The organism is Hydrogenophaga sp. L76, from assembly GCF_057654755.1.
Genome location: NZ_CM172807.1, coordinates 281,309 through 338,699, shown reverse-complemented (window position 1 = coordinate 338,699; position 57,391 = coordinate 281,309). Strand labels below are relative to the sequence as shown.

Genomic DNA, 57,391 nt, shown 5'->3' with positions numbered 1-57,391 from the left:
CGCCAGAACGACCTGATCGAATCCGTCGCCGCCGCCCTGCAGTACATCAGCTACTACCACCCGGCCGACTACATCGCCCACCTGGCCCGCGCCTACGAACGCGAGCAGAGCGCCGCCGCCAAGGACGCCATCGCGCAGATCCTGACCAACAGCAAGATGAGCGCCACCGGCCACCGCCCGATCTGTCAGGACACCGGCATCGTCAACGTGTTCCTCAAGGTGGGCATGGACGTGCGCTGGGACGGTTTCAGCGGCAGCCTGGACGATGCCATCAACGAGGGCGTGCGGCGCGGCTACAACCACCCCGACAACACGCTGCGCGCCAGCGTGGTGGCCGATCCGCAGTTCGACCGCAAGAACACCAAGGACAACACCCCGGCCGTGATCTTCACCGAGATCGTGCCGGGCAATACGGTGGAAGTGACCGTGGCCGCCAAGGGCGGTGGCTCGGAGAACAAATCCAAGATGGTCATGCTCAACCCGGGCGACAACGTGGTCGAATGGGTGCTCAAGACCGTGCCGACCATGGGCGCCGGCTGGTGCCCGCCGGGCATGCTGGGCATCGGCATCGGCGGCACTGCTGAAAAAGCCGTTCTGATGGCCAAGGAAAGCCTGATGGACGACCTGGACATGTACGAGCTGCAGGCCAAGGCGTCCAATGGCGAAAAGCTCAGCAAGGTCGAAGAAATGCGCCTGGAGCTGTTTGACAAGGTCAATGCCCTGGGCATCGGCGCGCAGGGCCTCGGTGGCCTCACCACCGTGCTCGACGTCAAGATCAAGATGTACCCCACGCACGCGGCCAGCAAGCCCGTGGCCATGATCCCCAACTGCGCCGCCACGCGCCACGCGCACTTCGTGCTCGATGGCAGTGGCCCGGTCTACATCGACCCGCCGAGCCTGGACCTCTGGCCCGACGTGGCCTGGACGCCCGACTACGTGAAGAGCAAAAAGGTGGACCTCAACGCCCTCACCGCCGCCGAAGTGGCGAGCTGGAAGCCCGGCGACACCCTGCTGCTCAACGGCAAGATGCTGACCGGCCGCGACGCCGCGCACAAGCGCATCCAGGACATGCTGGCCAAGGGCGAGCAGCTGCCGGTGGACTTCACCAACCGCGTCATCTACTACGTCGGCCCGGTCGATCCGGTCAAGGGCGAGGCCGTCGGCCCCGCCGGTCCGACAACCGCCACCCGCATGGACGGCTTCACCGAGATGATGCTCGCGCAAACCGGCCTGATCGCCATGGTCGGCAAGGCCGAACGTGGCCCGGTCGCCATCGAAGCCATCAAGAAGCACAAATCGGCCTACCTCATGGCCGTGGGCGGTGCCGCCTACCTCGTCTCCAAAGCCATCAAGACCGCCAAGGTCGTGGGCTTTGCCGACCTCGGCATGGAAGCCATCTACGAGTTCGACGTGGTCGACATGCCCGTGACCGTGGCGGTGGATGCGGGCGGCACCAGCGCCCACATCACCGGCCCGGCAGAGTGGAGCAAGCGCATCGCCTCGGGCGAGTTCAAAGGCATCGCGGTGGCCGCCGCTTGAAAACCATCGGGGTTTTTGACAGTGGTCTGGGCGGCCTGAGCGTGCTGCGCGCCCTGCTGCTCGAAATGCCGGAAGCCCGCTACGTGTACCTGGCCGACGGGGCCTACACCCCCTACGGCGGGCGCAGCGCAGCGCAGGTGACCGAGCGCGCGCATCGCATCACACAATGCCTGCGCCAGGACTCAGCGGTCGACGCGCTGGTGGTGGCCTGCAACACCGCCACCGCCATGGCCATTGAATCCCTGCGCCAGGAGCACCCGGACTGGCCCATCGTGGGCGTGGAACCGGCACTCAAGCCCGCGGCCGCACTCAGCCGGAGCGGACACATCGGCGTGCTCGCCACGCGCGGTACGGTCGAGAGTGAGCGCTTCGCCCGCCTGCGCACCCGTGTCGAGTCCGAATCCAGCCGCCCGCTGCATTTCACAACCCAAGCCTGCGAAGGCCTGGTCGACGCCATCGAGCACGGCGACGAAGCCAGGACACGCGCCCTGTGTGCACGCTATCTGGACGCCTTGCGCGCCAGCGCCAAAACCTCGGCACCCATGGACACCCTGGTGCTGGGCTGCACGCACTACCCGTTCGCAGCCGACATCCTGCAGACGCTGTCTGGGCCTGCCGTGCGCCTGGTTGAAACCGGCGCTCCGGTGGCACGCCGCACGCGGGCGGTGCTGGGGCTTCCCGAGGCCAACGCAGTGGTGTGCGGCACGCCGCACATCACGCTGTTGTCCACAGGTGACCCGACACCGCTGGCGCAAGCGTCGGCCCGCTGGCTCGGCACAACCGTTGGCGCCATACATGTGGACTTTTGATCAGGAGCACAAACCGCTCCGCGACGCAGGCTTCAGCCGCTCGCCACGCCAGGACCCGACAAGGCGGCCCGACGCCCCCGCTCCATGTTCACCGGCAACAGCAAGACGAGCCCGAGCAAAAACAGCAGCGCCGTGAACCCAATGGCCAGCCGCTGGTTGCCCCCGGTGGCCCAGGTGATGGCCCCATAGCTCAACGGCCCGATGATGCTCGCCAGCCGAGTTGCAAAGGTCCAGAGGCCGTAGAACTCAGCCAACTGCTTCGGGGGCGCCAGCATGCCCGCCATGGCGCGACCGGACGACTGGCTGGAACCCATGCATAAACCCGCGATCGCCGCGGCGTACCAGAAGCCCCCTTTGGTGGTGGTGAGTGCGGCGATGATGCAAGTTGCGATCCAGCCGACCAGGGTGATGCCCAGCGCGAGCTTGTGACCCAGCCGGTCCTGCCAGTAGCCAAAGGCAAACGCGCCCAATGCCGCAGCAATGTTGAGCACAAAAATCAGCACCATGGTTTCCTGCTGAACAAACCCGATCACCTGTTCGGCGTAGATGGCCGCCAGCGTGATGGTCACGGTCACGCCGCCCTGGTACGCCGCCGCGCAGGCCAGCAGCCACATGAAATCGCGGTAGCGCCGGGCGTCGCGGTAGGTCGCATGCAGGCGGCTCAATGAAGCCTTCAGTCCGCCTTCAGCCGACCGAGCCTGAGGTTTGGCCCGTTCCTTCAGCAGCTTGAAAGTGACCAGCGCCGCGAGCGCAAAGATCCCGGCGGTGATCCACATGGTCACGGGCACGAACTGGGCAGCCGTCTGCCCCTGCCCTTGAGCCCGGATCACGTACACCAGACTCAGGCCGAGCGCCAGCATGCCGCCGAAGTAACCAAAGCTCCAGCCCCAGCCGCTGACCCGGCCCATGGCTGCCGGACGTGCGAGTTCGGGCAGGAACGCGGCAATCAGGGACTCACCCCAGGCGAAGCAGACATTGGAAACAATGATCAACAGCACCGCCAGTGCCACCATCCCGGGTCCGACAAAAGCCAGTGCGGCCGTCGCCAGCACGCAGCCCAAGGTGGTGAACAGCAGCAGCCGCTTCTTGGCACCAAAGCGGTCAGCCCAGGCCCCCATGGCGGGCATGGTCACCATCACGATGGCATGCGACACGCTGAGTGCGAGCGTCCAGGCGAACGTGGCCCAGACAGCGCCCCCGGCCACGGCGCCGACAAAATAGGCCGCAAACACCGCCGTCAGCACCACGGTGGTGTAGCCCGAGTTGGCGAAGTCGTACATGGCCCAGCCGAACACTTCGCGCCTGCGCACGCCGGGGTTCAGGGCTTCGGTGGAAAACAGCGCCATCAGGGTCTCACGGATTCACGCCGCGCCGATGACTCAAGGCCGGTGCCTGCGCTCAGCGCAGACCGCCGTTCCATCAGGCATGTGTCAGTGCAAATGGCGTGGCTTGCGCCCACCGCCGTGACCCGAGGATCCACCACCATGCCCTCGGGGCGGGCGGCCCAGCTGCATGGAGTTGACGAGGGCGTCAAAGCGCTGCGAGAACAGCTTGTCGATCGAGCCAACCACATCACCCAGCTCGGCCGCGTCAAAGTGCCGCTCCATGATGTGCACCACATCCTGCACCAGCAGGTCGCGCTGCACCTGCATGATGGCCGCGGGCGTGGGGCCAACAAAACACATCATGAAGTCGTCGCGCGCCTCCTCTTCGGAGGTCTCGTCTTCTTCATCGAACTCGGTGTCGTAGAAAGACACTTCGAGCGGCGCACCGGCCGATGCGATGTCGTTCAGGCCCATGCAGGCTTCTTCGATCACCTGACGAAAATCCTCATCGCCCGGCACCGTCCAGCACATCTGCAAGACGTGAGCTTCGGCGTCAAAGCGGATGCCCGGCTCGTCCTCGTAGCTGCTCTCGGCCGCTGCCGCCAGTGAGCGGGCACCGGCATACTGCCAGAGTGGCTTGAGCGCATCCTGAATCTGGCCATAAGCCACATCCTCGCGCAACGGCACATCGCCATGCACGTGGATTTCAAAGGGTGCGTTGTATCGGGTCATGAAAACTCACTGTACCGGTGAAACCGGAAAAAGCCTAGGGGATGTGGTGCCTCGAACCGGGGTCGAACCGGTACGCCCCCTCTCGGGAAAGCGGCGGATTTTAAGTCCGCTGTGTCTACCAATTTCACCATCGAGGCCAGCCTGTCATTGTCGCAGGTTCGCCAACAGCGCCGCCTCATGGACAGACGCCTGACGAACACTGCGGGCAACGGCCCCGCGATCGCCCAGAGCGGAAACGAAAAAAGGGGAAGCACAGCTTCCCCTTTTTTGATGTTGGAGCGGGAAACGAGACTCGAACTCGCGACCTCAACCTTGGCAAGGTTGCGCTCTACCAACTGAGCTATTCCCGCAATGCCTGATACCGACCAGTGACTGGAGGCGCGACCCGGAGTCGAACCGGGCTAGACGGATTTGCAATCCGTTGCATAACCGATTTGCTATCGCGCCCTATGCGATGAATCGGAAAACCCATTCATCCCAATCGACAAAAAAGGGAAGCTCGGCTTCCCTTTTTCAAAACTGGAGCGGGAAACGAGACTCGAACTCGCGACCTCAACCTTGGCAAGGTTGCGCTCTACCAACTGAGCTATTCCCGCATGTTTCTGATGTTTGTCAGAAGCTGGAATTCTAGCGCAGAAAAACGCCTCTTTTCAAGCCCCCGCAAATTTTTTGACTCAATGTTTCACAGCATCGGGTGCGGGTGCCGCCGGGCGCACGGAAGCTGCGGCCACCTGTGCAGCGACCTCTTCGTCGGTCAGCGGAACCGGCTGGCGCTCCAGCGCAATGGCCAGCACCTTGTCGATCCATTTGACCGGTACGATCTCCAGACCCTGCTTCACATTGTCGGGAATCTCGGCCAGATCCTTCACGTTTTCTTCGGGAATGATCACGGTCTTGATGCCGCCACGCAAAGCCGCCAGGAGCTTTTCCTTCAAGCCACCAATCGCGGTGACTTCACCACGCAAGGTGATCTCTCCGGTCATGGCCACGTCGGCCCGCACCGGGATGCCCGTGAGCGAGGACACCAGCGCCGTGGTCATAGCCGCACCGGCGCTCGGTCCATCCTTGGGCGTGGCGCCATCGGGCACGTGGATGTGGATGTCGCGCTTGTCGAACTGTTCGTCCTTGATGCCGAGTGACCGGGCACGGCTGCGCACCACCGTGCGAGCCGCTTCCACCGACTCCTTCATCACGTCACCCAGAGACCCGGTCCGCGTGATCACGCCCTTGCCGGGCATGATCGCCACTTCGATGGTCAGCAGATCGCCACCCACCTCGGTCCAGGCCAGACCCACCACCTGGCCAACCTGGTTCTGCGCTTCGGCGCGGCCGTAGCTGTACTTGCGCACACCCAGGAATTCGCTGAGGTTTTCAGCATCGACCACCACGGTCGGCGTGTACTTCTTGAGCAGCAGGCCCTTGACCACCTTGCGGCAGATCTTGGAGAGTTCACGCTCCAGCGAACGCACACCGGCTTCGCGGGTGTAGTAGCGCACGATGTCGCGCACCGCGTCGTCCTTCACCTCCATCTCGCCTTCGCGGATGCCGTTGTTCTTCAGCTGTTTCGGCAACAGGTAGCGGATCGCGATATTGGTCTTCTCCTCTTCGGTGTAACCCGAGAGGCGGATCACTTCCATCCGGTCCAGCAGGGCTGGCGGGATGTTCATCGAGTTCGAGGTGGCGACGAACATCACGTCGGACAGGTCGAAATCGACCTCGACGTAGTGGTCACCAAAGGTGTGGTTCTGCTCCGGATCCAGCACCTCCAGCAAGGCGCTCGACGGATCCCCGCGGAAATCGGTGCCCAGCTTGTCGATCTCATCGAGCAGGAACAACGGGTTGCGCGTGCCGATCTTCGAGAGGCTTTGCAGCACCTTGCCCGGCATGGCGCCGATGTAGGTGCGGCGGTGACCGCGGATTTCGGCCTCGTCGCGCATGCCTCCCAAGGCCATGCGAACATACTTGCGGCCCGTGGCCTCGGCCACCGACTGGCCGAGCGAGGTCTTGCCCACACCGGGTGGGCCGACCAGGCACAGGATCGGCGCCTTGACCTTGTCCACGCGCTGCTGGACCGCGAGGTATTCGAGGATGCGGTCCTTGACCTTGTCGAGACCGTAATGGTCTTCGTTGAGTACGGCTTCGGCGTGTGCCAGATCGTGCTTGATCTTGGTCTTCTTGCTCCAGGGCAGGGCCACCAGGGCATCGATATAGTTGCGTACCACGGTGGCCTCGGCAGACATGGGCGACATCAGCTTGAGCTTCTTGAACTCGGCGTCGGCCTTCTTGCGCGCCTCGGCGGGCATCTTGGCGGCCTTGATCTTCTTCTCAATCTCTTCGATGTCGGCGCCCTCTTCGCCTTCGCCCAGCTCCTTCTGGATCGCCTTGACCTGCTCGTTCAGGTAGAAGTCACGCTGGTTCTTCTCCATCTGGCGCTTCACCCGGCCACGGATCTTCTTGTCGACATTGAGGATGTCGACCTCGCGTTCGAGCTGCTCAAACAGGTTTTCCAGGCGCTTGTTGACCGGGTCCAGATCGAGCACGACCTGCTTGGACTCCAGCTTCAGCGGCAAGTGGGCTGCAATGGTGTCGGCCAGGCGACCGGGGTCGTCAATGCTGGAGATCGAGGTCAGGATTTCCGACGGGATCTTCTTGTTCAGTTTGACGTACTGGTCAAACTGCTGCATCACGGCACGGCGCAGCGCCTCGAGTTCGGTCGACAGGATGTCGGCACGCTCAACCGCCGGGTCCACCGGGTGGACGCTGGCGACAAAGTGGGTCTCACCGTCGGTGATCGACAAAACTTTTGCACGCTGAACCCCCTCCACCAACACCTTCACGGTGCCGTCGGGCAGTTTCAGCATCTGCAGGATGGTGGCGATGCAACCCATTTCGAACATGTCCTCCGTGGAGGGCTCGTCCTTGGCGGCGGCTTTCTGGGCCACCAGCATGATGCGCCGCTCCGCTTCCATGGCGGACTCCAGCGCCTTGATGCTTTTCGGGCGCCCCACAAACAGCGGGATCACCATGTGCGGGAAGACCACCACGTCGCGCAAGGGCAGCAGTGGCAGGTCAACCGGCGTGCTGGGCAAAGGGGTTTGTCCGGACATTTCTCAACCTCAACAAAAGGGTCATGGGCAGATGCGGGCGGTCGACACCGGGCGCATCATCAACTTGGCATGCACTCACTCACGCATGCCCGCTACCGTTCAGGCCTGTTTGGCCGCTTCGCGGTAGACCAGCAGGGGAGGCTTGTTCTCTTCAATGGTGGACTCGTCCACCACGACTTTCTCCACGTTGCTCATGCCTGGCAGATCGAACATGGTGTCGATCAGCGCGTTTTCCAGTATCGAGCGCAGGCCGCGCGCGCCGGTCTTGCGCGCCAGTGCCTTGCGCGCGATGGCTTTGAGGGCGGCGGGGCGGACTTCCAGCTCCGCGCCTTCCATGGACAGCAGCCGCGAAAACTGCTTGACCACGGCGTTCTTGGGTTCGGTCAGGATTTCGACCAGCGCATCCTCGCTGAGCTCCGACAGCGCGGCAATCACCGGCACGCGGCCCACCAGTTCTGGAATCAGGCCGAACTTGATCAGGTCTTCGGGTTCGATTTCCTTGAAGGCGTCGGTCAGGCTGCGCTGCTTCTTGCTCTTGACCACCGCGCTGAACCCCATGCCCGAGGCTTCGGTGCGGTTTTCGATGATTTTTTCCAGCCCGGCGAAGGCGCCACCGCAGATGAACAGGATGTTGGTCGTGTCGACCTGCAGGAAATCCTGGTTCGGATGCTTGCGGCCACCCTGGGGCGGCACCGAGGCCATGGTGCCTTCGATCAACTTGAGCAGGGCCTGCTGCACACCCTCGCCCGACACGTCACGCGTGATGGACGGGTTGTCCGACTTGCGGGTGATCTTGTCAATCTCGTCGATGTAGACGATGCCCTGCTGGGCACGTTCGACGTCGTAGTTGCAACTTTGCAGCAGCTTGGCGACGATGTTCTCCACGTCTTCGCCCACATAGCCGGCTTCGGTCAGCGTGGTGGCGTCCGCCATGACAAACGGCACGTTGAGCATGCGCGCCATGGTCTGGGCCAGCAAGGTCTTTCCCGAACCCGTGGGACCGATCAGCAGGATGTTGCTTTTGGCCAGTTCCACCTCGTCCTTGCGTGCTGTCTGTTTGTGGCGCAGGCGTTTGTAGTGGTTGTAGACCGCCACCGCCAAAGCCCGCTTGGCCCCTTCCTGACCGATCACGTAGCTGTCGAGATTGCCCTTCAGGTCGGCAGGCGTAGGCACGTCATCGCCCGACGCCTTGACCGATTCCAGTCCCGGCAGTTCGTCGCGGATGATGTCGTTGCACAGCTCGATGCACTCGTCGCAGATGAACACCGAGGGCCCCGCGATCAGCTTCTTGACCTCGTGCTGGCTCTTGCCACAAAACGAGCAGTAGAGCGCTTTTTCACCGGAGGCGGCTTTTTTGTCGGCCATGAGATTTGGGGTTCAGAAAGACAGAGAGATGCAACGGGAACAATGATAGTTCAAGGCTGCAATGTGACAAATGCCGGAAAAGCGCCTCTTTGGGCACGGATCAGGCGGTTTGGAGGAGACACTGGACCGATGGGAACCTCGACGGCACCATCCAGTCCATCGGCATCAGGCTGCGATAGCCCCACGCTTTTCGATCACCTTGTCGATCAGGCCGTATTCGGCCGATTCGGCGGCCGACATGTAGTAGTCGCGTTCCGTGTCGCGTGCAATGCGCTCCAGCGGCTGGCCGGTGCGTTCGGCCAGGATCTTGTTCAGCTGCTCGCGGGTCTTGAGGATTTCTCGGGCCTGGATCTCGATCTCGGTCGCCTGACCGCGGCTTCCACCAGACGGCTGGTGAATCATGATCTTGGAGTTGGGTAGCGAGAACCGCTTGCCCTTGGTTCCTGCGGCCAACAGGAAAGCACCCATACTGGCAGCGAAGCCACAGCACAGTGTGGACACGTCGGGCTTGATGAAGTTCATCGTGTCGAAGATCGCCATGCCGGCGCTCACCGAACCGCCGGGCGAGTTGATGTAGAACGAAATGTCCTTGTCAGGGTTTTCACTTTCCAGGAACAGCAGCTGCGCGACAACCAGATTGGCCGAATGGTCATTGACCTCACCCACCAGGAAGATCACGCGCTCCTTGAGCAGGCGCGAATAGATGTCGTAGGCGCGCTCGCCGCGGCCCGAGGTCTCGATCACCATGGGCACCATGCCCAAGCCCTGAATGTCCATTGCGCTCATGCGTTTCTCCATGTGTTGATGCATAACATGCCACTACTGTAACCAACCTGCCAAAGCCGCCACACGGTCGCGGCTTTGGCCGAGGTAGGCATATGGCGTGCCTGTTGAAAAAGGCAAGCGTCGGGGAACAAAAAAAGGGCGGATTGCTCCGCCCTTTCCAGTCCTGACGTGACCGCGGATCCCGACCGGTGCCGCAAGCGACCCGACCGCTGACCCGCTGTGGGCCAATCAGGCCTGACCCATCAGCTCATCGAAGCTGATCGACTTTTGATTGATTTTGGCCTTGGACAGCACGAATTCGGTCACGTTGTTCTCGATCACGATGGCTTCCACTTCGGCCATGCGGCGGTTGTCGCCGGTGTACCAGCGCACCACTTCAGCCGGCTTTTCGTAAGAAGCAGCGAGCTCGTCGATGTGTGCCTTGATCTGCTCGGACGTGGCGTGCAACTCGTTGGCACGCACCAGCTCCGCCACCACCAGACCCAGGCGCACACGGCGCTCGGCCTGGGGACGGAACAGGTCGTCGGGGATCGGCGCCTTGTCGGCGTCTTTCACTCCGCGCTGCTTCAGGTCGGCGCGGGCGCCTTCGACCAGGCGGTCCAGTTCGGCCTGCACCACCGACTTCGGCAGGTCCAGTTCGGCTTTGGCGGCCAGGGCATCCATGGCAGCCTGCTTGTTGCGGGCCTGCAGGCGGTGTTTGACTTCGCGCTCCAGGTTTTTCTTGATGTCGGCGCGCAGGCCTTCGACCGTGCCTTCGGCGATGCCGAGCGACTTGGCCAGGGCCTCGTCCACATCGGGCAGGTGAGCGGCTTCAATCTTGTTCACGGTGACCAGGAAGTCGGCGGTCTTGCCGGCCACGTCCTTGCCGTGGTAGTCCTCGGGGAAGGCCAGGGGGAACGTCTTGGACTCGCCCGACTTCATGCCGCGCACGGCGTCTTCAAATTCCTTGAGCATCTGGCCATCGCCGACGATGAACTGGAAGCCTTCGGCCTTGCCACCTTCAAAAGCCTCGCCGTCGATCTTGCCGGCGAAGTCGATGGTGACGCGGTCGCCGTCGGCGGCGGCCTGGTCCTGCGCGCGTTGCGCAAAGGTGCGGCGCTGCTTGCGCAGGATGTCCAGCGTGCGGTCGATGGCAGCATCGTCCACTTCGGCCGAAATCTTCTCCACTTCAGCGGTGGACAGGTCTTCGATCTTCACTTCGGGGTACACCTCGAAGACGGCGTCAAAAGCCAGTTGGCCTTCGGGCGATTCTTCCTTTTCGGTGATCTTGGGCTGACCGGCGACGCGCAGCTTGGCTTCGTTGGCGGCGGTGGCAAAGGCCTCGCCCACCTTGTCGTTCATGACCTCGTAGTGCACCGAATAACCATAGCGCTGGGCCACCACGTTCATGGGGACCTTGCCAGGACGGAAGCCGTCCATCTTGACATCGCGGGCCAGGCGCTTGAGGCGCTTGGACACTTCGCTCTGGATCACTTCGGCCGGCAGTGTCAGCGTGATCTTGCGCTCGAGCTTTTCCAGGGTTTCAACGGTCACGGTCATGGCATTCTCCAAAAGGATGTCGGTCAACCAGCCACTCTGGCCAACCGGTAAGAATCTGTTCGTCTGTGAGGTGGTGCGCGGGGGGGGACTCGAACCCCCACACCATTGCTGGCGTCAGGACCTAAACCTGGTGCGTCTACCAATTTCGCCACCCGCGCGCCTGACACTCGGGCAAGTCGCAGCAGCGGATGAAGGCTGTGCAACTTGGAACCCTGCTTTTCGGCAACCTTCTATTGTAGCGGTTGCCCGCCCTCGCCTTTCACCGGTTGCCCATTGATGCCCAGTCGTTGCCGCAGCGCGCGCACCGCGCTGCCGGGCGTGGTCAGCACCGGCAGACCCAGCGCCTGTTGCACCGCAGCCTGCGCACGCGCCATGCTGAACTGCGCCAGGGCAATCACGGTGCAGCCTTGTCGGGCCAGCGCCTCGGCCGCCTGCACCACACCGGCGTCGTGGGCAGCCGTGTCGCCCCGGTCCAAAGACTCCATCGCACCTGCAGCGAGCTCGGCGCGCAGGTCAGTGCCGGGCGGGAACTCGGGAGGCATGGACGCCAGCGTCGGCGCAAACGAAGCGATCAGCCCGACCCGACCGCCCAGCGCCACCGCTTCGGCCACCATGGCCTCGTTGGGCTTGAGCACCGGCATGTGCGGCCGGCGCAGCGCCACCGCTTCGATGCAGGGCCCGAATGCCGAGCAGGTGAACAGGATGGCCTGCGCGCCCGTGCCTTCGGCGTAGGCGGCGAGCGACTCGAAACGCTGGTGCATCGCTGCGTCCAGTCCTTGCCCGCTGTGGGCCAGGTCGGCCGACAGGCTGTCGTCCAGCAAGTTCATGCGCACCGCCTCAGGCCAGACGTTCTGCAGCTCGCCGTTGATCGGCGCTACCGAATGCGCCAGCGCGTGGATGAGCGCGATGCGCGTCACGCCGGCAGGCCCTCGCGAGGCCGGCGGGCACGTTGCAGCCCCATCACCAGCAGCAACAAGGCCAGTGCGGGCAGGTACAGCCACTCTTTGGCCGGACGTTCGGCCGGCACTTCGGCCGACACGATGCGGAAACCCTGCTCCATGCCCAGCTTTTCAGCCGGGCTGCCAAACTTCACGGCTGCAATCAGCAGTTCGTCGCCCTGCGCCATCACGGTCAATCCCGCGCTGGCCATGCGTTCGCGGGCGGTGCCGGGTTCGCCCAGGGGCAGCAGCACGCCTTTGCGGATGTCATCGCCGTTCATGTTCATGCCTTCGATCCAGATCCGCTTGCCCGAGCCGGCAGGGGCTTGTTCGATGAGCGATGTCATCTGGGCCGCGGGCACCTCGTCAAACGGCGGGTACAGCATGTCCCACCAGAACCCGGGCCGGAACAAGGTGAAGGTGATCAGCAACAAGGCCAGGGTTTCGTACCAGCGCGACTTCACCAGAAAAAAACCTTGCGTGGCTGCTGCAAACACCAGCATGGCCACCGTGGCGCTGACCACGGTGAGGATCAGGTGCAGGGGGCCGGACAGCCCGATCAGCAGCAACTGGGTGTTGAAGATGAACAGGAACGGCAGGATGGCCGTGCGCATGCTGTAGTAGAAGGCGGTGATGCCGGTCTTGATGGGGTCGGCGCGCGCAATCGCCGCCGCCGCAAACGACGCCAGACCCACCGGCGGCGTCACGTCGGCCATGAGGCCGAAATAGAAAACGAACATGTGCACTGCGATCAGGGGCACGATCAGGCCACTCTGCGCGCCCAGCTCCACCACCACCGGCGCCATCAGCGTGGACACCACGATGTAGTTGGCCGTGGTCGGCAGCCCCATGCCCAGGATCAGGCTGATGAGCGCCACCAGCACCAGCATGAGCATGAGGTTGCCGCCCGAGAGCAGCTCCACCAGTTCGGTCATGACCAGACCGACACCGGTGAGCGACACCGTGCCCACGATGATGCCGGCCGCCGCGGTGGCCACGCCGATGCCGATCATGTTGCGCGCACCCGTGGCCAGACCATCCACCAGGTCGGCAAAACCCTGCCGGGTGGCAGCGCCCAGGCCACCGTGCCCGCGAAACGCCGCGATGATCGGCTTCTGCGTGACCATGACGAAGATCATGAAGAGCGTGGCCCAGAAGGCGGACAGGCCTGGCGACATCTGCTCGACCATCAGGCACCAGATCAGCACCACCACCGCCAGCAGGTAGTGCAGGCCGGACTTCACGGTGGGCCCGGTTTCGGGCAGTTCAAACACGGGCGCGTTCGGATCGTCCAGCTCCAGGGCGGGCTGTCTGGCGCCAAACCACAGCAGGCCGACATAGCTGGCCAGCAGACCGGTGCCGACCACCCAGATGGCGGCGTCACCCATGGCGGTCTTGATCCAGCCAATGCCCCAGTACACCGCGCCGGAGAGCACGATGAAACCGGCCACGGTCATGGCAAACGACATCAGCCGCTGGCCGGCCGTGGCCGTGCCGCGGCGCGGCAGGCCGACCATGTTGGCCTTGAGGGCCTCCAGGTGCACGATGTAGAGCAGTGCGATGTAGGAGATGATGGCCGGCAGGAAGGCGTGCTTCATCACCTCGATGTAGGGAATGCCGACGTACTCCACCATCAGGAAGGCGGCCGCGCCCATCACCGGCGGCATGATCTGGCCGTTCACCGAGCTCGACACCTCGACTGCGCCTGCCTGGTCGGGTCGGTAGCCGACCCGCTTCATGAGCGGGATGGTGAAGGTGCCGGTGGTCACCACGTTGGCGATCGACGAGCCGGAAATGATGCCGGTGGCCGCCGAAGACAGCACCGCCGCCTTGGCCGGACCACCGCGCATGTGGCCCAGCAGCGCAAAGGCTGATTTGATGAAGTAGTTGCCGGCACCCGCCTTGTCGAGCAGCGAGCCAAACAGCACGAACAGGAAAATGAAACCGCTGGACACACCGAGCGCAACACCGAACACGCCTTCGGTGGTCAGCCACTGGTGGCTCATGGCACGGTTGAGCGAGAAGCCGCGGTGGGCAATCATGTCGGGCATGTACGGGCCGCCAAAGGTGTAGCCCAGGAAAACCAGCGCCACGATCACCATGGGCAGGCCCAGCACGCGCCGGGTCGCTTCAAGCAGCAACACGATACCGACCGCGCCGGTGTAGACGTCCATCGGTGTCGGCTGGCCGGGCCGGGTGGCCAGTTCCTTGTAGAACAGGAACAGGTAGGCAGCACAGAAGGTGCCGACCAGGGCGAAAACCCAGTCCGTGACCGGCACATAGGCGCGCGGCGAGCGCCTGAACGCGGGGTACGCCATGTACGACAGGAACACCGCAAAGGCGAGGTGGATGGCGCGGGTTTCGGTGTCGTTGAACACCAGAATGCCCAGACTGAACGGCAGCGGCGAGGCGATCCAGAGCTGGAACAACGACCAGGCCAGCGCGACGGCCAGCAGCATGCGGCGCATCCAGGGACCGGGTTCGCGACCGCCGGTGTCGTTGTCGGCAACCAGCTGGTTGACGTCGACTTCGGGTGCGGTGTGGGTTTTCATGCAGATCGGTGTGTTGTGGTTTTGAAGAGAGACCAACAAAAAAGCCCTGACGAGTCAGAGCTTTTTTGCGGCGTCAGTCCGGCAGGACCTCGGCAGTCAGCCGGACCTTACATCCAGCCTTTTTCTTTGTAGTACTTCACGGCACCGGGGTGCAGCGGGGCCGACAGGCCATCCTTGATCATGTTTTTGGGATCGAGACCCACGAAAGCCGGGTGCAGTTTCTTGAATTCGTCGAAGTTCTCGAACACGGCCTTGACCAGTTCGTACACCGCCACGTCAGGCACTTTGGCCGAGGTCACGAACGAAGCCAGCACGCCGTAGGTGGGCGTGGGGTTCGGGTGACCGGCGTACAGGCCGCCGGGGATGTTGACCTTGGCGTAGTAGCTGTTGGCCGCCACCAGCTTGTCCACGGCCGGGCCGGTCATGGGCACCAGCCTGGCGCCGCAGGTGGTGATCGGGTCCTGGATGTTGGCGCTGGGGTGCCCCACGCCGTAGAAGAAGCCATCGATCTTGTTGTCGCACAGGGCCGCTCCGTGTTCGTCGGCCTTGAGCTCGGCGGCCAGACCGAAGTCGCTGATCTTGCCGCCGCTGCTGGCCAGGTATTCGTCCATGGCGGCGCGCGTGCCCGAGCCCGGGTTGCCGACGTTGAAACGTTTGCCCTTCAGATCGTCAAACTTGGTGATGTTGGCTTCCTTGCGGGACAACACGGTGAAGGGTTCGGGGTGGATGGAAAACACCGCGCGCAGGTCGGTGTGCTTGCCGTCCTTCTCGAACTGTTTGGCGCCATTGAAGGCGTTGTACTGCACGTCCGACTGGGAGACGCCGAAATCCAACTCGCCGGCCTTGATGGTGTTGATGTTCACCACCGAACCGCCGGTGGATTCCACCGAGCAGCGGAAGCCGTGCTTGGCGCGGTCCTTGTTGACCAGGCGGCAGATGGCACCACCCGCGGCGTAGTACACGCCGGTCACGCCACCGGTGCCGATGGTCATGAATTTCTGCTGCGCCTGAACGGGGGCCAGAGGGGCCGACAGCGCCAGCACGGCGGCAGCAAGCGAGAGGCGGGAAGCAGTGGTTTTCAGGGAAATGGTCATGCGGACTCCTTGTGATGGAACGTGATGGTCATGGAACCCTTGTGAGGTCAGGCCAGTGAGGGGACAACGGCAACGCCAGCGGGTGACCCGCTCAGCGCGCAACAGGGGCATGCAGGCGGGTCTGCTGCAAAACGCCATGCTAACCCGCAACAACAAAGGGTCAGACCGGGTTTCACCTTGGTTTTCATATCTGTAATGATTCAGCAAGAAAACTTATACATCAAGCCAGCTCTGCAGGAAAGACCCCTCAGGCTGTCGCGGCAATGGCCCGGTCCACGCTGACCCGCAGACGCTTCACGATCTGGGACAGTTCGGCCTCACTGGCGATGAAGGGTGGGGCCAGCAGCACGTGGTCACCGCAACGCCCGTCCACCGTGCCGCCCATGGGGTAGACCATCAGACCCTCGGCCATGGCTTCGCTTTTGATGCGCGCGTGCAGGCGCCGCGCCGGGTGAAACCACTGTTTCGTGCCGCGATCGAGCACCAGCTCGATGCCCCAGAAGAGGCCGCGCCCGCGGATGTCGCCCACGTGCGGATGATCCCCAAAGGCGTCCAGCAACAGGGTTTGCAGCGCTTGCCCGCGTGACTTCACCTGGTCCAGCAGGCCATCGCGCTGGATCACGCGCTGCACCGCCAACGCGGCTGCGCAGGCCACCGCATGGCCCAGGTAGGTGTGGCCATGCTGAAACAGGCCACTGCCTTGACGGAACGCGTCCACCAGCCGGCCCTGCGCCAGCACCGCGCCGATCGGCTGGTAGCCGCCGCCCAGGCCTTTGGCTATGGTCAGCAGGTCGGGCACCACGCCTTCCTGCTCGCAGGCGTGCAGCGTGCCGCTGCGGCCCATGCCGCACATCACTTCGTCGAGGATGAGCAGGATGCCGTGGCGGTCGCACAGCTCGCGCACACCCTTGAAATACCCCGGAACCGGTGTCAGCACACCAGCCGTCGCGCCACCAATGGTTTCGGCGACGAAGGCCATGACGTTCTCGCCGCCGAGGCGATCGATCGCCTCGGACAGCTCGGTCACGAGCCGCTGGCCATACTGCTCCGGTGTCTCGCCATCGCGGCGGTCCCGGTATTCGTAGCACGGTGCAACATGGGTCACATCGATCAACAGCGGCTTGAACTGCTCACGCCGCCAGGCGTTGCCCCCCACGGCCAGCGCGCCCAGCGTGTTGCCGTGGTAGCTCTGGCGCCGGGCGATGAAATGCTGGCGCTGTGGCTGCCCGATCTCAACGAAATACTGCCGAGCCATCTTCAGCGCTGCCTCGACCGCCTCGGAACCACCGCTGACGAAATAGACATGGCTCATGCCGGCGGGCGCGGTGTGAATGAGCAGGTCGGCCAGTTCCTCGGCCACGGTGGTGGTGAAAAAACTGGTGTGGGCGTAGGCGAGCTGGTCGATTTGCCGGTGCATGGCCGCGATCACATCGGGATGACCATGACCCAGGCACGAGACGGCGGCACCGCCCGAGGCGTCGAGGTAGACGCGGCCGTTCTGGTCGGTGATGGAAATGCCCTGGCCGCTGACGGCGACGGGCAAGGCGTGGTGCAACTGGCGGTGGAAAACGCGGGATGTCGGGGCGGTGGACATGCGGGCTCTTTTGCGGGTGGTGAAAACGACCGCAGTGTAGGCAGTGAAGCACCGTTTCGGAAAATGCCTTTTTGAACAAGCCCCATGAATTTGCGGCATGGATGGCACCGCGATCGGCATTTTTCAGCGCTGCAGGCCTTGGCTACATTCGGTGTGCATGAACCCCTCGACAGAAAAACCCCTGCAGGTCTGCGTGCTCGGCGCGGGCATCATCGGCCTGGCAACGGCCTGGCAACTCCAGCGCGCCGGGCACACCGTCACGGTGGTCGACCGCGCCCGGACCGGCGCAGGAGCCAGCGCCGCCAACGGCGCGCAACTGAGTTACGCCTACGTACAGCCACTGGCCGACCCCGGTATCTGGCAACAGTTGCCCCGGCTCCTGCTGGCCAGCGACTCGCCGCTGAAGCTGCGCCTGATGCCCGATCTTCACCAGTGGGCGTGGGGCCTGCAGTTCCTGGCCGCGTGCCGCGCCAGCGTTTCACAGCGCACCACCGTCAGCCTGCTCGCGCTGGCGGCCGAAAGCCGGCAGAGCTTCGACCACATGATGGCCGAGGAGCGCATCGCATGCGACTTCTCCACAACCGGCAAGCTGGTGCTCTACCCGGATGAGGCGGCCTTTGCCGGCGCGCGCCGACAGATGGCACTGCAGCGCCCGCTGGGCAGCGTGCAGCACGCGCTCTCACCCACTGACGCCGTGGCGGTGGAGCCTGCGCTGGCGGGCTACGCGCAGCGCTTCGCCGGCGCCATCCACACACCAGGCGAATGCGCAGCCGATTGCCACCAGGTCTGCCTGGCACTGGAGCGCCTGCTGCTGGCACGCGGTGTGCGCTTCGCGTTCGACACACCCGTCACACGCCTGCTGCGTTCGGGCGAACGGATCGTGGCCGCCGACACGCCGCGCGGCGCGATCGAGGCCGACGCGTTCGTGGTCGCGCTCGGCACGGGCTCGCACCCGCTGGCGCGCTCGCTGGGCCTGCGCGTGCCGGTCTACCCGCTCAAAGGCTACAGCCTGACGGTGGACGCCAACGATGCGCCAGGAGCCACACCGCGCGTGAGCGTGACCGAAGCGGCGCGCAAGGTGGTGTTCGCGCGCCTCGGGCAGCGCCTGCGCGTGGCGGGCATGGCGGAACTGGTGGGCGAAAACACCGCCATCCCCGCCGACCGCATCGCCTCGCTGCTCGCCACCGCGCGCGATCTGTTTCCCGACGCCAGCCGCTACGAGGACTTGCAACCCTGGGCCGGCCTGCGACCCGCCACCCCCACCGGGTTGCCGGTGATCGGCCGTTTGCGCGGCGGGCCTGCCAACCTCTGGTTCAACACCGGCCACGGCGCCCTGGGTTTCACCCTGGCCTTCGGCAGCGCGCAGCGCATCGCCAGGCAACTGACCGGTTCGGCACACGCCGGGCCACCACACTGAGGGGCCACCCGGCGTTTGCTGAGCGGCTTCCGTGCGTGACCGGGCGCCACCCGCTCAGACGGTTTCCCGCAGCGCCTGCTGCATGCAGCGGGTGAAGGCGCGGATGGGCAGCGAGTTCGGTCGCGCCGTGGACCGCAAGGCATGAACCCGGGTCGGCAAGGCCGGCTCCAGCGCCAGCACGTCGACCTTGCTGCGGTCGGCCGAAGCGGCCGTGCAGCTCTCCACCATGGCCACGCCCACGCCGTGGTGCGCCAGCGCCAAGGCCACGTGGTAGGTCTGCACCGTCATCACTTCCTGCAGCCCCGCGCCACTGTCGCGCACCGCATGCGCCAGCAGCTGGCCCAGCGGGTCCTGCCCATCGAGCGCGATGACCGGCAGTTTGGCGAGCTGGGCCAGCGTGATGGTGCCGGCCTTGAGCTGGCGCGCCGACAGCAAGCCCCTGGGCACCACACACACCACCTGCCGTTCGGCCAGTTGTTCCTGCGCCAGCGAGGGGTGGGAGACCGCGCTGAACACGTAGCCCACATCGGCTTCCTGCAAGGCCAGCGAGGCCACGATTTGCGGTGAATGCAGGGCCTCGTGGTGCACCATGACCTGGGGGTGTTTCTCGCGAAACAGCCGCATGGCCCGCGGGAACACCTCGTAGCTCAGCGCGAGCACGGTCAGCACGCGCAGCTCCCCCTGGCCGCGCCCGGCCTTGAGGCTGGCCGAGAGGCGCTGCACCTCGTCGAGCTGTGAAAACAGGCGTTCGATGTGCGGGTACAGGGTCTGCGCCTCCACCGTGGGTTTGAGCCGCCCGCCCACGCGCTGGAACAGCTGGAAGCCGAGCTGGATCTCGGCGTGTTGAAGTGTGCGGCTGACCGCCGGCTGCGTCACGTTGATCATGCGCGCGGCCGCGCTCACGCTGCCGGTGAGCATGACGGCATTGAAGACTTCGATGTGTCTGAGGCGCATGGCCTATTGTTGATCAGGTGTGAGAGGTCTTCTCCGGCCGATACGCTCGTCGGCGGCCGGGGCATCCGGCTCCGCGAAGTCAGGGAGGGGACCCGGCGCAGCCGGTCCGGGGGACCGTCACGGAGCAGAGCGCCGCCCGCCTCCGAGCCCGCGAGGTGAAGAAGGTATTCCGTCCTCAGCCCGCAACCGGCTCCCGCTTCACACGGAACCAGGCCGCATACATCGCCGGCAAGGCCAGCAGGGTCAACACGGTGGCCACGATCAGGCCGCCCATGATGGCCACCGCCATTGGGCCCCAGAACACGCTGCGCGAGAGCGGGATCATGGCCAGAACGGCGGCCGCGGCGGTCAGCACGATGGGGCGCATGCGGCGCACCGCCGCTTCCACGACCGCGTCCCACGCTGGCACGCCGCGCGCGCGGTCCTGCTCGATCTGGTCGATCAGGATCACCGAGTTGCGCTGGATCATGCCCATGAGCGCAATCACGCCGAGCAGCGCGACGAAGCCGAAGGGCCGGTTCAGCAGCAGCAGCGCGCCGGCCACCCCCGCCAGGCCCAGCGGCCCGGTCAGGAACACCAGCAGCGAGCGGCTGAAGCTCTGCAGTTGCAGCATCAGCAGCGTGAAGGTGAGGAACAGCATGATCGGAATGCCCGCCGCGATGGACGAAGAACCCTTGCTGCTCTCTTCCACCGCGCCCGCAACCTGCACCTGGTAGCCCGCCAGCCCGCGCCCGGCCCAGCTGTCGCTGATCTGCTTCAAGGCCGGCTGCAGCTGCGCAGTGACGGTGGCGCCCTGCAGGCCTTCCACCACGTCGCCCTGCACCGTGATCGCGAAGTCGCGGTTTTCGCGCCAGATCACGCCCGGCTCCCAGCCCAGCACCGGTTGTGCGATCTGCAGCAGCGGGATGCTCCTGCCGCTGGCGGTCGGCAGGTAGCCGTTGCCCAGGCTGGAGATGGCATCGCGTTCATCCAGCGGTTGGCGCAACACGATGTCGATCAGCTTGTCGCCGTCGCGGTACTGGCCCACCGTGCTGCCCGTGAGGATGGTGCGCGAGGCCTGGGCGATGGACTGGCTGCTCACGCCCAGCGCGCGTGCCTTCGCCTGGTCCACCTCCAGACGCAGCACCTTGACCGACTCGTTCCAGTTGTCGTTCACACCGCGCATGTTCTGATTCTGGCGCACCGCGTCCTTCACCTCGTCGGCCAATCCGCGCAGCACCGCGGGATCAGGGCCGATCACGCGGAACTGCACCGGGTACGGCACCGGTGGCCCGTTGGCCAGCAGCTTCACCCGCCCACGCACCTCGGGGAACTCGGTCGCCAACAAGGCCGGCAGCTGTCTGCGCAGCGTCTCTCGCGTGGCCAGGTCCTGCGGCAGAACGATCAGTTGCGACACGTTGGACTGCGGAAAGATCTGGTCTATCGGCAGGTAGAAACGCGGCACGCCCGAGCCCACCCAGGTGCTCACGCTCTGCACACCCGCCTCTTTCGACAGCCGCTGTTCCAGCCGCTGGCTGACCTCGTCCATGGCCTGGATGCTGCTGCCTTCGGGCAGCCAGATGTCCACCATGATCTCGGGCCGGCTCGAATCGGGGAAGAACTGCTGCTGCACCTGGCCCATGCCCACCATGCCCAGCACGAAGGTCGCGATGGTCAGGCCGATGGTGATCCAGCGGTGCTGCACGCACCAGTCCACGAGCCCACGAAAGCGCACATAAAACGGGCCGTCAAACACCTCGTGCGCCGGGCCCACATGGGGCTTGACCTTGAGCAGTTTCACGCCCAGGTAAGGCACAAACATCACGGCCACGATCCACGACAGCACCAGCGCGATCACCGTGACCGCGAAGATCGCGAAGGTGTATTCACCCACCGTGGAATTCGCCATGCCGATGGGCAGGAAGCCGGCCGCCGTGATCAGGGTGCCGGTGAGCATGGGCATGGCGGTGGCGTCCCAGGTGAAGGTCGCCGCCTTCATCATGGTGTAGCCCTCTTCGAGCTTGCGCACCATCATCTCGACCGCAATGATCGCGTCGTCCACCAGCAGCCCCAGCGCGATGATGAGCGAGCCGAGTGAGATCTTGTGCAGGCCGATGCCCCAGTACTGCATGGCCAGGAAGGTGATGGCCAGCACCAGCGGGATGGTGATGAACACCACCAGCCCGGGCCGAATGTCCAGCACGTAGCGGCGCAGGCCGCGACCGCCCTCGCGCCTGTGAAGGCCAAGCGCCAGGAAGCTGACCGCGAGCACGATCAGCACCGCCTCGATCAGCACCTTGACAAATTCGTTCACCGAGCGCGCCACCGCGGTCGGCTGGTCCTGCACCTGCACCAGGGCCATGCCCGCGGGCAACCGGGTTTCGATGTCGGCCACCGCCACTTTCAGGGCCCTGCCCAGCGCGATGATGTCGCCGCCCTTGGCCATGGAGATGCCCAGCGCGATGCTGTCCAGCCCGTTGTGGCGCACCTTCACCTGCGCCGGGTCCGCATAGCCCAGCCGGATGTCGGCGATGTCGCCCAGGCGCATCTGGGTGCCGTTGGCGGCGCGGATCGGCATGGCGCGCAGCTGCTCCACCGAGTTGAACGCACCGCCCACGCGCACCTGCACCGCATCGGCAGGCGCCTGCACCGCGCCCGCCGATTCGACCGCGTTCTGCTGGCCCAGCGCGGCCAGCACCTGCGGCATGTCCAGCCCCAGCACCGCCAGGCGCTTCTGGGAGATCTCGACATAGAGCTTCTGATCCTGCGCACCAAAGAGTTCGACCTTGTTCACGTCCTTCACGCGCAGCAGGCGCTGGCGTACGTCGTCGGCCACCTGCTTCTTGTCGGCGGGCGAAAAGCCCTCGCCCTGCAGCGCGTAGATGACGCCGAAGACATCACCGAACTCGTCGTTGAAGAACGGCCCGACCACGCCCTGCGGCAGGGTGCTGCGCATGTCGCCGATCTTCTTGCGTGTCGTGTACCAGACCTGCTGCATCTCCTCGGGCGGCGACGAGTCCCTGACCTGGAACAGCACCACCGACTCACCCGGCTTGGAATAGCTGCGGATCTTGTCGGCGTAAGGCACCTCCTGCAACGTCTTCTCGATCCGGTCACTCACCTGTTCGGCCATCTGCTGCGCCGTGGCGCCCGGCCAGTAAGCCCGCACCACCATGGCGCGGAAGGTGAACGGCGGGTCTTCGTCCTGACCGAGCTGGAAGTAAGCTGCCACGCCCAGCAGCATCAGCACGATCATCAGGTAGCGGGTGAAGGCCTGGTGGTCCAGCGCCCACTGCGAGAGGTTGAAACGCGAGACCCAGGAGCGGGTCCCGTCGGTGGTGTTCGGATGGTGCGCGCTCATGCCGTCCTCACTGCGCGGCGGGTGCGGCGAAACGCGTCACCTTCTGCCCCGGCGAGAGCACATGCGTGCCCGCGGCCACCACCTCTTCACCCGGCTTCAAGCCCTCGGCGATCACGATCAGGTTGCCATGGGCCCCCGCCACCACCACCGGGCGCGGCTGCACCGTCTGGCTCGCCGCATCGAACACCCAGACCGCGCTGCCGTTGGGCCCACCCGAGGCGGAGGCCATGAGCGCGCTGGTGGGCAGCAGGATCAGCGCGGGCACGGCGCCCTCCTGCGCTGGCAGCGTCACATAGGCGGTCGCGCCCAGGGGCACCGCCGCCCCGTCCGGCAGCGACAGCTTGACCTGGTAGGTGCGCGTGGCCGCGTCGGCGCTCGCCGCCACCTCACGCACCACGCCACCGAGCGGGGCCCCGTTGCCGGGCGCACCCGTGGCCGCCGCCCACAGGCGCACCTGCGCCGACTGGCCCACGCGCAACTGCGCCAGCCGGTCTTCCGGCACGGCAAACACCACATCGCGGGCGCCATCGCGCGCGACGCGCACCACCGGCGTGCCCGCAGCCACCACCTGACCCACCTCGGCGTCCACCGACAGCACCACACCGGCCGCATCGGCCAGCAAGCGGGTGTAGGCCGCCTGGTTGCCCTGCACGGCGCCCTGGGCCTGAGCCTGGCGCAGAGCGGCTTCGGCGGCCTGCAGCGTGGCCTGGCGGCGCTCGATTTCAGCGCCGCTCACAAAGCCCTGGGCCTTCAGGTCGGTGAAACGCTTCAGATCGGCCGCGGCCAGATTGCGCTGCGTCTGCGCCGCGCTCACCTGCGCCTGTGCGGCCTGGCTGGCCAGGGCCAGGTCGTTCGCATCCAGTTGCGCCAGCAACTGCCCCGGTTTCACACGCTGGCCCACCTCGGCCGGGCGCTGCAGCAGCTTGCCCCCGACCCGGAAGCCCAGCCGCGACTCGACCCGGGCGCGCACGTCGCCGGCGTATTCGTTCTGCGCCCCCACGGACGAGGCCGACACGGTGATCAGCTTGACAGAACGGATCGGCTCCTGGGGAGCTTCCGGTCGCGAGCAGGCGGCCAGGGCCAGCGCAGCGGTCACGGCAAAGACAAAATGCGGTGTTTTCATGACGTTGCAAAGTTCCGGTGAAATCGGACGTGGAAATGCGCCAAAAATGCGGCATTTCCGTGACCCGTCGGTTGCGTCAAAATTAATGACTGACTGGTTAGTAATCAAAATTGTAGTGCAATCGACGGACGCTGGTGCGCCCGCAGCAGCCAACACTCTGCACAATGCAGCCCTTTGATGTCGTCAGGCACCGGCAAGCCTGACACCCCACCCCGAAACGCCGTCGTCTCCCAGCCCATGACCCGTCCGACACCGACCGCCGAAACCACCGCCGCGCCCACCCTGGGCGCTGCGCCGCTGTCTGCCGGCGTCGGTCATTACGAGAACTTCCCGGTCGCCTCGCTGCTGTGCCCACCCGCCCTGCGCCCCGCGGTGATGGCCATCTACCACTTCGCCCGCACGGCCGACGACATCGCCGATGAAGGCGACGCCGATGCAGCGGTGCGCCTGGCCGAGCTCGCCGCCTACCGGCAGGCGCTGCAAGACAGCCTCATGGCCGGGGCGCCCATCAGCAGCCGCTGGAGCGGCATTTTTGCGCCACTGCGCCAGGCCGTGCAACAACACGGCCTGCCCGCCCCGCTGCTGCACGATCTGATCAGCGCGTTCGAACAGGACGTGCGCCACACCGCCGCCGGCCACCACTACGCCGACACCGCCGAGCTGCTGGACTACTGCCGCCTGTCGGCCAACCCGGTGGGCCGCCTGCTGCTGCACCTGTATGGCGTGCACGATCCTGCCTCGCTGGCGCAGAGCGACCAGATCTGCAGCGCGCTGCAACTCATCAATTTCTGGCAGGACATCAGCGTGGACCTGCCGCGTCAGCGCCACTACCTGCCCACCGAGCTGCTGCGGCGCCACGGCCTGCCGCGCGAAGCCTTCCATGCGGATGCCAACCCCGATGCCGCCACCCAGGTGCGCATGGCCCAGGCGGTGGCCGTGCTGTGCGCCCAGGCGCGCGCCCTCATGCAACAAGGTGCACCACTCGTCCGGCGCATCCCCGGGCGCGCCGGCTGGGAGCTGCGGCTGGTCATTCAGGGTGGCCTGCTCATCCTCGACAAAATCGCTGCGTTGCAGCACCGCAGCTGGCAACAACGCCCCCGGGTGGGCGCCCTGGACATGCCACGGCTGCTCTGGCGCGCCCTGTGCATGCGCTGAACCGACAACCATACGGCCCCGACATGAACCCGAACCCCCGCTCGCCCTATCAGGAATCCGCCATGCGACGCTTTCACCTGCCGACCCTGGGCGCTGCCCTCCTCTGCTGCGGCCTGTCTCTGCCCGGCTGGACGCAGCAGACGCCCGAGGCGGCCGCGCAAGCCGCCGCGGCACCGGCCCGCACCAGCGTGGGCGTGGCCCGGCTGGACACGGTCTGGATCCAGCCCGAGCGCGAAGCACCCGCCAGCGTGATCGCGCGCAACGAGTCAAAACTCTCGGCCGAGGTCTCGGGCACGTTGCTGCGCTGGACCGCCGATGTCGGTGCCCAGGTCGCGCGCGGCCAGGTGCTGGCGCAGATCGACCCACGCGATGCCGAGCTCGCCGTGCAGCGCGCGCAAGCGGCGCTCGACGCCAGCCAGGCGCGCCTGAAGCTCGCCCAGGCGCAGTTGCAGCGCTCGCGCGATCTGGTGGCCCAGGGCTTCTTCTCGCAGGAAGCGCTGGCCCAGCGCGAGACCGAGGTGACGCTGGTCCAGACCGAGCTCAGCACCAGCCGCGCCCAGCTCGCCACCGCCCGGCGCCAGTTGGCCAAGACCACGCTGCGCGCGCCGTTTGCCGGCAGCGTCAAAGAGCGCCTGGCGCAGACCGGTGAATCGGTGGCGCCCGGCAGCGTGCTCTATGTGCTCAGCGAATCGGGTGCCGCCGAGCTCCAGGCCACGCTCAGCCCAGCCGACGTGCCCGGCCTGCGCGCCGGCAGCGAGTTGCGCTTCGACGCCGCCGGGGAGCAACTGCCGGTCAAATTGCTGCGCGTGGGCAGCACGCTCAGCGCCCCGGCCCGCACCCAGACCGCGCGCCTCGCTTTTGCGCCAGCCGCCTCACACTCAACACCGCCCGCGGGCACCAGCGGCACGCTGCGCTGGCGCGAATCGCGGCCCCACCTGCCGCCCGCGCTGATGGTGCGCCGCAACGGCACGCTGGGCGTGTTCGTGCAACAAGGCAGCGGCGCGCAGGCCACGGCCCGCTTCGTCGCCATTCCCGGCGCCCAGGAAGGCCGCTCATCCGCCCTGCCCGCGGCGCTGGGCGCCGAGACGGTGGTGGTGGTGAACGGCCAGGCCGCCCTGCAGCAGGGCGCGGCCATCGATGCCAGGCCGGCCGCCGGCCGAGCGACGAACTGAAGCGGGTCGTCCCATGAAATTCATGCGCGCCCTCCTCACCAACCACCCGCTGGCCAACATCGCCTTCGTGGTGGTGATGCTGCTCGGGCTGGTCAGCTACAACACCATGCCGCGCGAGCAGGACCCCGAGATCAACTTCAACTGGGTCAGCGTCACCGCCGTGCTGCCCGGCGCCAGCGCCGAAGAAGTCGAGCGCCTGGTCACCAACCCGCTGGAAGACGCGATCAAGGGCGTGGCAGACGTGCGTTTCGTCATTTCCAGCTCGCGCGAAAACATCGCCAGCATGCTGGTGCGCTTTCGCGAGATCAACGAGCGCACTTTCGACAAGCGCATGGCCGACCTGCGGCGCGAAATCCAGAACAAGGCATCGAGCGAACTGCCGCTCGAAGCCAAGGACCCGATGATCCTGGAGATCACCACCAGCAACGGCTTTCCCACCGCCGCGCTGATGCTCAAGGGCCAGGCCGACGACGAGGTGCTGCGCCTGAACGCGCGCCGCATCAAGGCCGACCTGGAACGCCAGGCCGGTGTGGACCAGGTCTATGCCTCCGGCCTGCGCGACCCGGAGATCCTCGTCAGCCCGAACGCCCAGGCGCTGGCGGCGCGCGGCCTGCTCGCTTCCGACGTGGCCGACTCGGTGGCCGCCTGGTGGCGCGACACCAGCGGCGGCACGCTCAAGACCCAGGGAGGCGCCTGGTCCATCAGCGTGAAGGGGGTGCTGACCGATCCGCAGTCCCTGGAGAACCTGCCCGTCACCTCGGCCAGCCGACCCGGCGCATCGGCCCGGCTCGGCGATGTGGCCCGCATCGAGCGCGCCCGTGCACCCGCCGCGCAATACGCCGCCACCGAAGGCCAGAGCGCCATCTCGCTGGCCGTGACCAAGAAGTCCGGCACCAACACCCTGGAACTCGTGGACCGGCTCAAGACCTACATCGACAGCCAGAACAGCGTGCTCGGCGCCAGCGGCCTGGAACTGGTACTCACCGACGACCAGACCGTGCCCACGCGCGACGCCATCGGCGTGATGGAAACCAACGCCCTGGTCGGCATGTTCATGGTGCTGGCGGTGTGCTGGGTTTTCCTGGGCTGGCGCATCGGCCTGCTGGTGACGATGGGCATCCCGTTTTCGCTGCTCGGTACCTTCGCCGTGCTGGGCACCCTGGACCACACGGTCAACGTCTCGGTGCTGCTGGGTGTGGTGATCGCCCTGGGCATGCTGGTGGACGACGCGGTGGTGGTGGTCGAGTCCATCTACTACCGCATGCAACGCGGTCAGGAGGCCCTCGCGGCCAGTCTGGACGCCATCGCCGAAGTGTGGAAGCCGGTGGTCGCCTCGGTGGCCACCACCATGGCGGCCTTCCTGCCGCTGATGCTGCTGCCCGGCATCATGGGCAAGTTCATGTTCGTGATCCCGTTCGTGGTCACGATGGCGCTGGCGATCTCGCTGATCGAGGCGTTCTGGATGATGCCGGTGCACGTGAGCGCCATCGGCGTGCGCTTTGACCGCCCTTCACGCGTGCAGGCCTGGCGCGAACGCTTCAACCGCGGCATCCGCCTGCGCTACGGCCAGTGGCTGGGTTATGCGCTGCGCCGACCCAAACGTTTTGCGTTGCTGGGTCTTGCCGCGGTGATGGCCGCCGTGGCCCTGCTGACCACCGGGATCATCCGGGTGCAGTTTTTTGCCTTCGACCCGATCCGCGCGTTTTATGTGAACGTGGACATGCCACCGACCGCATCACTCGAAGACACGCTGCTCGAAACCCAGCGCGTGGAAGCCGTGGTGCGCGAACAGTTGCGCGGCGTGGGCCTGGAGGGTGAAGCGCGTGCGGTCACATCCACCGCCGGGCTCAAGTTCACCGAGACCGAGCCGGTCTATGGCGATCTCTATGGCCAGGTGTTCGTCTCGCTCAACCCGCGCACCGACAGCGCCCGCGAAGTCACCACCGTGGTCGAGGACATGCGCCAGACCATCGAGACCCTGCCCGGCCCGGGGCGCAAGAGTTTCACCGTGCTTTCCGGCGGACCGCCGGCGGGCAAGGCCATCAGCGTCAAGGTGCGCGGCGACGACTTCGACCAGATCCAGCGCGCGGCCGATGCCCTCAAGAGCATCGTGGCCACCATCCCGGGCGCCAAGGACGTGCAGGACGACAACCTGCCGGGGCGCAACCAGCTGCAGCTCACGCTGGACCGCGACGCCGTGCGCGACGCCGGCCTGAACGCCGCCCAGGTGGCGCGCCTGGTGCGCCTGAATGTGGATGGCGAAGTGGTGGCGTTCACCCGAGACGGCGGCGACAAGATCGAGCTGCGCGTGCGCTCAGACCAGGCCCTGCGCGGCGCCGACAACCTGCGCACCGATCCGGCCAGCCTGCTCGACGAACCCATTGCCCTGCCGAACGGGCAGACCACGCGCCTCGGTGCGCTGGTGCAGTCCGAGGCCACGCCGGGCCGCGGCTTCATCCGCCACTACAACATGCGCCGCACCACCACGGTGGAGGCCAACCTGGACAAGGAAATCACCGACACCACGGTGGCCAACGACATCGTCAAGGCCGGGTGGGAGCAGATACGCGCGCAGCACCCCGGCATCGACCTCGACTTCTCGGGCGAGCTCGAAGACATCGAAGAGAGCCTGGACGCGATGCAGGTGCTGTTCCTGCTCGGCGTGGGCCTGATCTACCTGATCCTGGCGGCGCAGTTCAAGAGCTACTGGCAGCCGCTGATGATCCTGGTGACCGTGCCGCTGGCCTTCACCGGCGTGGCGTTTGGCCTGGCGATCTCGAACAACCCGCTCTCGCTCTACACGCTCTACGGCGTGATCGCGCTCACCGGCATCGCGGTGAACTCGGCCATCGTGCTGATCGACGCCGCCAACGACCGCCTGCAGCGTGGCATGAGCACCATCCACGCCATCATCCAGGCGAGCCGCCGGCGCGTGGTGCCGATCCTGATCACCACCACCACCATTGGCGGCCTGTTCTCGCTCGCCTTCGGCATCGGCGGCCAGAGCCTGCTCTGGGGCCCGGTGGCGGCGAGCATCGTCTGGGGCCTGGCGTTCTCGACCGTGCTCACCCTGTTCGTGGTGCCGCTGCTGTATCTCGTTTTCATGCGCCCGAAAACCGCCCGCCCGGCACGACGTTGGTGGCACTGGCGGCGGCCCGCGGCGGACTGAGCACGGACCCCAGCCCGCCAGGCCCCGCTCGCGGGGCTGATTACACTCAGTCAACCCCGCCTGAGCCCATGAATCCCCAAGACTACGTCCAGCAAAAAGCCGCCGCTTCGGGCAGCAGCTTTTATTACGCCTTTCTCTTCCTCCCGCCCGAGCGCCGCACCGCCATCACGGCGTTTTACGCTTTCTGCCGCGAGGTGGACGACGTGGTCGACGAAGTCAGCGACCCCGGCGTGGCGCAGACCAAGCTGGCCTGGTGGCGAAGCGAGGTGGCGCAGGCCTTTGCCGGCGAGAAGAACCACCCGGTGATGCAGGCGCTGATGCCGCACACCGCCACCTACGGCATCGAAGCACGGCACCTGCTGGCCGTGATCGACGGCTGCCAGATGGACCTGGACCAGAACCGCTACCTCGACTTCGCCAACCTGCAGCAGTACTGCCACCTGGTGGCCGGTGTGGTGGGTGAAGTGGCGGCCCGCATCTTCGGCCAGACCCAGGCGCAGACCACCACCTACGCCCACCAGCTGGGCCTGGCGTTCCAGCTCACCAACATCATCCGCGACGTCGGCGAAGACGCGGCGCGTGGCCGCATCTACCTGCCGGTGAACGAGCTGCAGCGTTTCGACGTGAAGGCGCACGAGCTGCTCAAACGCGGCGCCGCGCCGGGCATGGACGTTGCCGATTTCCAGCGCCGCTTTCAGGCCTTGATGAAGTTCCAGTGCGAGCGTGCCCTCAAGACCTACGACGAAGCCCTGGCCCTGTTGCCCGAAGCCGACCGCCGGGCGCAGAAACCCGGCCTGATGATGGCCAGCATCTACCGCACGCTGCTGCAGGAAATCGCCGCCGACCCGCTGCTGGTGCTGACCCGGCGCGTGAGCCTGACGCCGCTGCGCAAGTTCTGGCTGGCCTGGAAGGTGCAAGCCTTGGGTCGCCTTTGAACACCCGGCTGGCTGTCGTCGGCGCAGGCTGGGCCGGCATGGCCGCGGCCGTGGCGGCGGCCGATGCGGGCGCCGACGTGACCGTGTTCGAAGCCACCCGCGCCCTGGGTGGCCGTGCCCGCGCACTGCCCGCCTTGCGGCCCGATGGTTTGCCGCTCACGCTCGACAACGGTCAGCACATCCTGATCGGTGCCTACAGCCAGTCGCTGGCACTCATGCAACGGGTGGGCGTGGACCTGGACCAGGTCCTGCTCAGCCTGCCGCTGGCCCTGCCCTACCCGGACGGCAGCGGCCTGCAGATGCCCGCCTGGGCGGCGCGCTGGCCGGCTCCCTTCGATGCGCTGGCGGCGATCGCCCGCGCGCGCGGCTGGTCCTGGGGCGAGCGCCTGGCGCTGGTCCGGGCTTCGCTGGGCTGGCAGCGGTCCGGGTTTGCCTGCACGCCCTCGCTCACGGTGGCCCAGCTCTGCGCGGGCTTGCCTGCGCGGGTGATGAACGGGTTGATCGAGCCGCTCTGCGTGTCGGCGCTGAACCTGCCCGGCGCGCAGGCCAGCGCGCAGGTGTTTCTGAACGTGATGCGCGATGCGCTGTTTGGCGCGGGCCATGCGGGGCTGCGTGCGTCCAACCTGCTGCTGCCGCGCACCGACCTCTCGGCGCTGATGCCCGAGGCGGCGGCGCAATGGTTGCGGACCCACCACCCGGGCACCGCACGCCTGCGCACCGGCGAGCGCGTGCTGGGCCTGCGTCCACAGGGCAAAGCGTGGCAGCTGCACACCCTTGAAAGCAACGACAGCTTCGACCGCGTGATCTGGGCCACGGCTGCGGGAACGGCCGCACAGGCCATGGCACATGCCGCCTCGCATGCCGGCGACGCGGGAACCACCGGCACCGCCAGCCGGCTCGGTGCCTGGTCCCGCGACGCCGAGGCGCTGCGGTTCACCGCCATCACCACCGTCTATGCCTGGGCACCCGGCGCACGACTGGCCGCGCCCATGCTGGCGCTGCCGGCCGATCCCGATGCACGGCGGGCCCCGGCGCAGTTCGTGTTCGACCGCGGCCGGATCAACCCGCACGATGCGACCACACAAGGCGTTCTCGCCTTCGTGGTGAGCGCCAGCGAGGGTGAGCGCGACGCGCTGCAGGCGGCCGTGTTGCAGCAAGCCGCGGACCAGCTGGGTTTGAACAACCTGCAGGCGATCCAGACGGTGGTGGAAAAGCGCGCCACTTTCGCCTGCACGCCCGGCCTGCAGCGGCCGGCTGCGGCCATCGCACCGGGCCTGTGGGCCGCGGGCGACTACGTGGACGGCCCCTACCCGGCCACGCTGGAAGGCGCGGTGCGCAGCGGGCTCGCCGCCGGCCTGGCGGTTTGACGTCGGGGCTTGCGGAGCGCCGGGCGTTCCGAGCATCATGAGGCGCCACCACACACGAGACGCCCCATGACCGACATGCCCCTGAAGCCCGAGCAACTGCGCCTGACCATTGATCCGGCCACGCTCGGTTTTGCCGACACGGCCGAACTGCAAACGAGTGCCCTGCCCTGGATCGGCCAGGAACGCGCCCAGAACGCTGCGCGCTTCGGTCTGGCGATGGACCAGGCAGACTACAACCTGTTCGTGCTGGGTGAAGTGGGCAGCGGCCGCGCCTCGCTGCTGCGCCAGCTGACCCAGGCCGTGGCCGCCGGGCGCCCGGTGCCGCCCGACCTGTGTTACCTGCACAACTTCGACACCCCCGAACGACCGCGCGCCCTGCGCATGCCCGCCGGCCAGGGCCGCGAACTGCGGCAGCTCATGACCCGGTTCTCGCGCGGGCTGCAGACCGAGATTCCCCAGCGTCTGGGCAGCGAAGACTACAAGTCCGAGAGCGAACGCATCAGGGCCGCGTACCAGGTCGAGGAGTCCAAGGCCTATGCCGAACTGGATGCGTTTGCCGAGTCCCTGGGCTTCAACCTGTTCCGCGAATCCGGCCACCTGGTGTTCACGCTCATGGGAGACAAAGGCAGCGCGCTGACCGAAAACGAAGCCCGCGCCCTGTCCAAGGAACGGCGTGCCGAGATCGACAAGGCCGAAGAGGCGCTGCGCAAGGAGATCGCGCGCTTCCTCGACAAGACCCGGCCCATGGAACGCGTGATGAACGAGGCCCTCGCCGCGCTGCGCCGCCAGGTGATCAAGCCCTGGCTGGACCACGAGATGCAGGAGATCCGGGTCAGCCTGAAAAAGCAGATCAAGGACTCGGTCAAGCTCGGCAGCTACCTCGACCAGGTGCAGCACGACGTGCTGGAGCACATCGAACTCTTCATCGCGCAGGACAGCGACGACGAGGTGCGCCAGGAAGCGCTGGCCCAGCTGCTGCTGGGCTACCGGGTGAACCTGGTGGTGGACAACGCCGGGCGCACGGGTGCGCCGGTGATCGTGGAAGACAACCCGGTGTTTCACATCCTCTTCGGCCGCATCGAGTACCAGGCCGAAGAAGACGTGATGCTGACGGACTTCTCGCGCGTGCGGGCCGGCAGCCTGATCCGGGCCCACGGCGGCTTTCTGCTGCTGCACCTGCGCGACCTGCTGTCCGAGGAACTGGTGTGGGAAAAGCTGCGCCGCTTCCTGCGCTCGGGCCGGGTGCAGATCGAAGAACCCGGCAGTTCGCACATGCCGATGGCCGCCGTGTCGCTGCTGCCCGAGGCGGTGGACGTGGAGGTGAAGATCGTGTTGATCGGTTCGGTGGAAGAGTACTACGCGCTGCAGGAAGGCGACCCCGAGTTCTCGCGCCATTTCCGCGTCAAGGTGGACTTCGCCGAGAGCTTCCCCGCCAGCGACGACACCCGCGCCGCCAGCGCGCAGTATGTGGCGCACACCTGCCGCAAGCTCGGCCTGCCGCATTTTTCGGCTGCGGCCGTGGCGCGGCTGCTGGAAGACTCGCACCGCGAGGTGGACGACCAGGCCCGACAGAGCGCCATCTTCGCGCGCACCGAGGCGCTGGTGGCCGAGAGCGCCGCGCTGTGCCGCGCGCGGGGTGCCGCCCTGGTGGACGCACCGGACGTGGACGCTGCCCTGAACGCCCGGCGCCAGCGCCACGACTACCCGGAGCAGCGCCTGCGCGAATCCATCGCTGACGGCGAGCGGCTGATTTCCCTGCAGGGCGAACGCGTCGGCCAGATCAACGGCCTGACCCAGATCGACCTGGGCGACTGGCGCTTCGGCCTGCCGGTGCGTGTGACGGCGCACAGCCACGCGGGCACGCGCGGCCTGCTCAACATCGAGCGCGAGGTCGAGATGTCGGGCCCCATCCACGACAAGGGCGTGCTGATCCTGCACAGCTACCTGACGGCGTTGTTCACCCATCTGACGCCTCTGGCGCTGAACGCTTCCATCGTGTTCGAGCAGGAATACCACGGCGTCGAGGGCGACTCGGCTTCGTGTGCCGAGCTGTTCGCGGTGCTTTCGTCGCTCTCCGGTGTGCCGCTGCGCCAGGGCATCGCCGTGACCGGCGCACTCAACCAGCACGGTGAGGTGCTGCCCGTGGGCGGCGTGAACGAAAAGATCGAGGGCTGGTTCCGCGTCTGCGACGCGGCGGGACTGGACGGCACGCAAGGGGTGCTGCTGCCGCAACGCAACCTGCGCCACCTGATGCTGGACCGCGCCGTGGTGGATGCCGTGGCCGAAGGCCGTTTTCACATCCTCACCGCCAGCCATGTCGGCGAAGGCCTGGAGTTGCTGTGTGGCATGGCCTCGGGCCTCACCGACGGGGAACCCGGCAACTACCCCGCAGACAGCGTTCTGGGGCGCTGCGAACAGACCCTCAAGGCCTACCGGGAAGCGTGCCGGCAAGCCATGGCGGACACGAAGGCTTCCTGGCGGCCATGACCCCCCAAATCAACAACTCGCACTTTTTCGGGAACCTGTGGCGCCCGAGGCCCTCACACCTGCTTGTTTTTCCAACCCCAAGAGAAGGAGCCCCTGCGGATGACTCGCGCCCATCACTTTCGAAACACCCTCGCCGCACTCGCCACCGGACTGGCGCTGCTGTCAGCCCCCGCGGTGCATGCCCAGAACATGGTCAGCGTGAAAGGCAATGTCCTGAACATGCGCTCGGGTCCGGGCACCCAGACCGAGGTGCTGTGGGAGCTGAAAAAAGGTTACCCGCTCCAGGTGGTCAGCCGCAAGGGCCGCTGGCTGCAGGTGCGTGATTTCGAGAACGATCGCGGCTGGGTCGCGCGCGCGCTCACCGGCAGTGCGCCCCACCACGTCGTCAAGGCAAGAACCGCCAACGTGCGCCAGGGGCCAGGCACCCAGCACCGCATCGTCGGCAAGGCCGAGTACGGAGAGCTGCTGCGCACCCGCGAAAAACGCTCGGACTGGGTGCGCGTCGAACGCGACAACGGGAAGACCGGCTGGATCGCCAAGCGCCTGCTGTGGGGCTGGTGAACACACTGCCGGGTTCAAGAAAAAAGGCGGACCCGGTGTCCGCCTTTTTCATGCCGGGTCCAGAGCCTCTGGTGCAGCCGTCAGCGCGCCTCGGCAGCGGCCGCATCGGGCACGGCTTCCGGGTTCGCCGGCACGATGGCGCCAATGATGTCGCCCATGCTGATCGTGCCCAGGTGCCTGCCCTTGCTGTTGACCACGTTGGCCACATCCTTGTTCTCGGCGCTCAGCAGGCGCGCGGCCTCTTCAATCACCAGACTCGGGTCCACATCGGGTCCTTCGACCCGCGCCCCGGGCAGTGACAGCGTGCGGCAGCGGATCACGCGACCGCGGTTGACGTCGCGCACGAAGCTGGCGATGTAATCGTCCGCGGGCTTGAGTACGATCTGCTGGCCAGTGCCCTGCTGCACCACCTCGCCATCGCGCAGGATGGCGATGCGGTCGCCCAGGCGCAGCGCTTCGTCCAGATCGTGGGTGATGAAGACGATGGTTTTGCCGATCTCCTGCTGCAGATCGAGCAGCACACTCTGCATGTCGCTGCGGATCAGCGGATCGAGCGCCGAAAACGCCTCGTCCATCAGCAGGATCGGCGCGTCGTTGCTCAGCGCACGCGCCAGGCCGACACGCTGCTGCATGCCACCCGAGAGCTGGTTGGGGTAGTTGTCTTCGTAACCCTTGAGGCCGACGCGCTCGACCCAGCGCATGGCGTTGTCGCGCCGCTTCTTGCGCGACACGCCCTGCACCTGCAGGCCGTACTCGGCGTTCTCCAGCACGGTGAAGTGCGGGAACAGCGCGAACTTCTGGAACACCATCGCGGTCTGCTGGCGGCGAAACTGCAGCAGCTCGCGCTGGTTCATCTTCACCACGTCCACCGGCTGGCCGTTCACCTGCACCAGCAGCTCGCCGGCCGTGGGGTCGATGAGCCGGTTGATGTGGCGGATCAGCGTGCTCTTGCCTGAGCCGGAGAGCCCCATCACCACCTGGATGCCACCCGCGGGCATGTCGATGTTGATGTCGCGCAGGCCCAGCACATGGCCGTGAACGTCGCGCAGTTCCTGCTTGCTCATGCCTTCGCGCACCGGCCCGAGGAACTTCTCGGGCGCAGGACCGAAGATCTTGTACAGGTGGCGGATCGAGATGCCGGCGGGCGCGGCTTGCGGCACAGCGTGCTCAACCATGGACCACCTCCAGGTGTTTCTGCAGCCGCTTGCCGTAGGCCTGCGACACGCGGTCAAAAATGATGGCAATGCCCACGATGGCCAGGCCGTTGAAGACCCCCATGGTGAAATACTGGTTGGAGATCGCCTTGAGCACCGGCTGACCCAGGCCCTGCACGCCGATCATCGAAGCGATCACGACCATGGCCAGCGACAGCATGATGGTCTGGTTCACGCCCGCCATGATGGTCGGCAGCGCCAGCGGCAGCTGCACCTGGTGCATCTTCTGCCAGGTGGACGAGCCGAACGCATCGGCGGCCTCCAGCAGGTCCTTGTCGACCAGGCGGATACCGAGGTTGGTGAAGCGGATCACCGGCGGAATGGCGTAGATCACCACCGCGATCAGGCCCGGCACGCGGCCGATGCCCAGCAGCATCACCACCGGGATCAGGTAGACGAAGCTCGGCATGGTCTGCATCACATCCAGCGTGGGGTTGACCACTTTCTGCAGGCGGTCCCAGCGGCTCATGGCGATGCCCAGCGGCAGGCCCACGACCAGCGCGACCACGGTGCAGACGAAGATCATCGAAATGGTCTTCATGGTGTCGTCCCACATGCCGAAGTAGCCGATGGCCAGCAGGGTCAGCACCGTGCCGATCACGATCTTCATGGAGCGCGATGCGAGCCAGGCGATCAGCGCGATGCCTCCGACCACCAGCGGCCAGGGCGACTGGGTGAGCAGGCGTTCAGAGACGAGCAGAAACTCGCGCAGCGGATCAAACAGGCGCTCCATGGTTTCGCCGTGTTCGCGCGTGAAGCTGCGAAAGGCGCCATCCACCGCGCGGCGCACGGCGCTGAGTTGCTCGGAGCCGAGCGAGGGAAATTCTTTCAACCAGGACATGTGTCACTCCTTGGTTCGGTCACAAAAGCAGCCACGAACCCGATGGGTCGGGCAGACGCGCGAACGGGCACCACGCCGAAACGGCGCGGCGCCCATGGAACCGTGCGCGTCAGAGCGCGGCCTTGACCTTCTCGGCGACTTCGGGCGAGACCCAGCCGCTCCAGACTTCGGGCTGGGTCTTGAGGAAATGCGCTGCACCGTCAGCACCCGTGGCCTGGTTGTCGCTCATCCAGGCCAGCAGGGCGTTGACCGTGTCGTTGCCCCAGGCGCGCTGCTTCAGGTAATCAATGGCAGGGCCACCCGCCTTCTGGAAACGGTCGGTGACCACGGTGAACACCTCGGCACGCGCCCAGTCGGTCTTCACCGGTTTGTCGCACTCGGCCTTGGCGTTGCAGGCTTCAAAGGCTTCCTTGTCGTGCGGGTAACCAGCATCGATCTTGACCATCTCGTACTTGCCCAGGATGGACGTGGGCGCCCAGTAGTACCCCAGCCAGCCTTGCTTGCGCTCGTAGGCCTTGGCGAGCGAGCCGTCCAGGCCGGCGGCCGAACCGGTGTCGAGCAGCACAAAGCCTTGCTTGGCCGCGTCCCAGGCCTTGAAGGCGTTGACCGTGGTGAGCTGGCAGTTCCAGCCCGAGGGGCAGTTGTGCACCACGCCCTTGCCCTTGTTCTCCACCGAGGGAAACAGTTCGGGGTGCTTCAGGGCGTCGTCGATGGTCTTGATGTCCGGGTGGGCATCGGCCAGGTATTTCGGAATCCACCAGCCTTCGACACCGCCGTCTTTCAGCGACTCGGCAGCGTAGTGCAGCTTGCCTTCCTGGACCGCAGCGTCCAGCGGCTGGCGCACGGCGTTGATCCAGGCTTCGGGCGCCACGTCGGGCTGACCCTTTTCCATCATGGCGGTCAGCGTGGGCATGGTGTCGCCCGGCACCAGCTGGACCTCGCAGCCGTATCCCTTGGACAGGATGATGTTGTCGATATGGGCCAGCACCTCGGCGGACTGCCAGTTCATGTTGGCCACGGTGACCTTGCCACAAGCCTGGGCGACTGCGGTTTCAGGCGATGCGGCGGCAGCGGGAGCGGCTTCTTCCACCTTGCCGCAGGCGCTCAGCGCCAGGGCAGCCGTGAGCATGGCAAGGGAGAGATGGGGGGTGTGGGACATGGTTTTCTCCGGGATTCGGGTGGTGTTGTCCACCGGCGCACTGCGCCACTGGATGCGATCTACACCCAACAACCTGAAGAAAACGAACGCTGCTGCAAACGAGGTGACCAGCCGCTCAACCAACAGGGCGTTGGATTGAACTGAGCCAGCTAATATACTTTTTTATATAATCTGTACGCAAATACTGAGTCTTTTCATATAATGATATCCGAGTGCTTCACTCGACATTTCGCGCCGCTTCGAGGGCTTTGACGGCCAGGTGAGCGGGCCGCTCCACGCAGCGCACGATCCAGTCGTGCGTGAGCGGGTGATCCGTCATGAGAGTGCGTGCCACGCGGGCCCAGTTCAGCACGCTGGCCACGCACAGGTCGGCCACGGTGAAACGCGACGCCGCCAGGTGCGCTTCACCGCGCCCGTCCTGCTGTTGCAGGTGCCGCTCGATCACGCGCAGCGCCACGGCGAGGCGTTTTTCGGCGGCGGCGGCCAGCTCGGGCTTGCGCCGTTCGGCGGGCATGACCATGCGGTGCATCAACACGGTGAGCGCATCGGCTTCGCATTCGTTCACGGCCCAGAAGCTCCAGCGCAGCGCCTCTGCGTCTTCGCGCACGGTGGCGGGCGTGATGCTCTGACCATCGGCCGGACCATGGTGACGCGCAATGTAGAGCGCGCAGGCCATGCTCTCCCACACCACGACTTCACCACCCTGCTCCGGCGGCCGTTGATCCACCACCACCGGGATGTGGCCGTTGGGGTTGAGTGCCAGGAAATCGGGGCTGCGCGTGGCGCCGCCCTGGTAGGGCGTGGGCACATGGACGAAATCCAGACCGAGCTCGGTGGCGGCCCAGAGCGGGCGCACGGCGCGCGAGGCGGGGATGCCGTAGATCGTGAGGCTCATGGAAACAAGGTGATGTGGTTCAGCCCAGCGCGCGGCACAGGGCGAGCAGCTCGGGCACGGTGATGTGAGGCGCCAGCGGCGCGTGGTCCCAGGCATGGCCTTCGCGATTCACCCACGCCAGCTGCATGCCGGCGTTCAGGGCGCCCACGCCATCCAGATGCGCGTCGTCGCCGATGTGCAGCACCTGCGTGGTCTCGACGCCGGCGGCCTGTGCCGCGGCGTGGAAGATGCGCGGATCGGGCTTGCCGACGCCAAACTCTCGCGCGCCGATCGACGCCCGAAAATGCGCGCCGATGCCAACGCGGTGCACGTCCGCGTTGCCGTTGGACAGGGCCACCACAGGAAAACGGTTGCTGAGGAACTTCAGTGCCGGCAAGGCGTCCTCGAACAGATCCACGCGCTGGCGCTCGGCAAAGAACGCTTCGAAAGCGGGCTCGGCCAGCGCCGGGTCGTCGCCCGCGCGCTGCAACACCCGGCGGATCGATTCGCGTCGCAGCGCGCTCATGTCGTGGGCCAGTTCCGGCCGCTCGCTGTTCATCTGGTTGCGCACCTCGCGCAACACGGCTTTGTCACCGCACAGCGTGGCGGTCGCGGGCGCGTGTTCGGCCAACCAGGCCTGCAAAACACCTTCGGCGCGCGCGATGGTGGGCCAGATCGGCCAGAGCGTGTCGTCCAGGTCGAGCGTGATGGCGCGGATGCGCGAGACGTCCAGGCCGGCGTCGTTCAGCGGAGGCTCGGGCGGGCGGGATTCTGGGGTGTTCATCGGAGTACCTCCGCCTTTCAGGCTGCGGTGCGAGCTTGTTTGGGAGCGGCCCGGCACGCGCTCCTGTCTGCGGGAGAATAGCGCATGGCATTCCAACAAGAACCTCCCTTCTCCCATGGCCAGTCGGCCGGTACGGCCGTTGTGTTGTGCAACCTCGGCACCCCCGACGAAGCCACCGCCCCGGCGGTGCGCCGCTACCTCGCCGAGTTCCTGGGGGACCACCGCGTGGTCGAGATCCCCAGGCCGATCTGGTGGCTGATCCTGCACGGCATCATCCTGCGCACCCGGCCGGCCAAGTCCGCCGCCAAGTACGCCAGCGTCTGGACGCCCGAGGGTTCCCCGCTCAAGGTGTGGACACAGAAGCAGGCCACGCTGCTGCGCGGCTACCTGGGCGAGCGCGGCCACCAGGTCACGGTGCGCTACGCCATGCGCTACGGCAACCCGTCGATCCCCGCCGTGCTCGACGAGCTCAAGGCGCAGGGCATCACCCGCGTGCTGATCGTGCCGGCCTATCCGCAATACAGCGGCACCACCACGGCCAGCGTGATCGACGCCGTCGCCAGCTGGAGCCTGAAGGTGCGCCACCTGCCCGAACTGCGCTTCGTCAACCGTTACCACGACGACGCCGGCTACATCGAAGCGCTGACCCGGAAGATCCGCGCGCACTGGATGCACCACGGCCAGGCCGAGCAGCTGGTGATGAGCTTTCACGGCGTGCCCGAGCGCACCCTGCACCTGGGCGACCCCTACCACTGCGAATGCCACAAGACCGCGCGCCTGTTGGCCGAACGGCTGGGTCTGGCGAAAGACCGCTACAAAGTCACCTTCCAGTCGCGCTTCGGCAAGGCCAAGTGGCTGGAGCCCTACACCGAACCAACGCTGATCGCGCTCGGCCAACAAGGCGTGAAGAGCGTGGACGTGATCTGCCCCGGCTTCACCAGCGACTGCCTGGAAACGCTGGAAGAGATCAACATGGAAGCGCGCGAGGCCTTCCTGCACGCCGGTGGCCAGACCTTCCAGTACATCGACTGCCTGAACGACAGCCCCGACTGGATCCGCGCCCTCACCGACCTGACCGAGCGCCACCTGCAGGGCTGGCCCACGAAACAGGCCGACGACCCGATGGCGCAGAAGGAAAGTCGAGAGCGGGCGCTGGCGTTGGGTGCGAAGGACTGATCAAGACACAGGGTCGGCATCGGACAACCAGGCAGGCATGTCGCGAGCCCCGTGCAGCACGCGCCAGACGTCCACGTGATCGGCCTGCTCCACATAGAACACCAGATGAGGAAACCGCGTGAGTGGCCAGCTGCGAAGTCCGGGCAGGTTCAGTTCATGCGCGTAGCGCGGAGAGCCTGTCGCTGGCTGGCGTCCGAGATGGGCATAAGCTCGCTCCAGTTCATCGATGAAGCCCAGCGCAACTTCAGGCCCCGCCTCCTTGAGGTAGTACCCGATGGCGTCGTCCATGTCCGCCAGAGCCAGCGCCCGCAGCCGGACCGGCTTGCCCAACCTCATGCGCTTTTTCGGCTGGTGGTGTTCTTGCGCGGAGTGCGGGTAGCGTCCTGAACCCGTTGCCGGAGGCTGTCAAAGTACACCGGCGACGCCTCCTGCACAGAGGGCGCCGCTGCACCGGCCAGCAACAGGCCGCGCAGGTGCTGCCGGTCCTGGTCGCGCCGGATCAGTTCGCGCAGGTATTCGCTGCTGGTGCCGTAGCCCCGCTGATTCACCTGTTCGTCCACAAAGGCCTTCAAGGTGTCGGGCAAAGAGATGTTCATGGTGCTCATGCCGGAACTCTAAGCCGAATGGCAAATTTTGGCAAACCACGCGCCGTGTTGAAGGATCAACCTGCTGGTGATCTCTCACTCAATGGCTTCCCACCAGAAACCGCTGCACCAGATCCAGCTGCTCCGGCACATTGAGCGCCGGCGCATGGCCACAGCCCGCGATCGTCACCACCAGCGCGCGCGGCCCGCGGTCGCGCATGGATTCGGCGGTGTCGGCCAGCAGCAGGTCGGACTCGGCACCGCGCAGGCACAGCACCGGCACATCGATGCGGTCGTAGGTGTCCCACAACGCGTAGTCCGCCGGATGCTGGGTGAACTGCATCACCATGGCTGGGTCGTAGTGCGGCGTCACGCGGCCGCTGGGCAGGCGGCGGGTGGAGCTTTCGGTGAGCAGCGTCCACTGTGCATCGGTGAGGAATCCGTAGGGCTTGTAAATGCTGCGGAAGTACTGCTCCAGCTCGCCCACGGTATCGAATGAAGCCGGGTTGCCCGCGTAGCTGCGGATGCGCTCGATGGCCGCGTCAGCGATCCTGGGTCCGATGTCGTTGAGCACCAGGCGCTGGATGCGGCCCTGCAACGGACCGGCCGCGCACACCATGCCGATGGCGCCGCCCATGGAGGTGCCCACCCAATGAAAAGATGCCAGCCCGAGCTGGTCGACCAGCGCCGTGGCGGTGCGCGCATAGAAGTCCAGGCAGTATTCGGTTTCGGGCTTCGGACTCCATTGTGAGAACCCCCGGCCGATGGTGTCGGGGCAGATCACGCGGTGGCCGAGGGCACTCAGGTGCGCGGCCAGTGCGTCCATGTCGCGCCCGGTGCGCGCCAGGCCGTGCCAGGCGATCACGGGCAACGATTCGGCCACGCCGGGCGCTGGCGCCCAGTCCATGAAGTGGATCTCGCGGCCTTCGCACGGCAGGTAGCGCGACTGGGGAACCACAGCGGAGGTGTTCATTTCAAGCCCCTGAGTTTCGCGAGGACCGATCGTTCGCGCAGCTTGCCGACGATGCCGGTGGGAAAGTAATACACCGACAGGACGAACAGCACACCCATCCAGAGCAGCCAGCGGTCGGGCGTGAGCAGCGCGGGCAGCATCGGAATGCCCGCCGTGGCCTCGCCCGCCAGGCGCAGCAGGTCCTGCAGGTAACTTTGCGCGAGCACGAAGAGCACGCTGCCGATCAGCGCGCCATACAGCGTGCCCATGCCGCCGATCACGACGATGAGCAGGATGTCGAGCATGATCTCGAACGAGAGCGAGGTGTCGGGCCCGTTGTAGCGCAGCCAGAGCGCGAGCAGGCAGCCCGCGAGCGTGGCGAACGCGGCCGAGAGCACGTTGGACAGCGTGCGGTAAACGACGGTGCGGTAGCCCAGCGCCTCGGCGCGGAAGTCGTTCTCGCGGATCGCCTGCAGCACGCGGCCGAAGGGCGAATTCACAATGCGCAGGATGGTCAGGAAGATCGCCGTGACCGAAGCGAAGATCAGGTAGTAGGTGATCAGCTTGCCGTTCAGATCGACCTCGCCCAGCGGCGTGACCAGCGGCTCTTCGGTCAGCGTGAAACCGGGCGAGAGCAATTCAGGCACACGGAAGCTCAAGCCGTCTTCACCGCCGGTGAAGTCCGACAGCTGCGAGGCCAGCGTGAGGAAGGCCGAGGCCACGGCCAGCGTGATCATGGCGAAGAAGATCGCTTTCACCCGCAGCGAGAACAGGCCAATGAGCAGCGAGAGCACGAGCGAGATCAGCAGCGCACACAGCACGCCCAGCGCGATCGCAGCCCACGACGGCTCTTCGGCCGCGTTGAGCGCGATCGCCACGCCGTAGGCCCCGATGCCGAAGAACATGGTGTGGGCAAAGCTCACGATGCCGGTGTAGCCCAGCAGCAGGTCGAAGCTGGCCACCAGGGCCACGAACACCAGCACCTTGGCCGCCACGTTGAGCGCCTTCACGCCCGGGAACAGGAAAGGCGCGAACGCCAGGCCGAGGAACAGGATGATCAGCAGCGCGGCCAGCCAGCGGCTGCGCGGGAGGTCTTTGGAGAGGAGACGGTGAAGCATGGCGTCCTCCCGATCAGCGGTTCGTGACCGGGTACACGCCCTGCGGTCGCCACAGCAGGATGGCAACCATCAGCGCGATGTTGGAGAACAGCGCGACCTTGGGGGCGAGGAAGCCGGTGTAGTTGGCCATCAGGCCCACCAGCAGCGCGCCGATCAGCGCGCCCAGCGTGGAGCCCAGGCCGCCGATGATGATGACGATGAAGATCAGCACGTTGACCTGCGCGCCCATCTGCGGCGTCACGCTCTGCTGGTACAGGCCCCACATCACGCCGCCCAGACCGGCCAGCGCGCTGCCGGCCACGAACACGCCGACGAACAGGCGCTTGATGCGGTAGCCGAGCGACTCGACCATCTCGCGGTCCTGCACACCGGCGCGGATCAGCAGGCCGACCTTGGTGCGGTTGAGCGTCCAGACCATGGCGGCGAACACGGCAGCGCCCACCAGCACCGCCATGATGCGGTAGCGCTCCACCGAGGCATCGCCCAGCAGCAGCGAGCCACGCAGCGCCTCCGGCAAAGGCAATGCAATCTGCTCGGGGCCCCAGATGACCTTGATCATCTCTTCACCGATGATCATGCCGCCCATGGTGATGAGGATCTGCTTCAGGTGCATGCCGTACACCGGGCGGATGATGAAGCGCTCGAACACCAGGCCCAGCGCACCCGCCACCGCCATCGCCACCAGCATCGCGGGCAGCAGCGCCAGCAGGTTCATCCACAGGCTGTCGGCCACCGTGTAGGTGCCCATGCTGGCGAGCACCGTGGTGGCCACGAAGGCGCCGAGCGCGATGAACACGCCGTGGCCGAAGTTGAGCACATCCATCAGGCCGAACACCAGCGTGAGGCCCGAGGCGATGATGAAGACGATCATGCCCATCGCCAGCCCGGCCACGGTGAGCGTGAGCCAGGTGGACGGGCTGCCGATGGCCGGCAAGGCGACCAGCGCCAGCACCGGCACCAGAGCCATGGGTTTCCAGTCGAGTTCTTTGAAGGCGATCATTGATGCGCTCCGAGTGAGAGGCCCAGCAGACGGGACTGCATCGATTCATCGGCGGCCAGTTCGGCCATCGGGCCGCTGTGCACCACGCGCCCGTCGTCCATCACGGCGACCGAGTCGCCCAGCTGGCGCGCGAAGTTGAAGTTCTGTTCGACCAGCAGGATCGTGGTCTGTGCCGCCTTGAGCTGGCGAAAGGCCTCGATCATGTTCTGGATGATGGCGGGCGCCAGGCCCTTGCTGGGCTCGTCGATCAGCAGCAGCTTGCGCGGCTCGACGATGGCGCGCGACACCGCCAGCATCTGCTTCTGCCCGCCAGACAGCTTGCCAGCCGGGTGGTTCCAGAACTTCTTCATGGCCGGGAACAGGCTGAAGATCCACTCCAGCCGCGTGGTGTCGATGTGATCCAGCGTGCGCGCGCCGCGCGCGGCCAGCAGCATGTTTTCGCGCACCGAGAGGTCCGAGAAGATGCCCATGCTCTCGGGCACGTAGGCCACGCCGCTGTGCGCGATGTCGGGCGTGGGCTTCTGCGTGATGTCCTCGCCGTCGAGCACCACCGTGCCCTGGCTGGCGTGCCACAGGCCCATGATGGTGCGCAGCGTGATGGTCTTGCCCGCGCCGTTGCGGCCCAGCAGCATGGTCAGCTGTCCGGCGGGCACGGTGAGGTCGACGCCGTGCAGGATGTGGTACGCGCCGATGTGGGTGTGCACGCCGGCCAGTTTCAGCAGGGTCTCGCTCATGCAGCCGCCTCTTCTTTCTCTTCGGGGTTGATGCCGAGGTAGGCCTGCTGCACCACCGGCGAGGCGATGACCGTGACCGGGTCGCCATCGGCCACCAGCTCGCCGTTGTGCAACACGATGATGCGTGTTGGCGCCGACCGAAAACTGAGCCACTTTTGAGGGTAGTGCCGACCCAAAACTGAGCCAGGTGAACAACCTACTCTGCTGTTTTTATGTGCAGCAGAGGACAAGGAGTGATCACCATGGACATGATTGGCAGGATCCGGCATTTGCATGCCCGGAAGAACAAATCGGAGCGCGAGATATCGCGCATGACAGGGCTCTCGCGCAACACGGTGGCGAAGTGGTTGCACGGCGAGGTGGACGGCCCGCCGAAGTACCGGCGCGGCGAACAGCCCAGCAAACTCACGGCGTTCCATGACGCACTCAGGCAGGCCTTGAAGGCCGATGCACGTCGGCCCAAGCACGAGCGGCGCACGGCCAAGGCGCTGTACGCCGAGATCAGGCGCGCGGGCTACGAGGGCGGGTACACGCGAGTGACCGACTTCATCCGGGCATGGCGCCAGAGCGAGGGTCAGGGGTCTGCGGGCAACGCCTTCGTGCCGCTGACCTTCGAGCTGGGCGAGGCCTTCCAGTTCGACTGGAGCGAGGAAGGCATGGTGATCGGTGGCATCTACTACCGGGTGCAGGTCTCACACATGAAGCTGTGTGCTTCACGGGCCTTCTGGCTGGTGGCCTACCCCAGCCAGGGCCACGAGATGCTGTTCGATGCCCACACCCGGTCGTTCGCGGCACTCGGCGGTGTGGCCCGACGCGGCATCTACGACAACATGAAGACCGCTGTAGACAAGGTCAAGAAGGGCAAGGGTCGCATCGTCAACGAGCGCTTTGCCACCATGTGCGCGCACTACCTGTACGACCCGGACTTCTGCAACGTGGCCAGCGGCTGGGAGAAAGGGGTGGTGGAGAAGAACGTGCAGGACAGCCGTCGGCGCATCTGGATCGACGCGGCCAAGATCAAGTTCGGCAGCTTCACCGAACTCAACGCCTGGCTGGGCCAGCGCTGCCGCGCGCTGTGGGACGAGGTGCGCCACCCCGAGCACACCCAGTTCAGCGTGGCCGAGATGCTCGAACACGAGCGCGCGCACCTCATGCCCATGCCGGTGCCGTTCGACGGCTACGTCGAGAAACCCGCGCGGGTCTCCAGCACCTGCCTGGTGTCGGTGGCGCGCAACCGATATTCCGTGCCGTGCGAACGGGTCGGCCAGTTGGTCAGCACACGGCTGTACCCGGGCAGCGTGGCCATCGTGGCCGACGACACCATCGTGGCGCGCCACGAGCGGCTGAGCAACGCGGGCGAGACCCGGTACGACTGGCAGCACTACATCCCGCTGCTGCAGAGGAAGCCCGGTGCCCTGAGGAACGGCGCGCCCTTTGCCGACATGCCCGAGGCCCTGCAGCGGCTGCGCCGAGGGCTGCTGCGCAACCCGGGTGGCGACCGGGTGATGGCGCAGGTGCTGGCCATTGTGCTCAGCGCCGGTCTGGACGCGGTGCTGGTGGCCATCGAGCTGGCACTGGAGAGCGGTCCACCGGGCAAGGTCAGCGTGGAGCATGTGGTCAACGTGCTGAACCGGCTCAACGCGCAGCCGATACCGCCCACGGCGGCCACACTGTTGAAGGTGAGCACGCCGCCGCTGGCGAACACGGCTCGCTACGACAGCCTGCGTTCGGACACCGTGGGCAACATTGTGGGAGTGACCACCGAAGGAGCCGGCCATGAAGACTGATGTGCTGGTCGAACTCAAGGCACTGCGCCTGCACGGCATGGCCGGGGCGTGGGCCGATCTGGTCGAGCAAGGGGGTGGTAAGGGAGGCGGTGTGGGCATCGAGTCCTCGCGCTGGCTGATCGAGCACCTGTTGCAGGCCGAGGGCACGGACCGCGCGATGCGCTCGGTCAGCCACCAGATGCACGCGGCGAAGTTCCCGGTGCACCGCGACATGGCGGGCTTTGACTTCGAGGTCTCGCCGGTGGACCGCAAGCTGGTGGAGACTCTGGCCACCACGGCCTTCACCGACGAGGCGCACAACGTGGTGCTGGTGGGCGGGCCGGGCACAGGCAAGACCCATCTGGCCACGGCCATGGGCGTCTCGGGCATCACCCGGCACGGCAAGCGGGTGCGCTTCTACTCCACGGTCGATCTGGTCAACGCACTGGAGCAGGAGAAGGCCCAAGGCAAGGCCGGGCGCATCGCAGCCAGCCTGCTGCGCATGGACCTGGTCATTCTGGACGAGCTGGGCTATCTGCCGTTCAGCCAGGCCGGCGGGGCGTTGCTGTTCCACCTGCTGAGCAAGCTGTACGAACACACCAGCGTGATGATCACGACCAACCTGGACTTCGCAGAATGGTCCAGCGTGTTCGGCGACGCGAAGATGACCACCGCGCTGCTGGACCGTCTCACTCACCACTGCCACATCGTGGAGACAGGCAACGAGTCGATCCGTTTCAGTCGCAGCACAGCTGCAGCCAAGAAGCGTATCAAGGCCCGCGAGCAGGCGCGAAAGAATACCTCGACGCAGGCTGAGCCCGACCCATTCTGAGCAAGTGCCGTGCTGTGCAAGCCGCTACAGGCTACGCCCTGCGCGGCTTGCACAGCGCCTTCAACACAACAACAAGGAGATCGCCGAACCAGGACAGCACCTACACTTATCCACAGCCGACCCCACAAAAGTCGGCTTCCACCCCTGGCTCAATATTCAGTCGGCACGGTGGCTCAAATTTGGATCGGCGCCGACAGCCAATCATCACGAGCAGGATCGGCCACACGTCCCTGAGCGCCTTGACCTTCTCGACCATCGGAATCTCTTCCTTGATCGAGGGTGCCAGCTCGGGGTTGAGCTTGACTCGCACCAGGATGACCAGGATGTAGCTCACCATGGTGAGCAAGCCAATGGCCACGCCCCCCAGGAACAGCTCGGTGATCGAGGTCTGCGCGATGATGCCGTACAGGATCATGATGATCGATGGCGGGATCAGTGCACCGATGGTGCCGCCTGCAGCCACGGTTCCGGTCGCGAGTTCGGCGCTGTAGCGTTGCTTCATCATCTCGGGCACCGCGATGCGACCCATGGCCGCCGAACAGGCCACTGACGAACCGCAGACCGAGGCGAAGCCCGCGCAACCGAGAATGCCCGATATGGCCAGCCCTCCGGGCACGCCCGCGAGCCACATGCGGGCAGCGCGGAACAGCCCTTCTGTGAGCCGTGCGTGGTAGCAGACAAAGCCCAGCAGCAGGAACATGGGCACCGAGCTGAGCACCCAGTTGGTGGAAAACTGGTAGGGGATCACACCCAGCGAGCCCCAGGCCACATTCCAGCCCATGATGGTCCATATGCCCGCGAAGGACACGGTGATCATCGATACGCCAATGGGCACGCGCAGGGCAATGAGGGCCAGCAACAGCCCGATACCCACCAGGCCGACTTGTACGTCTGTCATATTGTCTTTCCTTGGCCGATCAATCCGCGTCCACCGTGGGCGCAGCCCGCTCGGTGTCCAGGCCCGAGGGCTGGCTGGTGAGGTAAACGATGAACTTGTAGGCCACCACCAGGAACATCAGGCAGCAACCGAGTGGCAACACAAAGTAGGTGGGCCAGACCGGCAGGCTGTCTTCCCCTTGCACGACGGAGGCCTTGATGCCGTACTTGCTCATGGCTTCTTCCCAGGAGCGCAGGGTCAGGGCCGCGAACACCGCAGCCGAGAACAGCAGCATCCAGCCCGCGAGATGCTTCTGCAGCCACTTGGGCATGCGTTCCGTGATCACCTCCACCGAGATGTGAGCCTGCTTCTGCTCGGCAAAGGCCAGCGGCATGAAGGCCGCGATCGCCATGTAGTAGTACGAGACGATGGTGATCGTCCCCGGCAGCGGGTAGTTGAAGAAGTTGCGCGCGATCACGTCCAGCGTGATGTGCAGCATCATCAAGGCGATGGCCAGACCCGAGATCACCGTCAGGAAGTTGATGAAGCGGGAGAGGACTTTGCCAAGGGCATACATGGCGGCTCCTTTGGGTTGGGTTGGTCAGGGACAGCGGTGCCGCGCCGCTTCAAGCGGCGCGGCATCCACGCATCACATGCCGTAGGTGTTGGCGTCCACCTTCGAGAACACCTCGTTCCAGTACAGGTCGGCCAGCTTCTCGCGGCTGTCGACGTTCTGCACCAGGCCCACCCACTTCTCCAGCACCGGCCGGAACTGGGCCAGCAGCTCCTCGCCGCGCTTGACGCCATGGGTCTTGGCGAAGAACTCCACGATGGTCTTCATGTCCTGCGCGGCAAAATCCCGGGTCTTCTGCAACAGGGCGGCGTCGGGCTGGTGCACCCGGCCACCGCGCTTCTTCACGAGCTCGATCACTTCCTTCTCGCGCTGGTGGTACACGTAGGGCACGTAGGACGGCATCACGGTGCCAGCACGCAGCATGGCCTGACGCTGGTCTTTGGTCAGGCTGCGCCAGACCTTGGTGTTGACCTGAGAGATGGCGGTACCGGCGAAGATGCCGCCGGGCACCTGGACCGTCACGTCGCTCACGGCCTCGATCAGGCCCAGGTTGGTGAGCTCAGGCAGGGAGACCACCACGCAGTCGACCACGCCTTGCTTGAGGGCCTCGAGCGCCTCGTTGGACGACATGGTCACGGGCTGGGCGCCCATGGCGCGGGCCCAGCGCGACCAGTGCGATCCGGCCACGCGCAGGCGCTTGCCCTTGAGCTCGGCCTCGTTGCGCACCGGCTTGCTGCAGTTCAGGTAGTAGGGCGAACTGCCGGCCGTTCCCGTGAACACCTGGTTCTGCCGGGAGAACTCGTTCATGCACTCGGGGCACTTGGTGAACACGAACTCGGTCATCGCACCCACGTAGGCCATGCCCTCCTTGCCGCGGACCCGCTCGTCCATCGTGAGCAGTTGCATGGACGATTCAGCCAGCAGGTTGAAGTGCGGGTACTCGGCCGGGAAGTACGGGGCCAGCAGGTAGCCGATGTCGGCCATCCCGTCGCGCAGGCCGGCGGAGGTCTCGGCGAAATTCAGCAACGACAGGGGGTAGACCTTGACGTTGAGCTGGCCGTTGGTGAGTTTCTTGAGCGTTGCGGCGTACTCCTGACCGGCCTTGTCCGAGTCAGATCCCGGGGGAAAGCCCATCGCATAACGCAGGTCTCGCGCCTGGGCGCCAGAGACCGCCAGCGCAACCGAAGCGGCCAAAACACCAGAGGTCAGAAGTTTTTTCCAAAGTTTCATGAGAGGGTCCTGAGACGAAGATTTCGACGAACGACATCGCCAACAACAAACCGCAGAACCGGTGAATGCCCAGCCTGCGGAACACCCCCCAATGGTTAGGGAGGGCAAGCCTTTGCGTCTTGCGTCTATTGGCTGGAGCGTGCGGGGGTTTTACCGGGGGGGCCTGCCACCGGCCCCGACCACTTGGCGCAAGACAAGCACTGCGTCGGCACCTAAGCTGATAAGACCTACCCGACTGCTGGACCCATGACCACATCTCCCGTCACCCTGAAAACCGAAGGCGCCGTCGGCGTCCTTGTCATCCACAACCCGCCTGTCAACGCCCTCTCGCCCGAGACCGTGCAGGGACTGATGGATGGGCTCGCGGCCTTCGAGGCGCAACCCACCTTGCAGGCTCTGGTGGTGCATTGCGAAGGCCGGACCTTCGTCGCCGGCGGCGACATTGCCGCTTTCGAGGACCCGACCTTCAGCGCTGCGCCCTACAACAGTTTCCTGGCCCGCCTGGAAGCCTGCTCCCGACCGGTGGTGGCAGCCCTGCACGGCACCGCGCTGGGTGGAGGCCTGGAACTGGCCATGGCCTGCCACTGGCGCGTGGCAGCTCCCGGTACCCGCGTGGGATTGCCGGAAGTCAAGCTGGGGCTGATCCCCGGTTCGCTGGGCACCCAGCGCCTGCCAAGACTGGCCGGGGCACAGCGGGCACTGGACCTGATGCTCACCGGGCGCATGATCGCTGCCCAGGAGGCACTGACCGCCGGCATCATCGACGAGATCAGCGAGCAGCCTCCACTGGACGCAGCGCTGGCCCGCGCCCGGTTGCTGGCGCAGCAAGGCACAACACCGCGTCGCAGCGGTGCATTGACCGTGCAGGCGGCGTCGCTGCCCGAAGGTCTCATCGACCAGGCGATGGCCGCGGCGAAGGCCAGGCCGCAATACCCGGCGCACGAAGCCATCGTGGCTTGTGTGCAGGCGGCCGCCACCCTGCCCTTCGATCAGGGTGAACAGGTCGAGGCGCAGTGGTTTGCCAAGGTGCTGCGCTCGGGCACCTCCAAGGCCATGCGCCATCTGTTCTTTGCCGAGCGCGCGGCCGAGAAGATCCCCGGTCTGCCCAGGGACGTGACCCTTCGACCGATCCGCAAGGTCGGCGTGCTGGGCGCCGGCACCATGGGTGGCGGCATTGCGATGTGCTTCATCAACGCGGGCTATGAAACGGTGCTGGTGGAGGCTTCGGCCGAGGCCCTGCAGCGCGGCATGGACACCATCCGCAAAAACTACGACGCCACCGTGAGCAAGGGCAAGCTCGCAGCCGACGAGCGCGACCGCCGCCTGGCCCGTCTGACCCCCTCCCTGCAGGACACCGATTTCGCCAGCTGCGACATCGTCATCGAGGCGGTGTTCGAGAACATGGCGCTCAAGCAGCAGATCGCGCAGCGCCTGGGCCAGGTGTGCAGGCCCGGCGCCATCATTGCCACCAACACCTCCACGCTGGACGTGGACGCCATCGCCACCGCCTCGGGTCGTGCCGCCGACGTGCTGGGCACCCACTTCTTCAGCCCGGCCAATGTGATGCGCCTGCTGGAGGTGGTGCGCGGCGCCCGGACCGCCCCCGACGCACTGGCCACGGTGATGCAACTGGCCAAGCGCATCGGCAAGGTGGCCGCCGTCTCGGGTGTGTGCTACGGCTTCATCGGCAACCGCATGGCCGAGGTCTACATGCGCGAGGCCGAGTTCCTGCTGCTCGAAGGCGCCACGCCCGTCCAGATCGACCAGGCCATCGAAAGCCTGGGCCTGGCCATGGGGCCGTGCCGCATGCTGGACATGGCCGGCATCGACGTGGGCGCCAAGACCGTCATCGAGTATGAAAAAGCCGGCGGCCTGCCGCCCGACGCCACCTACCGCGTGGTGGTGCGAAAACTGTTCGAGCAGGGCCAGTTCGGCCAGAAGACCGGTGCCGGCTACTACCGGTACGAAGGTCGTACCCCGCTGGCCAACCCGCAGACGCAGGCCACCTGCGATGCCCTGGCCGCACAGCACGGTATCGCGCGCCGCAGCGACATCAGCGCCACCGAAATCACCGAACGCCTGATCTACAGCATGGTCAACGAAGGCGCCCGCATCCTGGAAGAAGGCATCGCCTACCGCGGCAGCGACATCGACGTGGTGTGGACCGCCGGCTACGGCTTCCCCGACCACCAGGGCGGCCCGATGTTCCTGGCCGACGAGCGCGGCCTGGCCCACGTGGTGCAACGCCTGGACCACTACGCCGCCACGCGTGGCAACCCCTTCGGCTACTGGACCGTGAGCCCGCTGCTGCGGCGCCTGGCCAGCGAAGGCCTTCGCCTGTCGCAGTACGCCAGCTGACATTGCCCCCCAACCCATCATTCACCGGAGAATCCATGAGAGAAGCAGTCATCGTGTCCACCGCCCGCACCCCCATCGGCCGGGCCTTCAAGGGCGCTTTCAACCACACCAAATCACCCTCGCTGATGGCGCATGCCCTGCACCACGCCATCGATCGCGCCGGCATCGATGCCGCGGAGATCGAGGACGTGGTCATCGGCTCGGTGCTGACCGCCGGCACGGCCGGCATGAACCTCGCGCGCAACGCCCTGCTGGCGGCCGGCCTGCCCTTGACGGTCGCCGGACAGACCATGGACCGGCAATGCGCTTCCGGTCTGATGGCCATTGCCACCGCCGCCAAACAGGTGATGGTCGACGGCATGGACGTGGTGGTCGCGGGTGGACAGGAAAACGTCTCCGCGGTGCAGAACGCCTACATGAAGTGGGCTGCGGCCGAGGCCGATCCGGCCGTCATTGCCCGGGCAACGCACGCCTACATGCCCATGCTGCAGACGGCCGAGTTCGTGGCCAGGAAGTACGGCATCAGCCGCGAAGCGCAAGACCTGTACGCGCTGCAGTCGCAGCAGCGCACCGCCGCCGCGCAACAGGCCGGCCACCTGGATGCCGAGATCGTGCCCATCACCACGCAGATGGCGGTGATGGACAAGGCCACCGAGCAGGTGAGCTACCGCGAGGTCACGCTCTCGCGTGACGAAGGCAACCGCCCGGAAACCACGCTGGAGAGCCTGCAGGGCCTCAAGCCGGTGATCGAGGGCGGCGTGATCACCGCCGGCAACGCCAGCCAGCTTTCGGACGGCGCCTCGGCCTGTGTGGTGATGGATCGCGCGCTGGCTGAAAAACGCGGTCTGGCACCGCTGGGCGTCTACCGCGGCATGGCCGTGGCCGGCTGCGCGCCCGAGGAAATGGGCATCGGTCCCATCCATGCCATCCCGAAGCTGCTGGCGAACCATGGCCTGAAGGTCGACGACATCGGCCTGTGGGAACTCAATGAGGCCTTTGCCTGTCAGGCCCTGTACTGCCGCGACCATCTGGGCATCGACCCGCAGCGCTACAACGTCAACGGCGGGGGCATCTCCATCGGCCATCCCTACGGCATGACCGGCGCGCGCCTGGTGGGGCACGCCCTGATCGAAGGCAAACGACGTGGCGTGAAGTACGTGGTCGTGACCATGTGCGTGGGTGGCGGCATGGGCGCCGCCGGCCTGTTCGAAGTGGCCTGAGCCCCGCCATGAGCGACGAATTGCTTCTCGAATCCCATGGCCCCGTGCGTGTGCTGCGCCTGCAACGGCCGCAGGCGCGCAATGCGATGACCGGGACGCTCGCCCGGGCGATCGCAGCAGCCATTGATGCCTTCGAAGCCAGCGACGCATGGCGGGTGGCCGTCATCACCGGCGAAGGCGGCCACTTCTGCGCGGGGATGGACCTCAAGGCATTCACCCGCGGAGAGCTGCCCTGGGACCCCGTGCGCGGGTTTGGCGGACTCACCGAGCGACCACCGGCCAAGCCCATCATCGCGGCGGTCGAAGGCTACGCGGTGGCCGGCGGGTTCGAGCTGGCGCTGGCCTGCGACCTGATCGTGGCGGCCGAGAACGCACAGTTCGGTCTGCCCGAGGTGCGTCGCGGTCTGGTGGCGTCGGCCGGTGGTCTGATGCGGCTGCCCAGACGCCTGCCCTATTTCCTGGCCATGGAAATGGCACTGACCGGTGACATGCTGCCGGCCCAGCGGGCCTGGTCACAGGGTCTGGTCAACCGGCTCACTCCGCCGGGCGAGGCACTGGCACAGGCGCTGGAACTGGCGGATCGCATTGCAGCCCAGGCACCGCTGGCCGTGCGCACCAGCAAGCAGATCGTGGTGCAGTCGGCCACCTGGGCACCTGACGAGATGTTTGCCCGCCAGGCGCCGCTGGCCGACCCGGTGGGCCGTTCCGAAGATGCGCTCGAAGGGGCCCGTGCCTTTGCCGAAAAACGCGCACCCCTCTGGCGCGGTCGCTGACGCCATTTCCCCATCCGCGGCCCTGTTTCAGGGGGAACCCGACCCAGGAAGCCCGAGATCGACGGGTTGGTCCCTGGGTCAGCGACCGAACCGGTCCTCCGTGTTCACCGAAGCTGTTGATCGGGCTTCGGTGAACGGGACTGTTCAGACGATCGGATCCGATGGTTGATCCCGCAGCTTGTACTTGAGGATTTTCCCCGTTGGATTGCGTGGCAACGCCTCGACAATGCGCAGCTGCTTGGGCACCTTGTAACGCGCCAGGCGTTCGCCGGTGAACTCGCGCATCTCGTCCAGCGTGAGGCTGCTGCCCGGCTTGAGGGCGACCACCGCCACCACGGCTTCGCCCCACTGCGGATCGGGCGCGCCGATCACCGCCACCTCGGCCACCGCGGGGTGTGCGTACAGCACGCTCTCCACCTCGGCGGGATAGACGTTCTCCCCTCCAGAGATGATCATGTCCTTGACGCGGTCGCAGATGTAATAGAAGCCCTGCTCGTCAAAGTAGCCCACGTCGCCGGTGCGGAACCAGTGGTCGTCGCCGATGGCGTGGCGGGTCGCCTCCGGCTGGTTCCAGTAGCCGCGGGTGACGTTCATCCCGCGCACGCAGACCTCGCCGCGCTCTTGCGGCTGGGTCACCTCCCGACCGTCGGCGGCGAGGATGCGCACATCGGTCAGCAGCGGCGAAACGCCCACAGAGCCGATCTTGCTGACAGCCCACTCCGACGACAGCGCGGTGGCCATGGCAGCGGTCTCGGTCAGGCCATAGCCCTGCTGCACCAGGATGCCGCGCTGATCCATGAGGTGCAGCAGCGGCTCGGGGCACGGTGCGCCACCACACATGATGAAGCGCACGGACGAGATGTCGGCCGAGGCGAAGTCCGGGTGCTGGCTGATGAACAGCAGCATGGCCGGCACCACGAAGATGGTGGTGACCTTGTAGCGCGCGATGTCGCGCAGCGCAGCGGCCGGATCGAAACTGCGGTGCAGGACGATGTGCGCACCCTTGAGGAAGGTGGTGAGCGTGAGCACGTTGAGCGCGCCGATGTGGAAGACCGGCGCAAACGTGAGCAGCACGTCGTCGGGCCGGATGTCGAGCATCACCAGCTCGCTGACATGGTTCCACCAGAAGTTGCCCGCCGTGAGCATCGCGCCCTTGGGGCGTCCGGTGGTGCCCGAGGTGTACATGATCACGGCCACATCGTCCTGATGGGGCTGGTGGGATTCGGTCACGGGGGCGGCGCCTGCCATGGCCTGCGCGGCATCCGGCCAGCGGGCGCCATCGTCCGGGCTGCCGTGGGCACACAGGTAGCGGCTGCAGTTGAGTTTTCCGCGCACCGCTTCGATCACGGGAATGTGGTCGGCATCGACGATGAGCGTGTGCACGCCCGCATCGTTGATGATGTATTCGAACTCCGGGCCGGCCAGGCGAAAGTTCAACGGCACGAAGATCGCGCCGATCTTGGAACACGCGAACAGTGCGACGAAGAACATGGGGTGGTTGAACCCCAGGTAACCGACGCGGGTGCCCGGCTGCACCCCGCCGGCGCGCAGGGCACCGGCCATGCGGTCGATGCGCGCGAGCATGTCGGCGTAGGTCCAGGTCTCGCCCTCGAAGGTCAGGGCCTGGCGGTTGCCGTCGCGCCGCGCGCGCTCGGTGAACCACTGGCCCATGCCGATCTTGGGCAATGGCGCGGGCACGCCGCCGAAGCCGTCGGTCAGCGCAGGGGATGGGGCTTGGGTCATGGTGTCTCCTGAATGGGTTCGGTACGGGAATGGTCAGTGGCGGGTGTTCTGTTCGCGCAGCCGGCCCTTGAGCACCTTGCCCGTGGGGTTGCGCGGCAAGGCATCGACCACGCGCAGTTCGCGCGGCACCTTGTAGCCAGCCAGGCCCTGCCGAGCGAAGGTCTGCAGTTCTTCGAGGGTGAGGCTGGCGCCGGGCTTGAGGGCGGCCACGGCCACCACCCGTTCGCCCCAGTGCTCGTCGGGAGCGCCGATCACGGCCACCTCGGCCACCGCCGGGTGGTGGTAGAGCACGCTCTCCACCTCGGCCGGGTAGATATTTTCACCGCCGCTGATGACCATGTCCTTGAGACGGTCGCAGATGAAGTAGAAGCCGTCCTCATCCACATAGGCCACGTCGCCGCTGCGGAACCAGCCTTCTGCATCGAAGCTGGCGGCGGTGGCATCGGGCCGGTTCCAGTAGCCCTTCATCACGTTGCCGCCGCGGATGCACAATTCACCCTTCACATGGGGTTCGGTGATGGG

Annotated in this window: 45 protein-coding genes, 5 tRNA genes and 1 pseudogene (2 of these 51 cut by a window edge); 16 read left to right on the top strand and 35 right to left on the bottom strand. The window is 66.0% G+C overall.

Annotation, left to right across the window (positions count from 1 at the left end):
* Both AC23D4_RS01580 and murI read left to right on the top strand, forming a co-directional pair.
* Nucleotides 1-1,539 carry the 3' portion of a fumarate hydratase gene (locus tag AC23D4_RS01580; RefSeq protein ID WP_472889460.1) on the top strand. It extends 15 nt beyond the left edge of the window, so only the last 1,539 of its 1,554 coding nucleotides appear in the window; the start codon falls outside the window, past its left edge; it ends in the stop codon at nt 1,537-1,539.
* Complete coding sequence (murI, locus tag AC23D4_RS01575; protein WP_472889459.1) at nt 1,536-2,348, top strand: glutamate racemase; 813 nt, start codon at nt 1,536-1,538, stop codon at nt 2,346-2,348. The genes AC23D4_RS01580 and murI overlap by 4 nt, the downstream gene beginning before the upstream one ends.
* 32 nt (nt 2,349-2,380) lie before the next feature.
* Here murI and AC23D4_RS01570 read toward each other — a convergent pair whose 3' ends face one another.
* The 15 genes from AC23D4_RS01570 to AC23D4_RS01500 all read right to left on the bottom strand — a co-directional run bounded on the left by AC23D4_RS01570 (nt 2,381) and on the right by AC23D4_RS01500 (nt 17,380).
* Entirely contained in the window at nt 2,381-3,694 is a 1,314-nt protein-coding gene (locus AC23D4_RS01570) for an MFS transporter (RefSeq protein ID WP_472889458.1), read from the bottom strand.
* An 84-nt stretch (nt 3,695-3,778) separates the two neighbouring features.
* On the bottom strand, nt 3,779-4,405 hold the full coding sequence (locus tag AC23D4_RS01565; protein ID WP_472889457.1) for a DUF6806 family protein: 627 nt from the start codon (nt 4,403-4,405) through the stop codon (nt 3,779-3,781).
* A gap of 44 nt (nt 4,406-4,449) precedes the next feature.
* Nucleotides 4,450-4,542, bottom strand: a tRNA-Leu gene (locus AC23D4_RS01560).
* Between the two features lie 137 nt (nt 4,543-4,679).
* Nucleotides 4,680-4,755, bottom strand: a tRNA-Gly gene (locus tag AC23D4_RS01555).
* Nucleotides 4,756-4,778: 23 nt separating this feature from the next.
* Nucleotides 4,779-4,852, bottom strand: a tRNA-Cys gene (locus AC23D4_RS01550).
* Nucleotides 4,853-4,925: 73 nt separating this feature from the next.
* A tRNA-Gly gene (locus tag AC23D4_RS01545) sits at nt 4,926-5,001 on the bottom strand.
* Nucleotides 5,002-5,079: 78 nt separating this feature from the next.
* Nucleotides 5,080-7,512, bottom strand: a complete 2,433-nt coding sequence (gene lon / locus AC23D4_RS01540; RefSeq protein WP_472889456.1) for an endopeptidase La — start codon at nt 7,510-7,512, stop codon at nt 5,080-5,082.
* A 99-nt stretch (nt 7,513-7,611) separates the two neighbouring features.
* Nucleotides 7,612-8,877 (bottom strand): ATP-dependent Clp protease ATP-binding subunit ClpX, encoded by a 1,266-nt coding sequence (gene clpX / locus AC23D4_RS01535; protein ID WP_305360375.1) that lies wholly within the window; start codon nt 8,875-8,877, stop codon nt 7,612-7,614.
* A gap of 165 nt (nt 8,878-9,042) precedes the next feature.
* The gene (gene clpP / locus AC23D4_RS01530) at nt 9,043-9,663 is read right to left on the bottom strand and encodes an ATP-dependent Clp endopeptidase proteolytic subunit ClpP (RefSeq protein ID WP_305360374.1); all 621 of its coding nucleotides are present in this window, start codon (nt 9,661-9,663) and stop codon (nt 9,043-9,045) included.
* A 228-nt stretch (nt 9,664-9,891) separates the two neighbouring features.
* Nucleotides 9,892-11,202: a trigger factor gene (gene tig / locus AC23D4_RS01525; protein WP_472889455.1), complete on the bottom strand. Its 1,311-nt coding sequence runs from the start codon at nt 11,200-11,202 to the stop codon at nt 9,892-9,894.
* A 71-nt stretch (nt 11,203-11,273) separates the two neighbouring features.
* A tRNA-Leu gene (locus tag AC23D4_RS01520) sits at nt 11,274-11,360 on the bottom strand.
* Nucleotides 11,361-11,432: 72 nt separating this feature from the next.
* The gene (locus AC23D4_RS01515; protein WP_472889454.1) at nt 11,433-12,119 is read right to left on the bottom strand and encodes an aspartate/glutamate racemase family protein; all 687 of its coding nucleotides are present in this window, start codon (nt 12,117-12,119) and stop codon (nt 11,433-11,435) included.
* Entirely contained in the window at nt 12,116-14,692 is a 2,577-nt protein-coding gene (locus AC23D4_RS01510) for a TRAP transporter permease (RefSeq protein ID WP_472889453.1), read from the bottom strand. Before AC23D4_RS01510 ends, AC23D4_RS01515 begins: the two co-directional genes overlap by 4 nt.
* Before the next feature lie 107 nt (nt 14,693-14,799).
* Nucleotides 14,800-15,786 (bottom strand): TAXI family TRAP transporter solute-binding subunit, encoded by a 987-nt coding sequence (locus tag AC23D4_RS01505; protein WP_472889452.1) that lies wholly within the window; start codon nt 15,784-15,786, stop codon nt 14,800-14,802.
* Nucleotides 15,787-16,033: 247 nt separating this feature from the next.
* A complete protein-coding gene (locus tag AC23D4_RS01500; protein WP_472889451.1) occupies nt 16,034-17,380 on the bottom strand; it encodes an aspartate aminotransferase family protein in 1,347 nt (448 codons plus the stop codon).
* 157 nt (nt 17,381-17,537) lie between these two features.
* Between AC23D4_RS01500 and AC23D4_RS01495 the strand changes: the two genes are divergently transcribed.
* Nucleotides 17,538-18,797 (top strand): D-amino acid dehydrogenase, encoded by a 1,260-nt coding sequence (locus AC23D4_RS01495; RefSeq protein WP_472889450.1) that lies wholly within the window; start codon nt 17,538-17,540, stop codon nt 18,795-18,797.
* A gap of 54 nt (nt 18,798-18,851) precedes the next feature.
* Here AC23D4_RS01495 and AC23D4_RS01490 read toward each other — a convergent pair whose 3' ends face one another.
* The 3 genes from AC23D4_RS01490 to AC23D4_RS01480 form a co-directional block, all read right to left on the bottom strand.
* Entirely contained in the window at nt 18,852-19,751 is a 900-nt protein-coding gene (locus AC23D4_RS01490) for a LysR family transcriptional regulator (RefSeq protein ID WP_472889449.1), read from the bottom strand.
* A 175-nt stretch (nt 19,752-19,926) separates the two neighbouring features.
* A complete protein-coding gene (locus AC23D4_RS01485; protein ID WP_472889448.1) occupies nt 19,927-23,091 on the bottom strand; it encodes an efflux RND transporter permease subunit in 3,165 nt (1,054 codons plus the stop codon).
* Nucleotides 23,092-23,098: 7 nt separating this feature from the next.
* Nucleotides 23,099-24,214, bottom strand: a complete 1,116-nt coding sequence (locus AC23D4_RS01480; RefSeq protein WP_472889447.1) for an efflux RND transporter periplasmic adaptor subunit — start codon at nt 24,212-24,214, stop codon at nt 23,099-23,101.
* Between the two features lie 237 nt (nt 24,215-24,451).
* Between AC23D4_RS01480 and hpnC the strand changes: the two genes are divergently transcribed.
* The 7 genes from hpnC to AC23D4_RS01445 all read left to right on the top strand — a co-directional run bounded on the left by hpnC (nt 24,452) and on the right by AC23D4_RS01445 (nt 35,060).
* Nucleotides 24,452-25,369, top strand: a complete 918-nt coding sequence (hpnC, locus tag AC23D4_RS01475; RefSeq protein ID WP_472889446.1) for a squalene synthase HpnC — start codon at nt 24,452-24,454, stop codon at nt 25,367-25,369.
* 62 nt (nt 25,370-25,431) lie between these two features.
* The gene (locus tag AC23D4_RS01470) at nt 25,432-26,541 is read left to right on the top strand and encodes an efflux RND transporter periplasmic adaptor subunit (protein ID WP_487623682.1); all 1,110 of its coding nucleotides are present in this window, start codon (nt 25,432-25,434) and stop codon (nt 26,539-26,541) included.
* A gap of 13 nt (nt 26,542-26,554) precedes the next feature.
* Nucleotides 26,555-29,710 carry an efflux RND transporter permease subunit gene (locus tag AC23D4_RS01465; RefSeq protein WP_487623681.1) on the top strand — a complete coding sequence of 1,052 codons (3,156 nt, stop codon included), beginning with the start codon at nt 26,555-26,557 and terminating at the stop codon, nt 29,708-29,710.
* Nucleotides 29,711-29,778: 68 nt separating this feature from the next.
* Nucleotides 29,779-30,645: a presqualene diphosphate synthase HpnD gene (hpnD, locus tag AC23D4_RS01460; protein ID WP_472889443.1), complete on the top strand. Its 867-nt coding sequence runs from the start codon at nt 29,779-29,781 to the stop codon at nt 30,643-30,645.
* Nucleotides 30,642-32,012, top strand: coding sequence for a hydroxysqualene dehydroxylase HpnE (gene hpnE / locus AC23D4_RS01455; protein ID WP_472889442.1), 1,371 nt, complete (start codon nt 30,642-30,644; stop codon nt 32,010-32,012). Before hpnD ends, hpnE begins: the two co-directional genes overlap by 4 nt.
* A 66-nt stretch (nt 32,013-32,078) precedes the next feature.
* A complete protein-coding gene (locus tag AC23D4_RS01450; RefSeq protein WP_472889441.1) occupies nt 32,079-34,499 on the top strand; it encodes a Lon protease family protein in 2,421 nt (806 codons plus the stop codon).
* 99 nt (nt 34,500-34,598) lie between these two features.
* The gene (locus AC23D4_RS01445) at nt 34,599-35,060 is read left to right on the top strand and encodes an SH3 domain-containing protein (protein ID WP_472889440.1); all 462 of its coding nucleotides are present in this window, start codon (nt 34,599-34,601) and stop codon (nt 35,058-35,060) included.
* An 80-nt stretch (nt 35,061-35,140) separates the two neighbouring features.
* Here AC23D4_RS01445 and AC23D4_RS01440 read toward each other — a convergent pair whose 3' ends face one another.
* The 5 genes from AC23D4_RS01440 to AC23D4_RS01420 form a co-directional block, all read right to left on the bottom strand.
* Entirely contained in the window at nt 35,141-36,235 is a 1,095-nt protein-coding gene (locus AC23D4_RS01440; protein ID WP_472889439.1) for a quaternary amine ABC transporter ATP-binding protein, read from the bottom strand.
* Nucleotides 36,228-37,115: an ABC transporter permease gene (locus AC23D4_RS01435; RefSeq protein ID WP_472889438.1), complete on the bottom strand. Its 888-nt coding sequence runs from the start codon at nt 37,113-37,115 to the stop codon at nt 36,228-36,230. The genes AC23D4_RS01440 and AC23D4_RS01435 overlap by 8 nt, the downstream gene beginning before the upstream one ends.
* Nucleotides 37,116-37,224: 109 nt before the next feature.
* Nucleotides 37,225-38,274: an ABC transporter substrate-binding protein gene (locus AC23D4_RS01430; RefSeq protein ID WP_472889437.1), complete on the bottom strand. Its 1,050-nt coding sequence runs from the start codon at nt 38,272-38,274 to the stop codon at nt 37,225-37,227.
* Nucleotides 38,275-38,491: 217 nt separating this feature from the next.
* Nucleotides 38,492-39,169, bottom strand: coding sequence for a glutathione S-transferase family protein (locus tag AC23D4_RS01425; protein ID WP_472889436.1), 678 nt, complete (start codon nt 39,167-39,169; stop codon nt 38,492-38,494).
* A 19-nt stretch (nt 39,170-39,188) separates the two neighbouring features.
* On the bottom strand, nt 39,189-39,932 hold the full coding sequence (locus AC23D4_RS01420) for an HAD family hydrolase (RefSeq protein ID WP_472889435.1): 744 nt from the start codon (nt 39,930-39,932) through the stop codon (nt 39,189-39,191).
* Nucleotides 39,933-40,016: 84 nt separating this feature from the next.
* Here AC23D4_RS01420 and hemH point away from each other — a divergent pair, with 84 nt between their 5' ends.
* A complete protein-coding gene (gene hemH, locus AC23D4_RS01415) occupies nt 40,017-41,108 on the top strand; it encodes a ferrochelatase (protein WP_472889434.1) in 1,092 nt (363 codons plus the stop codon).
* On the opposite strand, the gene AC23D4_RS01410 is transcribed toward hemH, so the two are convergent.
* The 7 genes and pseudogenes from AC23D4_RS01410 to AC23D4_RS01380 all read right to left on the bottom strand — a co-directional run.
* The gene (locus AC23D4_RS01410) at nt 41,109-41,444 is read right to left on the bottom strand and encodes a type II toxin-antitoxin system RelE/ParE family toxin (protein ID WP_472889433.1); all 336 of its coding nucleotides are present in this window, start codon (nt 41,442-41,444) and stop codon (nt 41,109-41,111) included.
* Complete coding sequence (locus AC23D4_RS01405) at nt 41,441-41,713, bottom strand: type II toxin-antitoxin system ParD family antitoxin (protein WP_472889432.1); 273 nt, start codon at nt 41,711-41,713, stop codon at nt 41,441-41,443. The genes AC23D4_RS01410 and AC23D4_RS01405 overlap by 4 nt, the downstream gene beginning before the upstream one ends.
* A gap of 79 nt (nt 41,714-41,792) precedes the next feature.
* Nucleotides 41,793-42,665, bottom strand: a complete 873-nt coding sequence (locus AC23D4_RS01400; protein ID WP_472889431.1) for an alpha/beta fold hydrolase — start codon at nt 42,663-42,665, stop codon at nt 41,793-41,795.
* Nucleotides 42,662-43,762 carry a branched-chain amino acid ABC transporter permease gene (locus tag AC23D4_RS01395; RefSeq protein ID WP_472889430.1) on the bottom strand — a complete coding sequence of 367 codons (1,101 nt, stop codon included), beginning with the start codon at nt 43,760-43,762 and terminating at the stop codon, nt 42,662-42,664. Before AC23D4_RS01395 ends, AC23D4_RS01400 begins: the two co-directional genes overlap by 4 nt.
* Before the next feature lie 13 nt (nt 43,763-43,775).
* Nucleotides 43,776-44,762 carry a branched-chain amino acid ABC transporter permease gene (locus AC23D4_RS01390; RefSeq protein WP_472889429.1) on the bottom strand — a complete coding sequence of 329 codons (987 nt, stop codon included), beginning with the start codon at nt 44,760-44,762 and terminating at the stop codon, nt 43,776-43,778.
* Nucleotides 44,759-45,496, bottom strand: coding sequence for an ABC transporter ATP-binding protein (locus tag AC23D4_RS01385; protein ID WP_472889428.1), 738 nt, complete (start codon nt 45,494-45,496; stop codon nt 44,759-44,761). The genes AC23D4_RS01390 and AC23D4_RS01385 overlap by 4 nt, the downstream gene beginning before the upstream one ends.
* Nucleotides 45,493-45,636: pseudogene (locus tag AC23D4_RS01380) on the bottom strand (ABC transporter ATP-binding protein); the annotation flags it as partial. The pseudogene AC23D4_RS01380 and the gene AC23D4_RS01385, both read right to left, overlap by 4 nt.
* Nucleotides 45,637-45,738: 102 nt before the next feature.
* On the opposite strand from AC23D4_RS01380, the gene istA reads away from it, so the two are divergent.
* Both istA and istB read left to right on the top strand, forming a co-directional pair.
* Nucleotides 45,739-47,283, top strand: a complete 1,545-nt coding sequence (gene istA / locus AC23D4_RS01375; RefSeq protein WP_487623627.1) for an IS21 family transposase — start codon at nt 45,739-45,741, stop codon at nt 47,281-47,283.
* Nucleotides 47,273-48,094, top strand: a complete 822-nt coding sequence (gene istB, locus AC23D4_RS01370) for an IS21-like element ISThsp19 family helper ATPase IstB (protein ID WP_487623626.1) — start codon at nt 47,273-47,275, stop codon at nt 48,092-48,094. The genes istA and istB overlap by 11 nt, the downstream gene beginning before the upstream one ends.
* Before the next feature lie 106 nt (nt 48,095-48,200).
* On the opposite strand, the gene AC23D4_RS01365 is transcribed toward istB, so the two are convergent.
* The 3 genes from AC23D4_RS01365 to AC23D4_RS01355 all read right to left on the bottom strand — a co-directional run bounded on the left by AC23D4_RS01365 (nt 48,201) and on the right by AC23D4_RS01355 (nt 50,775).
* Entirely contained in the window at nt 48,201-48,992 is a 792-nt protein-coding gene (locus tag AC23D4_RS01365) for a TRAP transporter large permease subunit (protein ID WP_472888551.1), read from the bottom strand.
* Nucleotides 48,993-49,011: 19 nt separating this feature from the next.
* Nucleotides 49,012-49,548 (bottom strand): TRAP transporter small permease, encoded by a 537-nt coding sequence (locus AC23D4_RS01360; protein WP_472888550.1) that lies wholly within the window; start codon nt 49,546-49,548, stop codon nt 49,012-49,014.
* Nucleotides 49,549-49,620: 72 nt separating this feature from the next.
* Nucleotides 49,621-50,775, bottom strand: coding sequence for a C4-dicarboxylate TRAP transporter substrate-binding protein (locus AC23D4_RS01355; protein ID WP_472888549.1), 1,155 nt, complete (start codon nt 50,773-50,775; stop codon nt 49,621-49,623).
* A gap of 246 nt (nt 50,776-51,021) precedes the next feature.
* On the opposite strand from AC23D4_RS01355, the gene AC23D4_RS01350 reads away from it, so the two are divergent.
* From AC23D4_RS01350 to AC23D4_RS01340, 3 genes are read left to right on the top strand one after another with little or no spacing between them, the layout of a single operon-like run.
* A complete protein-coding gene (locus AC23D4_RS01350) occupies nt 51,022-53,133 on the top strand; it encodes a 3-hydroxyacyl-CoA dehydrogenase NAD-binding domain-containing protein (protein WP_472888548.1) in 2,112 nt (703 codons plus the stop codon).
* A gap of 35 nt (nt 53,134-53,168) precedes the next feature.
* Nucleotides 53,169-54,353, top strand: a complete 1,185-nt coding sequence (locus AC23D4_RS01345) for an acetyl-CoA C-acyltransferase (RefSeq protein ID WP_472888547.1) — start codon at nt 53,169-53,171, stop codon at nt 54,351-54,353.
* 8 nt (nt 54,354-54,361) lie between these two features.
* Nucleotides 54,362-55,126 (top strand): crotonase/enoyl-CoA hydratase family protein, encoded by a 765-nt coding sequence (locus tag AC23D4_RS01340; RefSeq protein ID WP_472888546.1) that lies wholly within the window; start codon nt 54,362-54,364, stop codon nt 55,124-55,126.
* Between the two features lie 144 nt (nt 55,127-55,270).
* Here AC23D4_RS01340 and AC23D4_RS01335 read toward each other — a convergent pair whose 3' ends face one another.
* Nucleotides 55,271-56,869, bottom strand: coding sequence for an acyl-CoA synthetase (locus AC23D4_RS01335; RefSeq protein WP_472888545.1), 1,599 nt, complete (start codon nt 56,867-56,869; stop codon nt 55,271-55,273).
* Between the two features lie 33 nt (nt 56,870-56,902).
* Nucleotides 56,903-57,391: the 3' portion of an acyl-CoA synthetase gene (locus AC23D4_RS01330; protein ID WP_472888544.1), read on the bottom strand. It continues 1,083 nt past the right edge of the window; only the last 489 of its 1,572 coding nucleotides appear in the window; its start codon lies off the right edge, out of view; the stop codon is at nt 56,903-56,905.

Excerpts from the sequence above, each read along its gene's own strand:
- AC23D4_RS01495 (WP_472889450.1), top strand. The coding sequence starts at position 17,538 with ATGAACCCCTCGACAGAAAAACCCCTGCAGGTCTGCGTGCTCGGCGCG.
- hemH (WP_472889434.1), top strand. The coding sequence starts at position 40,017 with ATGGCATTCCAACAAGAACCTCCCTTCTCCCATGGCCAGTCGGCCGGT.
- AC23D4_RS01480 (WP_472889447.1), bottom strand. The coding sequence starts at position 24,214 with ATGAAAACACCGCATTTTGTCTTTGCCGTGACCGCTGCGCTGGCCCTG.
- AC23D4_RS01470 (WP_487623682.1), top strand. The coding sequence starts at position 25,432 with ATGCGACGCTTTCACCTGCCGACCCTGGGCGCTGCCCTCCTCTGCTGC.
- AC23D4_RS01565 (WP_472889457.1), bottom strand. The coding sequence starts at position 4,405 with ATGACCCGATACAACGCACCCTTTGAAATCCACGTGCATGGCGATGTG.
- AC23D4_RS01430 (WP_472889437.1), bottom strand. The coding sequence starts at position 38,274 with ATGTCCCACACCCCCCATCTCTCCCTTGCCATGCTCACGGCTGCCCTG.
- AC23D4_RS01450 (WP_472889441.1), top strand. The coding sequence starts at position 32,079 with ATGACCGACATGCCCCTGAAGCCCGAGCAACTGCGCCTGACCATTGAT.
- AC23D4_RS01355 (WP_472888549.1), bottom strand. The coding sequence starts at position 50,775 with ATGAAACTTTGGAAAAAACTTCTGACCTCTGGTGTTTTGGCCGCTTCG.
- istA (WP_487623627.1), top strand. The coding sequence starts at position 45,739 with ATGGACATGATTGGCAGGATCCGGCATTTGCATGCCCGGAAGAACAAA.
- AC23D4_RS01440 (WP_472889439.1), bottom strand. The coding sequence starts at position 36,235 with ATGGTTGAGCACGCTGTGCCGCAAGCCGCGCCCGCCGGCATCTCGATC.
- AC23D4_RS01500 (WP_472889451.1), bottom strand. The coding sequence starts at position 17,380 with ATGTCCACCGCCCCGACATCCCGCGTTTTCCACCGCCAGTTGCACCAC.
- AC23D4_RS01465 (WP_487623681.1), top strand. The coding sequence starts at position 26,555 with ATGAAATTCATGCGCGCCCTCCTCACCAACCACCCGCTGGCCAACATC.
- AC23D4_RS01505 (WP_472889452.1), bottom strand. The coding sequence starts at position 15,786 with ATGACCATTTCCCTGAAAACCACTGCTTCCCGCCTCTCGCTTGCTGCC.
- AC23D4_RS01420 (WP_472889435.1), bottom strand. The coding sequence starts at position 39,932 with ATGAACACCCCAGAATCCCGCCCGCCCGAGCCTCCGCTGAACGACGCC.
- AC23D4_RS01490 (WP_472889449.1), bottom strand. The coding sequence starts at position 19,751 with ATGCGCCTCAGACACATCGAAGTCTTCAATGCCGTCATGCTCACCGGC.
- AC23D4_RS01435 (WP_472889438.1), bottom strand. The coding sequence starts at position 37,115 with ATGTCCTGGTTGAAAGAATTTCCCTCGCTCGGCTCCGAGCAACTCAGC.
- AC23D4_RS01570 (WP_472889458.1), bottom strand. The coding sequence starts at position 3,694 with ATGGCGCTGTTTTCCACCGAAGCCCTGAACCCCGGCGTGCGCAGGCGC.
- clpX (WP_305360375.1), bottom strand. The coding sequence starts at position 8,877 with ATGGCCGACAAAAAAGCCGCCTCCGGTGAAAAAGCGCTCTACTGCTCG.
- hpnC (WP_472889446.1), top strand. The coding sequence starts at position 24,452 with ATGACCCGTCCGACACCGACCGCCGAAACCACCGCCGCGCCCACCCTG.
- AC23D4_RS01350 (WP_472888548.1), top strand. The coding sequence starts at position 51,022 with ATGACCACATCTCCCGTCACCCTGAAAACCGAAGGCGCCGTCGGCGTC.
- AC23D4_RS01400 (WP_472889431.1), bottom strand. The coding sequence starts at position 42,665 with ATGAACACCTCCGCTGTGGTTCCCCAGTCGCGCTACCTGCCGTGCGAA.
- clpP (WP_305360374.1), bottom strand. The coding sequence starts at position 9,663 with ATGAGCGCAATGGACATTCAGGGCTTGGGCATGGTGCCCATGGTGATC.
- AC23D4_RS01335 (WP_472888545.1), bottom strand. The coding sequence starts at position 56,869 with ATGACCCAAGCCCCATCCCCTGCGCTGACCGACGGCTTCGGCGGCGTG.
- AC23D4_RS01510 (WP_472889453.1), bottom strand. The coding sequence starts at position 14,692 with ATGAAAACCCACACCGCACCCGAAGTCGACGTCAACCAGCTGGTTGCC.
- AC23D4_RS01360 (WP_472888550.1), bottom strand. The coding sequence starts at position 49,548 with ATGTATGCCCTTGGCAAAGTCCTCTCCCGCTTCATCAACTTCCTGACG.
- lon (WP_472889456.1), bottom strand. The coding sequence starts at position 7,512 with ATGTCCGGACAAACCCCTTTGCCCAGCACGCCGGTTGACCTGCCACTG.
- AC23D4_RS01410 (WP_472889433.1), bottom strand. The coding sequence starts at position 41,444 with ATGAGGTTGGGCAAGCCGGTCCGGCTGCGGGCGCTGGCTCTGGCGGAC.
- AC23D4_RS01445 (WP_472889440.1), top strand. The coding sequence starts at position 34,599 with ATGACTCGCGCCCATCACTTTCGAAACACCCTCGCCGCACTCGCCACC.
- AC23D4_RS01395 (WP_472889430.1), bottom strand. The coding sequence starts at position 43,762 with ATGCTTCACCGTCTCCTCTCCAAAGACCTCCCGCGCAGCCGCTGGCTG.
- AC23D4_RS01425 (WP_472889436.1), bottom strand. The coding sequence starts at position 39,169 with ATGAGCCTCACGATCTACGGCATCCCCGCCTCGCGCGCCGTGCGCCCG.
- hpnD (WP_472889443.1), top strand. The coding sequence starts at position 29,779 with ATGAATCCCCAAGACTACGTCCAGCAAAAAGCCGCCGCTTCGGGCAGC.
- AC23D4_RS01485 (WP_472889448.1), bottom strand. The coding sequence starts at position 23,091 with ATGAGCGCGCACCATCCGAACACCACCGACGGGACCCGCTCCTGGGTC.
- AC23D4_RS01340 (WP_472888546.1), top strand. The coding sequence starts at position 54,362 with ATGAGCGACGAATTGCTTCTCGAATCCCATGGCCCCGTGCGTGTGCTG.
- tig (WP_472889455.1), bottom strand. The coding sequence starts at position 11,202 with ATGACCGTGACCGTTGAAACCCTGGAAAAGCTCGAGCGCAAGATCACG.
- AC23D4_RS01390 (WP_472889429.1), bottom strand. The coding sequence starts at position 44,762 with ATGATCGCCTTCAAAGAACTCGACTGGAAACCCATGGCTCTGGTGCCG.
- istB (WP_487623626.1), top strand. The coding sequence starts at position 47,273 with ATGAAGACTGATGTGCTGGTCGAACTCAAGGCACTGCGCCTGCACGGC.
- AC23D4_RS01345 (WP_472888547.1), top strand. The coding sequence starts at position 53,169 with ATGAGAGAAGCAGTCATCGTGTCCACCGCCCGCACCCCCATCGGCCGG.
- AC23D4_RS01365 (WP_472888551.1), bottom strand. The coding sequence starts at position 48,992 with ATGACAGACGTACAAGTCGGCCTGGTGGGTATCGGGCTGTTGCTGGCC.
- AC23D4_RS01405 (WP_472889432.1), bottom strand. The coding sequence starts at position 41,713 with ATGAGCACCATGAACATCTCTTTGCCCGACACCTTGAAGGCCTTTGTG.
- AC23D4_RS01385 (WP_472889428.1), bottom strand. The coding sequence starts at position 45,496 with ATGAGCGAGACCCTGCTGAAACTGGCCGGCGTGCACACCCACATCGGC.